Genomic DNA, 57671 nt, shown 5'->3' on the forward strand with positions numbered 1-57671 from the left:
GCGGGGCAGCTACGCGGCCCTGTTCCTGCTCTGCGTGGCGTTCGCCTCCGTCACCACCATCGCGCTCAACCTCGACACGACCGCGGTTCTCCTGACGCCGGTGATGTTGGCGCTGGCCGCCCGGGTCGGCATCGCGGCCGTGCCCTTGGCGATGACCACGGTGTGGCTGGCCAACACGGCGAGCCTGCTGCTGCCGGTGTCCAACCTGACGAACCTGCTGGCCGCGGACCGGGTCGCGCTGTCCCCGCTGGGGCTGGCCGGCCGGATGTGGGCGCCGCAGCTGGCGGCCGTCGTGGTGACCATGGCCTGCCTGTGGGCGTTCTACTGGCGGCGCGGTCGGCGCGGGGACGGTTCGTCCGGCACCGGGGAGGACCTCGGGCGAGCGGAGGCTGCCGGGGGCGTGCCGAGCCGCGTCGGCGCCCCGTCCGGCGGCCCCGGCGCGGCCCGCGCGGACGACCTGCGGGCAGGGGGCGCCGACCGCTACCTGCCGCCCGAGGTGCACCGGCCCGCGGATCCGGTGCTGTTCCGGGCGTGCGGCCTCGCCTGCGCCGGGTTCCTGCTCGCGATCCTGGTCGCCGACGTGGAGCTGTGGATCGCGTCCGCGACGGCCGCGGCCGTCGCCGTGACGGCCTTCGCCGTGCGCCGCAGGTCGGTGCTGCGGCTGTCGCTGGTGCCCTGGCGGCTGCTGGTGATGGTGCCCGGGATGTTCCTGGTCGTGGAGACGGTCAACGCCAACGGGCTGCACGACCTGCTCGCCTCCGCCGTCGGCCACGACGGCGGCCTCTGGGGCCTGTTCCGCGCGGCGGCGGTCGGCGGCGGACTGTCGAACGTCCTGAACAACCTCCCCGTCTACCTGGCCGGGGAGGCCGCCGTCCCGCTCGGCAATCACGACCAACTCCTCGCGCTCCTCATCGGCACCAACGTGGGCCCGGTGGTGACACCGTGGGCCTCCCTGGCGACGCTGCTGTGGTACGAGCGGTGCCACGCGTACGGGGTACGGGTGCCGGTGGCCCGCCTGATGGGCACGGGCGCGGTGCTGGCCGTCGCGGCGGTGACGGCGTCGGTGGCGGCGCTGGCGCTGACCGGGTAGGCGGGGTCACGGGAGCAAGCGGTACGGGGGCTGGGCGGGCCCGCCGGACGCGGCCACCCAGTCCAGGAGGTACGGCAGCATTTCCGCGCGCCCCGCCACGAACGAGCGCTCGGTGTCCGGCCCGGTGAAGCCGCCGCCGAACTCCCTGCCGTCCAGGTGCCGTACGGCCACTCCCGCCTCGCGGGCCAGCAGTGCCCCGGCCGGCAGGTCGATCGCCTCCGCGCGGTAGCCCACGAAGCCGTCGATGTCGCCGCGGGCCAGCATGGCCCAGCACAGCAGCGGCGCCCACAGCTGGAGCAGCCGCCGGGAGCGGACTTCCAGCGCGTTCCTGAGCGCACGGGCGTGGGGGTCGTCGCGGGGCACGGCGTGTCCCTGGGTCCAGGCCAGCAGCGGTCCCGCGGGCGACAGCGGGCGGGCGTCGCCGGTCGCGGTGAGTCTCCCGAGCGGCCCGTGTGCGCCGCCGTCGCGCAGCGCCGACCAGGTGCGGGCGTTCACCGGGTCGTGCACGACGCCGACGACCGGCGCCTCGTCGACGCACAGGGCAATGCCCACCACGTAGACGGGCAGCCCGATCACCACGTTGTTGCTGCCGTCGAGCGGATCCACCAGCCAGGTGCGGCCGTTGCCCTCGCCGCCCAGCTCGCCCGACTCCTCGGCGAGGATCCGGTCGTGCGGGAAGCGCTCCCGGATCCGGTGCACGACGAGGCGTTCGGCCTGCAGGTCCAGGTCGGTGACGACATCGCCGAGTTCGCCTTTGGGCCGGGCGGCGCAGCCGGCCGGGAAGCGGGACCGCAGCATTGCTCCGGCCTCCTCGGCGGCGGTCACCGCGGTACGGCACTCGGGGGTGAACTCAGGCAGGGGTTTCGGGCTCGGGTTCATGGATCCTCCTGACCGCGGCCCGGGCGATCCGGGCGGTCTGGGCCGCGTCGCACATACTGCGGACCACCCGGTGGCCCGGGGCCCGTAGCGGGCCGAGGGAAAGGTCGGCCCGGCCGGGCAGGGTCAGCCCCAGCACCAGGGTGGCGGCCGGGCGGCCGTCCGGCACCACGGTGGTGTGGAACTCGCCCGCGGCAAGGGCGTAGGTCTGGCCGCGTGAGCTCGTCTGCTCGGCGCCGGGAAGGCAGCGCACCAGGCGCTCGGTGGGCCGCAGTTCGTCCACCCCCGAGGGATCGCTGTGCACCTCGAAGACGCGGTGGGTGGGGCGCCGGGTCTCGTCGCGGATCCCCATCCGTCGGTTGCCGAGCCGTCCGTAGAGCACCGTACTTGTCAGGTCCCAGCTGTGGGAGTGGACTTGATGGCCCGTCGTTGCCGGGTCGGCGGGCCCGAAGACGTGCACGCAGACTCCTCGGGGGCCGTCGCGCAGGACGGGCAGGCAGACGAACCCCAGTGGATGGCGCACCGCGCGCAGGGCGCGGCGGCCGGAGACGACCTGCTCCAGTTCCGAGGCGGCGTGGCCCATCAGCTCGGCGGCGGCCCCTCGCCGGGCGGCCCGTTCCAGGGCCGGGTAGTCCATCGTCGTCCCCCTCACCCAACGGCGGCGCTCACCTGCGGTAGGGGTCCTCCGCGCGCAGCGCCTTGTCGATGATGTCGCCCGCATCCCGGTCGGTGAAACTGGTCGGCAGTGGCAGACCGAGCCGGTCGAAGAGGCGTCTGACCTCGTCGACGGTCGGCTCGTCGCTCAGCGGCGTAGCCTCCCGCAGGTCGAGCTTGACCGCCTGTTCGCGGCTCTGGTGCAACTCGGTGACGTAGTAGTCGTAGAGCGGGCGGCCCCGTTCCACGTACAGGCTCACGCGGCGCGGGTCGTCCTGGGTGATGATGAGGCCGGCGTCGGACAGGTCGAAGCGCAGGGTCGGGGCCACCGAGGAGAGGTGCACGTCGACCTCCAGAGTGTCCAGCCGCTGCCGGTGCCAGGCGGCGGCGAGCACGGTGGCGTACGACTCCTTGCGGGTGCGTTCGGTGGTCCACTCGCCGAGGACTGCGCCGTCGGGCTGGTGGCCGAAGGTGCGCCGGAAGCGCGCGTAGGCGGCGCACACCCGGTCGTCGGCCGGGTTCACGATGTCGATCTTCATGCTGAGGGACCGGCGCCCCCGCTGCGCCTCGATGACGCACTCGGGCAGGGTGACGGCCCTCAGATAGGTACCGGTGCCGCCCTTGTACACCCAGCGGGCGGTGTTCCGGCGGGCCTGCTCGTGCGCCAGCCCGACCTCCGCGCCGGCCAGTGTGCGCACCATGGCCAGGTCCTCGATCGCCCGGTTCGTTCCCGCGGTCGCGGTGCGGATGTCGGCCAGTCGGCGTCGGCGCTCGGTCAGCGATCCGAAGACCAGCGTGGCCAGGACCAAAAGGGTGGCGCCGGAGACGACGTTGTCGTTGAAGTTCGGGCCGAGGACCTCCAGCAGACCGATGACCAGGGCGGCGCCGATGGCGACGACGCCGTCCGCGTTCCTGACCGCCCAGGCGATCGACTCCTCCAGCCGACGCCCGGACGACTGCGGTGTGTTACGCGTCACGTCCCACCCTCCCCCGACGGCGACCTCCATGGTAGGAGGAACGGCGCCCGGCGGCCACGGTGCGTCGACCACCCTCAACTCCGGGTGCCGGGAGCCTTGTTGCAGCCGCGCGCGACCAACGACCAGGGGCCTTCGTCCACCGGCGGTGACCAGCTCACACGACACCGCTTGAATGATCGAAATCGCATGTGGTTATCATCTGAGCACCGCCTAGCTCGAAAGATAATCCTGTGACTGTCAACGAGGACTCGTTCACCAACTGGAAGACTCGCGAGGAGATCGCGGAGTCGATGATCCCGATGATCGGGAAGCTGCACCGCGAGCGGGACGTCACGGTCCTGCTGCACAGCCGCTCCCTGGTGAACAAGTCGGTGGTCAGCATCCTCAAGGCCCACCGGTTCGCCCGGCAGATCGCGGGCGAGGAACTCTCGGTCACCGAGACGCTGCCCTTCCTGCAGGCCCTCACCACCCTCGACCTGGGGCCCTCCCAGATCGATCTCGGCATGCTCGCCTCGACGTACAAGACCGACGACCGCGGTCTGTCGGTGGCGGAGTTCACCGCCGACGCCGTCGCCGGCGCCACGGGAGCCAACAAGATCGAGCGCCGCGAGGGACGCGACGTCGTCCTCTACGGCTTCGGCCGCATCGGCCGCCTCGTGGCCCGGCTGCTCATCGAGAAGGCCGGCTCCGGCAACGGGCTGCGCCTGCGCGGCATCGTCGTCCGCGGTGGCGGCGAGCAGGACATCGTCAAGCGCGCCTCGCTGTTGCGCCGCGACTCGATCCACGGCCAGTTCCAGGGCACGATCACCGTCGACGAGTCCAACAGCACGATCAACGCCAATGGCAACGAGATCAAGGTGATCTACGCTAACGACCCGTCGGAAATCGACTACACGGCGTACGGCATCAAGGACGCCATCCTCATCGACAACACGGGCAAGTGGCGTGACCGCGAGGGCCTGTCGGAGCACCTGCGTCCCGGCATCTCCAAGGTCGTCCTGACCGCGCCGGGCAAGGGCGACGTCCCGAACATCGTGCACGGCGTCAACCACGACACGATCAAGCCGGACGAGCAGATCCTGTCCTGCGCCTCCTGCACCACCAACGCGATCGTCCCGCCGCTGAAGGCCATGGCGGACGAGTACGGCGTCCTGCGCGGCCATGTGGAGACCGTCCACTCCTTCACCAACGACCAGAACCTCCTGGACAACTACCACAAGGCCGACCGCCGTGGCCGCTCCGCGCCGCTCAACATGGTGATCACCGAGACCGGTGCCGCCTCCGCCGTGGCCAAGGCGCTGCCCGACCTCAAGGCGCCGATCACCGGCAGCTCGATCCGCGTCCCGGTCCCGGACGTCTCGATAGCGATCCTCAGCCTGCGACTCGGCCGCGAGACCACCCGCGAGGACGTCCTCGACTACCTCCGGGGCGTCTCGCTGACCTCGCCGCTCAAGCGCCAGATCGACTTCACCACCGCGCCCGACGCCGTCTCCAGCGACTTCATCGGCTCCCGCCACGCCTCGATCGTCGACGCGGGCGCCACCAAGGTCGACGGCGACAACGCCATCCTCTACCTCTGGTACGACAACGAGTTCGGCTACTCCTGCCAGGTCATCCGCGTCGTCCAGCACGTCTCCGGCGTGGAGTACCCGACGTACCCGGCCCCGGCGGTCTGATCCCGACCTGTAGGATCCGCGGATCAGTGCGCAATGCAAGTATGAGATGCACAATTCCGGAACTTGGTGCGCACTGACTCCGCTCCGTAACTACCTCTTGTCGATATGAGGACGAGACGGTGCGGGAAGTTCCTTTTGACGAAGGCTCAGATTGAAGCCAACCGTGGTGACGGACGGCGGCGCCCCTTCTCCGGCGAGCGGCCGGGAGCAACGGCTCGCCCCCATCGCATCGCACCAGCTTCCTGGCCTGGCTGCTCCGTCTCCGGTACAACGCTCTCGCCCTCTCGGGAGAGCCGCCGCGCTGCGCCTGGCCGTGGGTCTACGCAGGCTGGATCGTGCCCGTCTCGAACCCGTGGGTGCCCCGCGGAATCGTCGCCCACATCCACCCTGCGAGCGCCCCGGGAGAGCGACTGCCGCCTGCCGTGAACTGGTGGTGGGGCCTGTGGCTCGCCGGGACGCTGAGCGGGGTGGGTCTGATGTACACGGGCTCCGCGGACAACGTCATCCCACGCGCCTACCAGGACGTACAACTGCTCCAGGCGCCGACGCGGCCGTCATAGGCGCAGCGTTGGCCGGCATCTTCGTCGTCCGCGCCCTCAACCGCGACACAGCAGCAACGCATCAACGACTCCCTACGGCACGACACCACCCCAATTTCCAGCCCGCCAACCCCCGGCACGGGGATGAGCTGACCCGCCACCACCCGCCACAAATCCTCACAACAACGCCGCTCACAACGCATGAGGGCCCCGCGACGCGGGCACCACCGATCACCGCAGTACCCGTCGCCCAGGCGGCCAGCGGTCCGAATGCGCACGATCCATCGACAACGGCAGTGCGCACCCCACCCGAATTCCGGCATTCCCTCAGGAAACACCGCACACGGAGCCGCGGATCTTACAGCCCTTTCTGTAGGATCCGCGACTCCGTTAGCGATGAAGACAGTTCGTCAGCAGTGAATTGGCAAATCCTCCGCTTCCTTAGCAATGACTACGAGCAGTAGCGGTCGCTTGTATGGCACTTCCGTCAGTCTGCGGGTCGCCGGTTCGACACGATGGTTCGGCGGTGGCGGCGAGCAGGGCGACGTCGTCGTCGACCCGGTCGGGGGTGTTCAGTAGTTCCAGGACCCGTTCGGTGATCTGCTGGGGGTCGGTGCGGGCGGCGGCGGGCAGCGCGCCGCAGGTCTGGCACAGAGCCGCCAGGCCGTCGTCCAGGGACAGCGCCCGGTTCTCCACCAGGCCGTCGGTGTACAGCAGCAGGCTGGTGCCGGGCGGGAACGCCACCTCGCGGTCGATTGGGGTGCTGCCCAGTCCCAGCGGCAGCGCCGGGGGCAGCTCCAGGTAGGCGGTGTCGGCGGCTACCAGCAGGGGCGGCAGGTGCCCGCTGGCGGCGTAGCGCAGGCGGTGGCGGTGGGGGTCGTAGACCGCGTAGAGGCAGGTGGCGAAGCGTTCGGTGGCGAGCGACTGCAGGTAGGCGTCCAGCCTGGTCAGCACCTGGGCCGGGCCGGCGCCCTCCAGCGCGAGGCTGTGCAGGGCGGAGCGGAGTTGGCCCATCACGGTGGCGGCTTCCACGTCGTGGCCCATGACGTCGCCGATGGCCAGTCCCACGGCGCCGTCGGGCAGGGCGAGCACGTCGTACCAGTCGCCGCCGACCTCGGCGCCGCGGTTGCTGGCCCGGTAGTGGGTGGCCAGGCGCACGCCGGGCACCTGAGGCACGCGGTGGGGCAGCAGGGCTCGCTGCAGGGTCAGGGCGAGGCGGCGCTCGTTGTGGTAGCGGGTGGCGTTGTCGTAGGCCAGGGCCAGGCGGTGGGCGAGGTTCTCCAGATACTTGTGTTCGACCGCGGAGTACCCGCCGGTGTGCCTGACCAGTACCAGGGCCCCCAGCGTCTGGTCGTGGGCGTGCAGCGGCAGGGCCAGCACGGCGGCGGGCGCCGGGTGTGAGCCGGCTGGGGCTGGGGCGGTGCCGTTGATCGCGTGGGTGGCGGCGGTGGCCAGGGCCTCGTGGGCAAGAAGGGGGGTGCCGGCGATGTATGCCGGGGGCGACTGCGCCGGGGCGGGTGCCGCAGGGGTGAGGTGGATGCTGATCTGGTCGGCGAAGTCGGGCAGCAGGATCTGGCCGGCAGTCTGCAGTATCTGGTCCGGGTCGAGGGTGGCGGACAGCCGCAGGCCCGCGTCGGCCAGGGAGGCCAGCACGGCCAGCTGGTTGCGGGTCTCGGTCAGGACCTGTTCGCGCAGCCGGGACAGTTCCAACCCGGTGCGGACGCGCGCCAGCAGCTGGCGCGCGGAGAAGGGTTTGGCCAGGTAGTCGTCGGCGCCGGCGTGCCGGCCCTGCACGGATTCCTCCTCGCCGGCGCGGGCGGTGAGCAAGACGATGGGCAGGCGGGCGGTGCGCGGGTCGGCGCGCAGCGCCCGGACCAGCTCGAAGCCGTCCATGCGGGGCATCATCACGTCGCTGAGCACCAGCTCCACCGGCTGGGCCAGGGCCGTCTCCAGGGCGGCCCGGCCGTCGGCGGCGAGCAGCACGTCGTAGTCGGGCTGCAGGAGCTGGGTGAGGTAGGCGCGCATGTCGGCGTTGTCGTCGACGACCAGCAGGCGGGCCCGGTGGGGGCGGTCGGTTTCGTGGGGGCCGGGGGCGTGGGTCGCGGGGGCGTGCGGGGTGCGTGCCGCGGAGGTGGCCGCGGCGGGGACGGGGTCGGCCGCCAGCCAGCCCAGCGCCTCGTCCACATAGGCCGCGGCGCGGCCGGGCCGGCCGTCTCCGCCTTCCCTGGGGATCTCCCCGGGGGATCCGGCGCCGGCCGCGGGCGGGGCCGGGCGGGGCCGGTGGGCGGCGGCGAAGGGGAGGTCCACGGTGATGGTGGTGCCCCGGCCGAGCCGGCTGTCCACGCCGACCGTGCCGCCGTGCGCTTCCACCAGGTCCTTCACCAGCACCAGGCCGAGGCCGCTGCCTTCGTGGGAGCGGGAGCGGGCGCCGCGGATCCGGTGGAAGCGCTCGAACAGGCGCGGCAGCTCGTCCGCGGGGATGCCGGTGCCGGTGTCGGTCACGGTCAGCCTGGCCCGGTCGCCGGCCGCGGCCACCTGCACCCGGGCGCCGCCGGTGAAGGTGAACTTCAGGGCGTTGCTGAGCAGGTTGAGGATGATCTTCTCCCACATCTCCCGGTCCAGGGACACCGGCTTGGGCAGCGGCGGGCAGTCCACCTCCAGCGTCAGCCCGGCCGCCTCGAAGGCGGATCGGAACACCCCGGCCAGCTCGGCCGTGGCACCGGCGAGGTCGAGCGGCTCGAGGGCCGGGCGCATCTGCCCGGCCTCGGCCCTGGCGACGTCCAGGAGGGTGTTGACCTGCTTCAGCAGACGCAGGGCGCCGCGCTCGGCCAGCTCCAGCTGCTCGCGCCTCTCGGGCCGGTCCTCGTCGGCCAGGGCCTGCTGGAGCGGGCCCAGGAGCAGGGTGAGCGGGGTGCGGAACTCGTGGCTGACGTTGGCGAAGAAGGTGGTCTTGGCCCGGTCCAGCTCGGCCAGCGCCTCCGCCCGCCGGCGCTGCTCTTCGTGCGCGAGCGCGGCCGACTCGTGGGCGAGTGCGGCCGACAGCGCCCCGGCCACGGCTGAGGCGAGCACCTCCAGGAAGTCGTGGTAGGCCCCGGCCGGGGGGAAGCAGGGGTTGACGCCCACCACCAGGACGCCCTCCACCTGGCCCGCGCAGTGCAGTGGCAGGGCCAGGGCCTGCTCGACCGGGAGCCGGGGGGCCGCGGCGTGCTGCCCGGCCGTGCTGCCGCCGGTGAACGCGGCGGCCGGCAGTGTGGCCGGGACACCGTCGGCGACCACCTGCGCCAGCCGGGCCGCCACCTCCGAACCGTCGGCCGCACTCAGCGAGACGGTCTCGGGCGCCGACGGGAGCCCGGCGGAGGCCGCCGACCGCTGCATCCCGGGCTCGGAGGCCAGGTACAGGCCCAGGAACGGGATCTCCTCGGGGTAGGAGCCCGCCACCTCGGCGACCACACGGGCGACCTCGCCCGGGGTGGGCAGCCCGGCGGTGCGCGCGCCGGTCTCGCTCAGCAGGCGCAGCCGGCGCTCGCCCAGTACCCGGCCGGTGGTCTCGGTGATGATCTGCAGCACGCCGCCGGCGGTGCCGTCGTCCAGCAGCACGGGCTGGAAGGCGGAGTCGAAGTAGCACTGCTCCAAAAAGCCGTGGCGCTCCATGATGAGCGGCTCATCCGGGATCAGCAGGGTCTTGCGGGTGTCGGTCACATAGTGGAAGTGGGAGCTCACGGGGTGGGCCCAGACCTCGGGGAACACTTCCTTATAGGGCCTGCCGAGCGCCCAGGGGTGTTTGGCGCCGACAATGGGTGTGGAGGCCAGGTTGTACAGCGTGGTGAATTCAGCGCCCCAGTACAGAGCCATCCCGTGCTCAGAGGTGAGCATGAGGCGCAGGGTGTCCACCAGGGGCCCCGGCCAGGAGACGGTGGGCCCGAGCGGCGTCGCAGCCCAGTCGATCCCGGCCAGAAGCTCGCCGAACGCGCCGCCCTCGGCGAACACCCGGGCCGCCGCGGTGCGCGGGTCATCGGGCCGGGTCATCGAGAAATCTTCCTCCTGGCGCCTATGTGATCCGCCCGCGCCCTCCCAAGGCTGCCGACGGCCACCTGCTGCGGACCTCCCGGGCAGACCGGACGCCGGATCCGACGGTTCCGGCTACACTTCTGCCCGAATTGTAAGATTAAGAAAAATAAGAGGCTATTTGCCCAGTAGTGTACGCCTGCAGCCGCACGCCGACGGCGGTGATCGTCGACTCGCGGTCCCTGCGGGCGGCCGACACTGTCGGCCCCGACGGACAAGGGCGGGACGTGCTGGTGGTGCTGGTCACCGCCGCGAGCACGCAGGACCGCGACGCCGGGACACCGCTGCTTACCCGGCTCCGCTCACTGCACCGCAGGATCACCCTGGTGTGGGACGACGGCGGATACGTCGGCCAGATCGTCGACTGGGCCCGCAAACGCACCGATGACGCCACGGGGCGGATCCTACAGACGGGCAGGCGGGGCGGGCTGCCCTCGCCCCGCCTGCCGACGGTCAGCCGTCCCAGCTCCAGTCCGCGACCTCGGGGAGGTCGGTGCCGTGGGCGCGGATCCAGTCGTGGTGGTGGAGTCGGGTGTCCTCCATCCGTTGGCGCAGGGCGGCGGCGCGTACGGCGAGGCCGGGGACGCGGTCGATGACGTCCATGACGAGGCGGTAGCGGTCGAGGTCGTTGACGACGACCATGTCGAACGGGGTGGTCGTGGTGCCGATCTCCTGGTAGCCGCGCACGTGCAGGTGGGCGTGCCCGGCGCGCGGGTAGGCCAGGCGGTGGATCAGCCAGGGGTAGCCGTGGTAGGCGAAGATGACCGGCTTGTCGGTGGTGAACAGGCCGTCGTACTCGAAGTCGCTCATCCCGTGCGGGTGTTCCCCGGCGGGCATCAGGCGGGCGATGTCGACGACGTTCACGACCCGCACCGCCAGTTCGGGCAGGTGGCGGCGCAGCAGCTGTGCGGCGGCCAGGACCTCCTGTGTGGGGACGTCGCCGGCGCAGGCGAGCACCACGTCGGGTTCGCGGGTGCCGTCCTCGGTGCCGGCCCAGTCCCAGACGCCGGCGCCGCGCGCGCAGTGGGCCCTGGCCTGTTCCATGGACAGCCAGTCGAAGCAGGGCTGTTTGCCGGCCACGATCACGTTGACGTAGTCGCGGCTGCGCAGCGCGTGGTCGGCCACCGACAGCAGGGTGTTGGCGTCCGGCGGCAGGTAGACCCGTACGGCCTCGGGGCTCTTGTTCAGGATGTGGTCGACGAAGCCGGGGTCCTGGTGGGAGAAGCCGTTGTGGTCCTGGCGCCAGACGTGTGAGGTCAGCAGGTAGTTGAGGGAGGCGATGGGCGCCCTCCAGGGCAACTTCCGTGTCACGCGCAGCCACTTGATGTGCTGGTTGACCATGGAGTCGACGATGTGCGCGAACGCCTCGTAGCAGGAGAACAGTCCGTGCCGGCCGGTCAGCAGGTAGCCCTCCAGCCAGCCCTGGCAGGTGTGTTCGGAGAGGATCTCCATCACGCGGCCGTGCCGGTCGAGGTCCTCGTCCACGTCGAGCGTCCCGGCCTGCCAGGCCTTGCCGCTGGCCGCGTAGACGGCCTCCAGCCGGTTGGAGGCGGTCTCGTCGGGGCCGACGAGGCGGAAGTCGCGGCGTTCGGCGGTGGCCCGCATGACGTGCTCGAGCAAGTCGCCCAGGACGCGGGTCGGTTCGTGCCGGGTGGCGCCGGGTTTGTCGACGGGGACGGCGTACCGCTCCAGGGGCGGCAGGGGCAGCTCGCGCATCAGGAGGCCGCCGTTGGCGTGCGGGGTGGCGCCGAGGCGGGCGGTGCCCTCGGGGACGCAGGCGAGCACCTGCTCCCGGGGGCGGCCGTGCGCGTCGAAGAGCTCGTCGGGCCGGTACGAGCGCAGCCACTCCTCCAGCTGCCGCAGATGCTCGGGGTTGTCGCGGACGGCGGCCAGCGGCACCTGGTGGGCCCGCCAGGTGCCCTCGACGGGCAGTCCGTCGACCTCGGCCGGTCCGGTCCAGCCCTTCGGGGTGCGCAGCACGATCACCGGCCAGCGGGGACGTTCGGTGGCACCCTCCTCGCGGGCGGCCCGCTGCAGGGCGGTGATCCGGTCCAGGGCGGTGTCGAGGGCGGCGGCCATGGCGCGGTGCACGACCGCCGGGTCGTCGCCGGTGACGTGGATCGGGTCGTGGCCGTAGCCCTTCAGCAGGGCGTCCAGCTCGGGCTCGGGGAGGCGGGCGAGGACCGTCGGGTTGGCGATCTTGTAGCCGTTGAGGTGGAGGATCGGCAGGACGGCGCCGTCGTGGACGGGGTCGAGGAGCTTGTTGGAGTGCCAGGACGCGGCCAGCGGTCCGGTCTCGGCCTCGCCGTCGCCGATCACGCAGGCGACCAGCAGGTCCGGGTTGTCGAGGGCCGCCCCGTAGGCGTGCGATAGCGCGTAGCCCAGTTCGCCGCCCTCGTGGATGGAGCCGGGCGTCTCGGGCGCCACGTGACTGGGCACGCCGCCCGGGAACGAGAACTGCTTGAAGAGGCGGGCCATGCCGTCGGCGTCGCGCGTGACGTCCGGATAGGTCTCGGTGTACGAACCCTCCAGCCAGGAGTTGGCCAGTACGGCGGGCCCGCCGTGCCCGGGGCCCCAGACGCACAGGGCGCTCGTGCCGCGGGCCTTGATGACGCGGTTGAGGTGGGTGTGGACCAGGTTCAGGCCGGGTGAGGTGCCCCAGTGGCCGAGCAGCCGTGGCTTGACGTGCTCGGGGCGCAGCGGCTCGGCGAGCAGAGGGTTGGCCATCAGGTAGATCTGGCCGACGGACAGGTAGTTCGCGGCGCGCCAATGGGCGTCCAGGGCCCGTAGCTCCCCCTCCGGGAGCCGGGTGGACGACGGCTGCTGCGTGTCGACGGACATGGAAGGTCCCTTCCGGAGCGGTGTCGGTCGGTCTCGGCGGGTGTCGGTCGGTCGGAGGTGTGGCCGGTCCGTGGTCCACCCTTCCCCCGACGGCCGGGTACCCGACAGGGCCGTCCGGGCCACATCGGCCCCCGCTCGGGCCGTTGGCCCTCGCCCGGATCGGGGCGGACGCTGGTAGTGGACGGCCCCCACCTCTGGAGACCCTCATGAACGTTTCCGCCACCCCGAGCGTGCTGCGGGCCCTGCCCGCCCTGCACCGGACCCGTCTGATGCACTTCGCCCACGAGGTCGACATCGCGCAGGGCACCCGCCTCTTCGAGGAGGGCTCGCGCGCCGACCGGTTCTGGATCCTGCGCAGCGGCACCCTCACCCTCGACATGCATGTGCCCGGACGTCGCTCGCCGGTCATCGAGACCCTCGGCCACGACGACCTCGTCGGCTGGTCGTGGCTGTTCGAGCCGCACACCTGGCATCTGGGCGCCGAGGCGGTGACACCGGTCCGCGCCCACGAGTTCGACGCCGTCGCCGTGCGGCTGGCGTGCGTGGACGACCCGGAGTTCGGCCAGGCCGTCGACCACTGGGTCGGCCGGGTCCTCGCACACCGCCTGCACGCGACCCGCGTCCGCCTGCTCGACCTGTACGCGCCTTACGGAAGCGGCGACAGGCCCTGAGCGGCAAGGGGTGTCGTTTGGATCACCCCCCTAAGTCAGACCGCCGGCTCCAGTCGGACGCAGCACCGGCCCGGACTCGGCGCCAGGCGTGCCTCCAGTCCCGTCTCGTGCAGTCCGCGCAGGACGCCGTGCAGCAGGCGGAGGTTCATGCCGCACACGGTCTCGGTGTGCTCGCGGGCGAGCGCGTGGAAGGGACAGTTGGCCAGCACGACGGCGTCGCCCTCGCGCCGCGGCTCGAAACCGTGGCGTTCCAACAGGTCGAACACGCCCGCGTCGTCCTGCCCGCCGAGTCGCGTGCCGAGTTCCTCGGCCCGGCGGTGCAGCACGTCACGCACCGGCTCGCCGGTCGCCGCGGACTCCTCCACGGCCTGGGCGAGGAGGCGCCCGGCCAGTTCGTAGCGCCGGTCGGGGAGGCTGACGGCGACCTGGCGGAGGGAGCGCCGGTAGAGCTTGGCGGGCCGGCCCGCGCCGGGGCCCGAGCGTCCGCTGCGTCGCTCGTAGACCACGTCTAGCAGGGACTCGTCGGCCAGCCGGTCCAGGTGGAACGCCGCGGTCTGCCGTGCGAGGCCCAGGGCCGCGGCCGCCTCGTCGCGGCTGACCGGGTTCGGCTGGCGCACCACGTGGTCGTACAGCTTCCTGCGGGTCGGCTCGTCGAGCGCGGCGACGGCCGAGATGTCGGTGCCGTGTACTTCCTTCGGGTCGTCCACGCCCACCAGTGTAAAACCCATAGCCATTGACTAAAGAAGCGGACCGAGGTTCTATTGCCAATGAAAGTTGTCGATAGAAGTCGCCCGGTCGACAGTTATCGGCAGTTATCGGCAGTAAGGAGAGAGATCATGTTCTCCGCCCTCGTACACCCCGCCTCCGCCCCGCCGCGGCGGGCGGCGCTCACCGATCCCGGCTATCAGGCGTACCTGATCCTGCGCACCGGGTTCACCGTGGCTCCGATCCTGTTCGGGCTCGACAAGTTCGCCAACCTGCTCGTGGACTGGCCCACCTACCTGGCGCCGTGGATCGACGACCTGGTTCCGGGCAGCGCCCAGGCGGCCATGTACGCCGTCGGAGTGATCGAGGTCCTCGCAGGCGTCGTCGTGGGCCTGGCCCCGCGCTTCGGCGGCTGGCTGGTGGCCGCCTGGCTGGCCGGCATCATCGTCAACCTGCTGACCATCCCCGGCCACTACGACGTCGCGCTGCGTGACTTCGGACTGCTCCTCGGCGCGGTCGCGCTCGCGCGGCTGGCCGAGCGCTACCGCCCTGGAGCGGGAGCGGCCGCGCCGGACGACTCCGCAGCGTGAGAGATCTCCCCACCGGCGCCAGCACGACATGAGGACATCACCGCGCCGGGGCGCCTTCGCCGCACATCGGACATAGTGTCGCCGTATGGGTGACGCAGAGCCGCTCGACGATCCCTTCGGTCGCCTCGTGCAGGAGGTCGGAGCCTCGGTGGGCCTGCTGTACCTGCTGCCGCCCGAGGAGAGCGCGCTGCGGCTGACGGTGGTCTCCGGGGTACCCGCGCGGCTCGCCGCCCCCTGGGCGCGGGTCGCGCTGGACGCCCCGGTCCCGGTGGCGGACGCCGTGCGGGAACGGCGCCTGGTGTGGCTGGGCAGCCGGGAGGAGATGGCGCGCCGCTACCCCACCCTTCAGCTGGTGCTGCCGTACGACTTCATGATGGCCACGGTTGCGATCACCGAGGGTGTCGCCGTGTGGGGCGGGATCGTGCTGCTGTGGCCCCTCTGGCATCCGCCACAGCTGAGCGCGGACGAGCGCGCCATGATCGATTCCTGCTGCCGCCGCATGGGCCGGCTGCTGCGGAAGGCCGAGGACAGCGGTCGCCCGGTGGTGCCGGAGGCCGAGCCACGGGTGCTGTCCCCGCCCCGCCGCCGCGCCACCGAACGGATCGACGCGGCGGCCGCGGTGGAGTTCGCGGAGCGCCTTCCGGTGGGCTGCTGCGGGCTCGACCTGGACGGCCGGATCACCTTCGCCAACACCGCGGCGGCCGACCTGCTCGGCACGGGTGCCACCACCCTGCTGGGGGCCCGGCCGTGGGAGGTGCTGCTGTGGCTGCGCGATCCCGCCTTCGAGGACCACTACCGCGCGACGGTGATCGGCCGCAGGCCCACCTCCTTCACCGCCCTGCGCCCACCGGACACGCCGCTGACCTTCCAGCTCTACCCCGACGCCTCCGGGATCAGCGTCCACATCACCCCCGCCCCGGCCGAGCAGCCCCTGACAGCCGCGCCGGAGCAGCCAACGACTCCCGCCGATCCGCCGGTCGGGGCCACCGCGCACTACCACCTGATGCACCTGGCCGCCGCCCTCACCGAGGCCGTCGGCGCCAAGGACGTGGTCGAGCTGGTCGCCGACCAGATCGTGCCCGCGTTCGGCGCCCAGGCCCTCGCCCTGATGACCGCGGAGGAGGGCCGACTCCACATCGTCGGCCACCGCGGCTACCCGGCCGAGCTCATGGACCGCTTCGACGCCGAGCCCCTGACCTCCGACGCCCCGGCCGTACGCGTCCTGACCACCGGCCACCCCAGCTTCTTCGGCACCTTCGCGGACCTCAAGCGTGCCCACCCGCCGGCCGTCCACCAGGACGACATGGGCGCCTGGGCCTTCCTGCCGCTGATCGCCTCCGGCGGCATCGTCGGCTCGCTCGTCCTCGCATACGACCGGCCCCGCCCGTTCCCCCCGGCCGAGCGTGCCGTCCTGACCTCGCTGGCCGGGCTGATCGCGCAGGCACTGGACCGCGCCCGCCTCTACGACGCCAAGGACGAGCTGGCCCGTACTCTCCAGGCCGGTCTGCTGCCGCACGCCCTGCCCCGCATCCCCGGCCTGGACGTCGCCGCCCGCTATCTCCCGGCGGGCCGCGGCATGGGCATCGGCGGCGACTTCTACGACCTCTTCGGCGGCCCCGCGACCACGGCCGTCGCGGCGATCGGTGACGTCCAGGGCCACAACGTCACCGCGGCGGCCCTCATGGGACAGGTCCGCACGGCCGTCCACGCCCACGCCACCGCCGGCGCCTCCCCCGGCAACGTGCTCGCCCGCACCAACCGGCTGCTGACCGACCTCGAGACCGGCCTGTTCACGAGCTGCCTCTGCGTCCACCTCGACCTCGCCCGCCACCGCGCGTCCCTGGCCACCGCCGGCCACCCGCCGCCCCTGCTGCGCCACCCCGACGGGCGCACGGAAATCCTGGACCTCTCACCCGGCCTGCTGCTGGGCATCGACGCCGACGCCGACTACACCACCACCGGGATCGAACTGCCTCCGGGCTGTGTGCTCGCCCTCTACACCGACGGGCTCGTGGAGGTCCCGGGCGTCGACATCGACGACACCACCGCGGAACTGGCCGCCCGTCTCGCCGGTGCCCCGGACGGGACGGGGGACGGCGCCGCGCAATGCACCATGGAGAGCCTCGCCGACACCCTGGTCCAGCCCGCCGGACACAGCGCGTCCCGCCTCGACGACATCGCGCTTCTCCTCCTCAACCCCCTGACCTGAGTGCCAGTTGTCCCAGCCAGGCACCGTGGTGGAAGATCTTCGCCGGACGGGGTGGGCCGGGGCTCCCCGCGGGTGTCGAGTGCGAGGGGGCTGCCATCCTTTCGGTAGTGGTCAACGTGCTGGTCGGTCTTGCGACCAGTTTCATCGGTGGTGCGTGCGTGTGGCTCTGGGAGCGCGGCAAGCGTTCCCGACTGGTGCGCCGCAAGGCGGACTTCTTCGGCGTCGTACCGGGCGAGACCTGCCTCGTCGTCATCGGCAGCAAGCACAACGCGCGGGGCGTCGCCCCGCACAAGGACATCCGCGCCATCATCGAGGTGGCGACCCTGGCCAGCCAGCTCGGCAGCGACGTCCTCACGGAGTCCGGCAACGACTTCCGCGGCAGCAACGACGCCCGGACCGAGTTCTGCATCGGCGGACCGCTCGGCGACGCCAACATCCGCACGGGCGGCCACCTTGCCGCCCATCTGCCCGGCGTCACGATCCTCCCGTACGGCCCGGGCCCCGACTCCGTGGCGTACGTCGTCGGCGGTGACCGGTACCTGTGGGACAAGGGCAACGTGGAACACGCCCTCGTCGCCAAGTTCACACCCCCGGAAGCCAGCCGCCCCGTCTTCCTGATCTGCGGCCAGAGCTCCCTGGCGAACCAGGCCGCGATCCACTACCTCAAGCGCAACCACCGCGAAGTGGCCGCCTCCCTGGAGTCCACCGACCGCTTCTGCATCCTCATCAAGCTCGACCGCATCGGCACGTACGGCTTCCAGGGCGCCGCCTTCGAACGCGACGTCACCAGCGAGGCGTTCACCGGGCCCTGATGTTCATGAGCGGGGCCGGTCGCGCGGCGCGCCGGGGCGGGGAGCGGCCTCCCCCAGCACGGACGCGGCCGCCGAGGCCCAGGTGAAGTGGGCGGCGAGGCGGCTTCGCACGTCCGCCATCCTGGCGAAGGCATCATCGCGGTCGACGAGGCACTTCTCGATCCGTGCCGCCCATTTCTCCGCGTCGACCTCGAAGTCCCTGGTGACCGGGACGATCAGCGGGTCGGCGTCGCCCTTGAGGTGGTCACGGAGCAGCGTCGCCAGACCGCTCTCCTCACTCAGCAGGAGCGGGACACCACGGATGATGGCCTCGACTCCCACGAGTCCGAACCCCTCCGCGCGTGAGGGCATGATGACCAGACTCGCCCGCGCCATGTCCGAGTCCAGGCGACTGAGTTCCCTCGAGTAGGGGCGCATGACCACGTCCAGTCCAGGGGCTCCCGACCAGTCGCGGACGAGTTCCCGTTGGACGTCCGCCATGCCCTGGGGTGCGCCACGCACCACGAGTTCGATGGGCTCGGTCGAAGCCTTCGTGCGCAGTTCGTGCACGAGACCGCAGGCGCGGGCTCCCAGATCGACACCCTTCAAGGCGGCGTCTTCAGTACGGCCGATCATCAGGACTCTCAGCAGTCCCGGCGGCGGGGTGCGCTTGGCGGAGCGTCCCGGCGTCGGCAGGTCGAAGCCCGGGGCGACCTGCAGCGGTTCGGGCGCGTCCTCATCCCAGAGTTCGTTGCGGAAACGCTTGTACAGACGCGGTCCGACAGCGAACAGGCGGTGGGCCGAAGCGCCCAACTTCCGTTCGATGTCCGTACGTTCCTCGGCCAGTTGCGACCGGTCGGTACTGTCGTCGAGTTTGTGCCATTCGATCTCGTCCGGCGCCATGTGGACGAAGTGCAGCCGTCTGGCCTGCGGGTAGAGCTCTTCGTGCAGGTGAGCCGCCGCCGGACCGGTGATCCGGGCGTGGCCGATGACAAGATCGGGCTCCACGCCCGGCGGGAGGGCGGGGCGCCGGGTGAGTTTGCCGTAGTCGGGCGCGCCGGGGGCGCCCCGGTGGCACAGGAGCGTGACACCCTTAGCCGCGGCGTTGGCGATGTCGGAGTCGTCCGCCGAGACCACGGTACAGAAGACCAGTGCGCCCGCGGCGGCGAGCGCCACGCAGAGGTGACGGTTGAACGTACTCAGGCCACCGTGGGCCGACGACCACTCGGTGGCCACGACCAGAACGGTGACGCGGTCGGAAAGGACGCGTGCGACCTCCTCGAGGGAGTCCGCGGGAGGAGGAGTGGGAGCGGAGGGCGAGGATGCGCCAGGGGTGCGGGCGGCCCCGATGGCGCCGCTCTCGACGAGCGCGCGCAGCAACGGCCCGGACTGCGCCGCATGGACGTACGCATCGTCGCGCAACAGCTCGTCGAGAACGCCCCCTGCCGCGGCGTGTGTGGCGAGGTGCTCGCGGATGTAGGGATGTGCGGCGCTCCAGTCGCGCTCCCCCGTCGCCGCGACCGGCACTTGTCGCACCAGGGCCTCCGCCACCAGCCGATGCCTGGTCCCATCCTCCTCAGGTGTCCGCAGGCGCTCCGCGATGCTGTCGTGGAGGAACCGGTACACCGTCCCGTCGGGCGTTTCGTTCCGGGTGAGGAAGGCGCCGGCGCCTTCCTGCGCGAGGAACCAGAGCACATGGTCTTCCTCGCACGGTACGTGTGCGAGCGCTTCAGCCAGCGGGGACCACAACTCCTCCGGAAGGCCGGCCCCCTGGGCGTAGGCGAGCGGGAGAAAAAGGCGGAGGGCCAACTCCTTGTGCGGGCCGAAGCGTTCGAGGTATCGCTCGAAGAAGGCGTCGACTCCCCCGAGCAGGAGGGACATATCACCGTCGAGCGCAGGGTCGTGCAGCACGGCGTGGGCCAGGCTCTGGGCCTCGACGAAGGAGCCGTGGGCTTGCCGGGCGATGGTCTCTGCGGCCGCCTCCGCCCGAGCCGGGTGGGCCTGGTAGTAGCCCGAACGCCCGTCGTCCGAGGGGTTTCCCTGGCCGACCAGAAGCCCGAAGACGTATTTGCGCAGGTCGTCGGCGTCGCTGAACTCCGCTGTGTCCAGGTCGATGACGCGGGTGGCTAGGAGTGATCGGAGTGAGGGGAGCAGGGAACGGCGCGTGCCGACGATCAGGCGGATCGCGGACATCATGCTGAGCGGCCCGACGACATCGCTGATGACGCGGTCGCTGTCGATCGCCTCGTCGAGTCCGTCGAGAAGGATCACGACCGGGTCGGTGCGTGCACCGAGCGCGTCGACCATGCCGCGGTCCTCGGAGATCCGCAGGTCCAGTGCCGCCGAGAGGTGCGCGACGACGTCCGCGGCGGTCTTGTGGCGGCAGTTCATCGCGATGACCGCCGGCCCTGTGGGCGGGAGCAGTTCGGGGGGCACGCTCAACCGGGCCGTACTGTCGGGGTCCATGAGCGCCAGGACCCGTCCCAGCAACGCCGATTTGCCGGACCCTGCGCGACCTGTGACGACGAACAGTCGGTCGGCACTCCGTGGTTCGCCAAGCCAGTCCGCGGCAGCGGCCAGTGCCCGCGTGCGTCCGACGAAGAAGTCTCCCGGCTCCGAGGGGTGCGTGACGCCTCGACTGCGGGGCATGAAGTGGTCGTCCTGTTCTCGGCGGAGCCGGACGACGCTGGGAATATCGAGCGAGTCGCGCGGGAGGCCGGAAACGTAGGAGGGGTTGGGAAAGAACGGGTCCGGTCCCACCGTTCCGAATCCTGAGGCACTGGCGGTCTGGTAAATGCCCTGGGTGTCGAAGTACTCGTTGACCGCCTCCGCCACCTGCCCCACGCTCAGGTAGGGCTGCCGTGCTCCGGCCAACGGCCTGACGAGCACGTGCTCCAAAGCCCTTACCAGGGCTCCGAGGTAGGCATTCTCCCTGCTCTGCGCCGCGGAGAGCACCCAGGTCTCGCCGATGAGCGGTTGCGTTGCCCCCAGTTCCAGGACGGACCGTGCCGCGTCCCGTGCGGTGGCGGCCGCGAAAGACGTGTCGATGATGACGAGCGAGTGCCCGGCCAGACTGTTCGTCACCATGCCGACGAAGTCCGCCCCGGGGAGGGCCATGAAGGGGAAGTCGTCGCCGTCGCCCGAGCCGAGAAGGTAGTGCCGGCCGCCGTGCACCGCGCCGTGACCGGCGAAATAGGCGACCACCACGTCGTCCGGCCCCAGGCGGGCCGTCCTGCTCCACGCGCTCAGTTCCTGCCGCAACTGGGCCGACGTGGGGTTGGCCGAGATGTCCGTCAGGACCTGCTCGTATCCCATCGTGGCCAGCAGGTCCGCAATACGCCGCGCCCCCTCCACGCACCCGGGGAGGTCATGGAACGGCTCCGCGTAGTCCGAGACGCCCACCACGATCGAGTATCGGCGCCCCGAAGCGCCGTCCGACGCCTGCGGCACGGAACTGCCCACGGCTGCCCCCTCTTCCCACCGTGACCACTGTGCCGCCGACATTAGACCAACGGCGGCCCGAGTTGTGGGGAGGACGCAGTCGACCGTGCCCGTGGCCGGGCCCAGGTGGTGCCGGTGACCTGCCCCGTGAGATCTTGTCGGGCGTCCCTCGGCGCGTACGGCGTGCAGGGTGAGGGACGGCGTTCGGCGTCGGCTCTCACACGCGGAAGAGGCTCATGGAAGCGGCATCGAATGAGCGACTGCACCATCGACAGGCGTGGGCGGCCAGGGCCGCGCTCGCCGCGACGGCAGCGGCGGCGCTGCTGCCCGTGCTCGTCGGCGGGGTGCAGGGGGTGGTGCTCCTGGCGGTCGGCGTCACGGGGCTCGCCGTCACGGCCGCCGCCCTGTGGTGGGCGCTGTCCCGTCGCGGTACGGCCCGGATGGGCGCGGCGCTGCTGGCAGTCGCCATGCCCGTCGCCGTTGTCGCGCTGTTCGCCGCGGTGAACCTGCTGTGGGTGGTCGTGCTGTCCGCGCTGTTGTGGTGCTGCGCCGTGTGGGCCGGCCGGTACGCCCTGCGCAGCACGGGTCTGCGCCCGGTCCGCATGAAGGAGTACCGGACGCCTCCGCCACAGCGCCCGTTCCTGATCCTCAACCCGCGTTCCGGCGGCGGAAAGGTCGAGAAGTTCTCCCTCCGCGAGAAGGCCGAGAGCCTGGGCGCGCAGGTGGTGCTGCTCGACCCGGAGCAGCAGCAGGACGTCACGGAGCTGGCGAAGTCCGCCGTGGCCCAGGGAGCGGACCTCCTGGGCGTGGCGGGCGGCGACGGTACGCAGGCCCTGGTCGCCGCCGTCGCCGCGGAGCACGACCTGCCGTTCCTCGTCATCTCGGCCGGTACCCGCAACCACTTCGCCATGGATCTCGGGCTCGACCGCGACGACCCGTCGACCTGCCTGGACGCGCTGAGCGACGGGGTGGAACTCCGCGTCGACCTCGGCTTCGCCGACGGACGCCCCTTCGTCAACAACGCCTCCTTCGGGGTCTACGGGGCGGTCGTGCAGAGCCCCGGCTACCGCGACGACAAGGTGGGCACCGCGCTGGAGCTGCTGCCGGACCTGCTCTCCCGGCAGCGCGGCCCGCGGCTGACCGTACGTGCCGACGACACCGCGCTCACCGACCCGCAGGCCGTGCTGGTCAGCAACAACCCGTACCGCACCGGCGATCCCTTCGGGTTCGGCCGGCGTGAGCGGCTCAACTCCGGACGGCTCGGGGTCCTGGCCGTGCGCGTGGACAGTGCCGTCGAGGCGGCCGAACTGCTGCTGGACCCGAACCCGGCAGGTCTCGCGGTGCTGGCCGCCCACGAGGTGGTCGTCGAAGCGGACGAACCGCACCTGGAGGTGGGGCTCGACGGCGAGGCGCTGCAGCTGCCGACCCCCGTCCGCTGCAGTGTGGCACGCCGTGCGCTGCGCGTCCGGGTCCCCCGCGTCCGCCCCGGTGTTCCGGAGGCACCGCCCCGCCTCGACTGGCGCCGCCTGCGCAAACTCGCGGCCGCCGTGGGACGTACGGCGGTCCCCGGCCGGACGACGGCCCTCACGCCACCGCCGCCGCGGCAGGAGAGCGGGTCGCAGCAGTGACGCGGTCCTGCCACGGTCAGGCCGCGAAGCCTCCCTCAGCCAGGCGGCCGGCCTCGCCCCGACCTCACTGAACCCGGTCCGAAGTGTTCCGTCGCCGCCCGAGCAGCAGCCCTCCCGCCACGACGGCCGAGACCAGGCCCAGGAGGCCGACGGCGGCGGCCAGGCTGCCGACGGCGGACTCGGTGGCGATCAGTACGAGGGGGCAGAGGAACTCGCCCGCGAAGAAAGCCGCCGTCCACAGACCGGTCCCGCGGCCTCGGTCGGCGTACTCCAGTCCGGACATGGCCACGGTGAGGAGGGACGGCAACAGCACGCCCGTACCGAGGCAGTTGAGCACCGCACCGACGATCACGAGTGCGGGGTGGGCCGCCAGGCCGATCACCACGAAGCCGAGCCCGCACACGGCGAACACCGCGGGCAGCCGGTGCTCGGGTCTGCCGGGCAGCCTGGTGAAGGCGATCGAGCCGGCCACGGTCGCCGCGCTGGCGAGGGCCGTGGCCAGGCCGATGACTCCGCTGAACTCGGTCACCCGCGCCGCGATCGGCATCACCGAGAAACCCGAACCCACCAGCATGGCGATCTGGCGCACCCCCGCGCCCCGCCCCGCGGGCGTCACCCGCACGGACCTGGCGTACGGCGGCCCCGCCTACATCGTGGGAGACTGCCCGACCAGCGAGGACACCGTCTACGCCTACCTGGTCGAGCCCTGCCGCGACCGCGCCTCGATCCCGGAAGGCCGTCGGGTCAGCCCGCCGTCGTCCCTGCGGTGTGCCACGGCACGAAGGCGTTCGTCAGACCGGCGAGTGCCGTGCGCAGCTCCGGGTGGTGGCGCAGCAGCACGGTGATCATGCTGTTGTCGTCGATCCAGGCCATGCCGGCCTTGGAGTACACCTCGGGGGTGTAGTACTCGGTGAAGAAGCGGTCGCTGTTCAGCCGGCGTGAGGCCATCAGGATGAAGATGCGGAACGCCGTGTCGCTGAAGGCGAATCCGGCGGGCAGCTTCTCCGCGTACAGGCCGACCATGAGGTCGACCTTCTCGATGTCGCCCTCGTAGAGCTGCTCGATCTGCTCGGCCCACGCCCGGTTGTCCGTCAGCTCCATGAAGTTCGCGGCCGGCTTGAGCCGCAGCAGTCGCCGGAACTCGTTGTAGCGCGGGACGCCCAGTTCCCGGGTGCGCAGGATGTCGGTGGCGGCGAGGTCCTGGAGGTGTCCGTCGGGACGCTCGAACTCCTGGAGGAACTTGGGGAAGTTGTGCAGGGTGACCAGTCCGGGGTGGAGCGTGCCGAAGCTGTAGAGCAGGTCGGCCATCTCCGTGGTCTCCAGGAACTTCAGCGCTCCCGGGCCGGAGATGTCGCGGAGGGTGCAGTGGCGCAGCGACGCGTCGTCGGCGGCGGAGCGCAGATGCCACTCGTCGCGGATGAGCGGGTGCATGCGGTAGACGGCCACGAACTCCTCGGTGAGGGCGTACGGGACGCCGTAGTGGTCCGTTTCCGCGCCGGGAATGCCGCTGATGACCTCACTGCCGCTGATCCGGCCGAAGAGCTTGTGGACGCGCTCACCGGCGACACCCCACCAGTTGGCGCGCAGCGCCGTGACGGTGGTGGGGTGGCTGATCACGGCCGGGGTCCACTCCACGGTGTGGATCTTGGCGAGGAGTGCGGCGTTGACCAGCCGGGCGCGCTGGAACAGCTCCTCGTCGCCCCAGGACGGGTACGCGGCGTGCAGGTGGTCGCAGATCGCGTTGTGCTCCCGCGCGAACAGGTCGTGCATCATGGCGAGGCCGAGCCAGAAGCCGGGGACACGCGAGGGGTCGCGGGACGGGTCCGAGGGAACAGGGGACTGCTCGCCGTCCCACAGGCGCAGCTTGCCCAGCTGGCCGGTGCGCATCTGGCGCTGCTCGGTCTCGTTCGTCCCGTAGATCTGCGAGGCGTCCCACCAGTGGGAGGACGTGTTGACGCGGGTGTCGGGCGTGCCGGCGGGCGCCTGCGGGTCGCGGGTGGGGTCGTCCTGGGTGCGCATGATCCGCATGGGCTGTTCCGGCCACTGGTCGTCGTCCATGAGCGGTACTTCCCAGGGCCGGTCCGTGGGGCTCGTGCCGTGACTGAACCAGTCGCGGACCATGAACTGGAGCCAGGCGGCGACCAGGGAGTTGACCGATTCGGCCGGGGTCAGCTCCTCGCGGGTGAGCAGGGCGCGGCTGACGTCGCGCGGGTTCGGCCGGGACAGTACGTCCTCGGGTGTCGCCGGAGCGATCCGGTCCAGCGGGACGTTCCGGCCGAAGCGGGTGCCCGCCATACCCATCCGCGGGTCACCGAGGTCGTTGTGGCTGCCGTCGGCCGTCCGGTTGACCTTGTGACTCTCGGAGGGGGGCGCGGGATCGGGCAGGTTGACCGAGGGCAGGTGGCCGGTGTCGTGGAGGTTCTTCTGACGAAGTGTGACGCGCAGTCCGAGGAGCGTCAGCAGGCCCGGGATCACCGGCAGCTTGTCCCAGCCGATGCGCCGGTCGACGTACTGGGCGGCGCTGGTGACGATCCGCCAGGGAAGGGACGTGCGGTATCCGGCCGAGGAACGTCGGGCAGGGCGTCGTTGCTTGCTCATCGCGTACTCCAAGGGGGAAGGACACCGTGAATTCCCCCTGATCAACACATTATGGGAGGGGCTCCTCCCCCGCACCTCCAGTCGGCTGTCGGCTGTGACCAGATCCGTCGGTCGGCCGTGACCAGCAGGTGCCGACGGCGCATCCGGTCAAAGATGGCCGAGCCGGGCGATGAGGGGGACGGACGCCAGGACGGCGGCGCGACGCCAGCGACAGCCGCGGCGCCGGCGACGACGGATATTTGGCGCAGCGACGGATACTCGGCCACTCGGCGCGCGAGGGACCACGCGGGCGCTCCGCTGACGGAAGGCCGCGGCGTATGCACGAACCTGGCTTCCACCTGCTCGGGAGGCTCACGGCGTGGCTGCGGGCGCACGACCCGGAACTGGCCGCGACCCGCAGGGCGACGCGTGCCGCCCTGGTGATGCCCGGGCTGCTCGCGCTGTGCGGTGAGGTGTTCCGTTCACCGGCGATGGCGACCTACGCGGCGTTCGGTTCGCTCTCGATGCTGCTGTTCGTCGACTTCACCGGCCCGATGGTGCAGCGGGTGCGGGCCCACGTGGGCCTCGGGGTGACCTGGCTGGTGTTCATCTGTCTCGGCACCCTCGCGGCCCATGAGATCCGGGTCGCGGTGACCGCCACCATGGTGATCGGGTTCGTGGTGCTCTTCTCGGGTGTGGTCAGCTCCGTGCTCGCCGGGGCGTCGACCGCGCTGCTGCTGGCCTTCGTGCTTCCCGTGAGCACACCCGCGCAGCTGTCGGAGCTGCCCGAGCGGCTCGCCGGCGCCGGACTCGCCGCGGCCGCCTCCCTGCTCGCGATCTCTCTGCTGTGGCCACGCCCCGCCGCCGACCCCCTCAGCGCACCCGCCGCCCGCGCCTGCCGCGCGGCCGCGGCACAGCTGCGCAGCGACGCGTCCCGCCTGGCACACGAGGCCGAGGCCGCGAGCGTGCGCGTATGCAGGCAAACCGCCGACCAGGCCGCCGTCGCGGCGGCCGACCTGCGCAGCGCCTTCGCTGCCACTCCCTACCGGCCCACGGGGCTGTCCACCAGCTCGCGTGCCCTGGTACGGCTGGTCGACGAGCTGACATGGCTCAGCACGATCGTGGCCGACAGCGCGCCCCCGCCCGTCGAGCACCCGCTGTGCGATCCCGAGGCCCACGTCGTGCGGCGGGCGTCCGCCGTGGTCTTGGAGCGGACCGCCGACCTGCTGGACGCACCGCAAGGGTCGCCCGAGGCACTGCGGACGGCCATGACGGGGTTGCGCACGGCCATAGTCGGCATGGAACGGAGCGCCACCGCCCTGCTGCCGGTGCACCTGCCCCGGCCCGTCACGGAACCGGAGGTCAGCGCATTCATCGGCATTCTGGACCTGTCGTTCCGCGCCCAGGAACTGGGCTTCGCGACGCTCCAGATCGCGGGCAACGTGGACCTGGCGGCAGCGGCGGAACGGCGCAGCTGGCCGGAGCGGCTGCTCGGCCTCGAACCCGGTGGGCCCGCCCGGCCGCTGGCCTCCGCGCGGGAGCGTGCCGTCGCCCATCTGCGACCCGGTTCGGTGTGGTTGCACAACAGCCTGCGGGGGGCGGTGGGCCTCGGCATCGCGGTCGCCCTGGTGAAAGTGACAGACGTTCAGCACTCGTTCTGGGTGCTCCTCGGCACCCTGTCGGTGCTGCGTTCGAACGCCCTCAACACCGGGCAGAACGCGATCCGTGCGCTCGCCGGAACGATCGCGGGATCCGTCATCGGCGCCGTGCTTCTGCAGGTCATCGGCCAGCACGGCACCGCGCTGTGGTTCCTGCTGCCCCTCGCCGTGCTGATCGCCGGCATCGCACCGGCTGCCGTGTCGTTCGCCGCGGGGCAGGCGGCCTTCACCGTCACGCTGGCCATCCTGTTCAACATCGGCCGGCACCCCGACTGGCACATCGTGCTGCTGCGGATCCAGGACATCGGGCTCGGCTGTGCCGTGAGTGTGCTCGTGGGCCTGTTCCTCTGGCCGCGCGGTGCCGCGGCCGTCGTCCACCGGGCCCTCGCCGAGGCGTACACCGACAGCGCCCGCTATCTCGCCGGGGCCGTCGAGTACGCCATGGGCCGCTGTGGCGTCCGTCCCTCCGCGGCCGACGCTCCGCTGGCGGAGGGCCGGGAGGCGGCGGCCGCCGCGCGCAGGCTCGACGACGCCTTCCGCGGCTTCCTCGCCGAACGGGGCGCGAAGCCCATGTCGCTGTCGGCCATGACCACCCTGGTCACCGGCATCGTCGGCCTGCGGCTCGTCGCGGATGCGGTGCTGGGCCTGTGGCAGCGCTCCGGCGAACGTCACGAGGGTACGGACCGCGCCGAGGCGGGCCTGGTGCTGGTGAACTCGGTGGGCCGGGTGACCGGCTGGTACGAGGACCTGGCCGTGAGTCTTGCCGAGCACTCCTCCGTCCGGGATCCGGTGCCCCGCAACCCCACGGCCGAGGCGAGCCTGGTCGCCTCCCTCCACCGCGACCTGCGCGACGACGACGGGAGGGCCTCCGACACGGCGGTGCGCATCATCTGGACCGCCGATCACCTCAAGGCGGCAAGGCGCCTCCAACCAAGCCTGGCAGCCGCGGCCCGCCCCATCGGATCTCCCGTCGGATCTCCCCGACCCCGGTGAGCGCCCTTCGCGGACGGTCCTCGACGCGAACAGATCCGTTGTCGGATTCTGACCATCGCCGGTCGCGATTCGGTCCCGTCCCGCGCGCGGCTCCCTCGTACGTTGGGGGAAGTGCAGACGTGAGCCGAAGGGAACTCGACAGATGACCGCCGAGACGGTGCGTACCTGGCTGGACGAGGCCGACCGGGTCCTGGTCGCCGCCGGTGCGGGGCTGAGCACGGCCGCCGGGTACGACTACGGTGACGTCGAGCGGTTCAGGGAGCTGCTTCCGGCGCTGTACCGGCTCGGGCTGCGCTCCCGCTACCTGCTGGGCGTGCCACTGCCGGCCGACATGATGTGGGGCTACTGGGCCGTCCACATCGACGACATCCGTTTCGGGTCCGGGCCCAACTCCCTCTACCGGCGTCTGCGCGCACTCGTCGGGGAGCGCGACCACTGGGTGATGACGTCGAACGTGGACGCGCTGTTCGCCCGCAACGGCTTCGAGGCGGACCGCGTCTTCACCCCGCAGGGCGACTACGGACGGCTTCAGTGCACCGTGCCGTGCACGCAGGAGACGTGGGCCGCCAAGCCGTTCTTCGACCGGATCCTCGCCGCGTACGACCGGGACACGGGCCGGGTGACCGACCAGGCCGCGCTGCCCGTCTGCCCGCACTGCGGAGCGGACGTCTTCCCCAACGTGCGCGTGGGGCCCGAGTTCGTCGACGGCGCCTATCTGCCCGCCGGGGACAGGCTGGCGCGGTGGCTCGGCGACGCGCCCGAGGGTGCCCGCCTGCTCGTGCTGGAGATCGGCGCCGGTTTCAATACCCCGGGCGTGATCCGTCGGCCCATGGAGAACGTCGTACGCCACACCCCCGGGGCACGTCTCGTGCGGGTCAATCCGGACCACCCGGACGTCCCCGCCGACCTGGCGGACCGTGCGCTGTCCGTGCCGTTCGGGGCGGACGTGCTCCTCGACGCGCTCACCGCTCGACCCCTCCAACAGGACAGGAAGTGATGTCAGTGATGGCCGAATCGCCCGCGCCGAAGGTGACGGTCACCGGAGCCACCGGACGGCTCGGCGGCCGCGTCGCCCGCCGCCTGGCCGAGCGCGGTGTGGCACAGAGGCTGCTGGTGCGCAGCCCCGAACGGGCGCCCCGACTGCCCGGCGCCACACCGGTCCGCGGCGGCTACAGCGACCGTGACGCGGTCCTGCGCGGCCTGAGCGGTACGGAGACCGTGTTCATGGTGTCCGCCTCGGAGAGCGCCGACCGGCTCGCCGAACACAAGACGTTCGTGGACGCCGCCGCAGAGGCCGGCGTACGGCATCTCGTGTACGTGTCCTTCTTCGGCGCCGCGCCCGACGCCGCGTTCACGCTGGCCCGCGACCACTTCCACACCGAGGAGCACATCCGCGCGAGCGGCCTGGCGTACACCTTTCTGCGCGACAACGTCTACGCGGAGTTCGTCCCCGACCTGGCCGGTGAGGACGGCGTCATCCGCGGTCCGGCCGGGCAGGGGCGTGCCGCGTTCGTCTCCCAGGACGACATCGCCGACGCGGCCGTCGCGATCCTGGCCCGACCGGCCGACCACGCCGGCGCCACCTACGACCTGACCGGCCCCGAGTCCCTGACGCTGGACGAGGCGGCGGCGGTCCTCTCCGAGGTGCTCGGCCGCACGGTCACCTACGCGCCGGAGTCGATCGAGGAGGCGTACGCCTCCCGCGCCTCCTACGGCGCCCCGCAGTGGCAGCTCGACGCCTGGGTGTCCACGTACACGGCCATCGCGGCCGGCCAGCTCGACGGCGTGAGCGACGCGGTGCCGCACCTCACCGGCCATCCGGCCACTTCCCTCACGGACGTCGTCCGCGCCACCCGGGGCTGACCACGCACCACCCCGGCTCGCCCAGCGGCGAGCAGTCGACAAGGAGAACCAGCCCCCGGTGTTCCCACTCGCCGCCTACCGCACCGCGATCGCTTTGGACGAACCCTTCCAGTCGTCGGCGGTGCCCGCCCCGGCCGATCGGCTGGACGAGCACGTGCGCTCGGCGTTGAAGCTGCTCTGCCGTGACCCGGCCGTGCCGCGGCTCGGGCTGCGGGCCGACTCCCTGCCAGATCTCGCCGGCGCCGACGCGACGACGGCCCGCCGGGTGCTGCGTGCCCTGCTGACCGTCCGCGCCCCGGGACCCCTGCCCGACGGCGCCTCCGAGGCGCTGGACGCCGTCCTCGGCGCAGAACGCCGCCTGCGTCCAACGGTCTCGGCAGGTCGCCTGCCCACGATCGCGGAGGAGTTCCCCAACACCTCCTTTCCAGCGGCGCGTCGCACGGCACTGTGGCGGGGAGACATCACCACGCTCGCGGCGGACGCCGTCGTCAACGCCGCCAACAGCGCCCTGCTCGGCTGCTTCCGCCCTCTGCACCCCTGCATCGACAACGCCCTCCACAGCGCCGCCGGGCCCCGGCTGCGGGACGACTGCCAGACCGTCATCGCGCTCCAGGGGGACTCCGAGCCGACCGGCGCCGCCAAGATCACGCGGGGCTACCATCTGCCGGCCCGTTACGTCCTGCACACCGTCGGCCCGGTCATCGACGGCCGGCCCGGCGCGGGTGACGCGCAGGCCCTGGCCTCCTCCTACCGGGCCTGCCTGGACCTCGCCGCCGAAGTGGAGGTGATCCGTACCGTCGCCTTCTGTGCCGTGAGCACCGGCGTCTTCGGCTACCCCAAGGACGAGGCCGCCCCCGTCGCGCTGCGCACCGTCGCCGACTGGCTCGACGCGCACCCCGACCGGTTCGACCGGGTCGTCTTCACGGTGTTCGGTGCGGACGACGAGAGCGCCTACCGGCGTGCGCTGGGCAAGCGGTAGCGGCAAGCAGGAGAAGGGGATCAGTCCTCTGCCCGGCCGCGCACGGCGTCGCGGAAGTCGATCGGGGACCGGCCGGTCCGGTGCGTGAAGTACTTGCTGAACTGCGAGGGGTTGACGAAGCCGAGCTGCCGTGAGATCTCGGCCGCGGCCCGGTCGCTGTGCGCCAGCAGCCGTTTGGCCTCCAGGACGACCCGGCGGTCGACGAACTCCTTGGCGCTGACGCCGGTGGTGGTCAGCGTGGCCCGGGAGAGCGTACGAGCGGAGTAGCCGAGCAGGTGGGCGTAGTCCTCCACGCGCCGGGTGCGGGTGAAGTGCCGTTCGACCGCGTCACGGAACCGTACGTACGCCTCGTCCGGGTCCGGCGCGGGGCTGCCGGCCGGGACCGTGAGGTGGGCCAGCCGCAGCACGAGGACCGCCAGGAGGTGGCGCAGGGCCGCCGTGTGCACCTGAAGGGGCAGCCGGCCGAGCGCGTGGAACTCGCGGCTCAGGTGCTCCGCGGCGAGGTTCAGCGCCTCGTCGTCGTCGGCGGCGGGCGTGCTGACGACCGGGGCGTGCGGGTCGTCGACGCGGGCGGCCGTCGCGGTGGCCGGGTCGAGAGCGTCCTGCTGGAAGAGGATCACCGTGCCCTCGGCCCTCGTGAGGTCGCCCCACTGCTGCACCTGCCCGGGCCGGACCCACAGCCAGGAGCCCGGCCGGAGGGCGTGGCCGGTGAAGTCCACGGTGTGCATGACTTCGCCTGCCGTGAGGGTGAGCAGGTGATGGAAGTCGGGGCGCTGCGGACGGGCGAAGCTGTGCTCCGTTGCGCGCCTTCGCAGATCGACCAGCGACATGACCTCGATCCCGGCGGGCGTGCCCGCGGGTGCGGCGAACGGGATCTTGGGGATCTCCAGTGCGAAGCCGTGTCGGTTTTTGGCCATTCGCCAGTGTATCGGGCACGGGGGCAGGTCCGGGCCGACCGGACGTCCCAGGAGCCGGGCAGCAGCGAGGCCGGCCCTCAGCCCCTACTTCCCCAGCAACGCGGGGTCGGCCGTCTACGCCCTGCACCAGTCCTCGGAGGCGCTCTCACCAGGATCGGGGCTCGCGGTCTTCGCCGGCTGGGTCGCGCCGGCCCTCGCCGGGGCGGCGTACCGGCTCGTGAAGTCCGACGCCTGACCAGGGCACGAGACAATGGTGTCCATGAGTGAGGAACGCGCGGCAGCCGCCGCGGGCACCCCCCGGGCGACGGCGCCGTCGTCGTCCCCCGGGCTCGACGCCGCCTGGGCGCACCCGCTCCTGGGCCGTCTGCTGCGCGGGCAGAACCGCCACCAGCTCATGGACCGACGGTATCCGTGGCTGCTCGACACCGCCGTGGTGCTGGTCGTCGCCCTCCTCAGCCTGCCCGACCTGCTCTCCGACAGCAGTAACGGTCCCTTCGGTGAGACGGGCAACCGCGATCAGCTGCCGTACGGCGTCCTGGTCGTCTTCGCCGTCGCGCAGATCGTGCCGTTGTGGTGGCGCCGCAGGGCCCCGGAGGTCACGTTCTTCGTGATCCTGCTGGTGTCCGTCGTCCAGTGGTCGCTGGGCGTCTGGCAGCAGGCCGGCGTCAGCGCGCTCGTCGCCCTGTACGCCCTGGCCCTGTACGGTTCCTTGCGGGCGCTGGGCTGGGCCGCCGCCCTGACTCTGGCCGGGCTGACGCTGGCGGTCACCGTCCTGGTACATGTCGAACATCCGCTGCTCGGCCTCTTCTTCCTGCTGGGGACGGCGACGGCGGCCATCACCATCGGTCTGACGCTCCGTATCCGCGGGATGTACCTGGCGGCGCTGGAGGACCGTGCCAGACGCCTGGAGATCGAGCGCGACCAACGCGCCCAACTCACCGCGGCCGCCGAGCGGTCCCGGGTCGCCCGCGAGATGCACGACATCGTCGGCCACAACCTCTCCGTCATGGTCGGTGTCGCCGACGGCGCCGCGACCCTCGCCGCCAACCGGAACGAACAGTCCGCCGAGGCCCTGCGCATCCTCGGCGACACCGGCCGCCAGGCCATGGGCGAACTGCGTCGCGTGCTGGGCGTCCTGCGGGGCGGGCAGGAGGACGTGCGGCTGCTCAGCCCGCAGCCGGGAATCCCCGACCTCGACCCCCTGGTGGCGCGGGTCCGCGCGGCGGGGCTGACGGTGACGTACCGGACGGTGGGCGATCTCGACGCGCTGGGCGGCGGCGTCCAGCTCACCGTGTACCGCATCGTCCAGGAATCACTCACCAACACCCTCAAGCACGCGGGTACAGGCTCCACCGCCGAGGTGTCCGTGACCGCCGACGCCGGCACCGTGCGGATCCGGGTGACCGACACCGGCGTACCGCCGGGGGCGCCCGCGCCCACGCCTGCGGAATCAGGGCAACGGACCGACGACCCCGGGAACGGCCTGGTCGGCATCCGTCAGCGGGCCGCCATGTACGGCGGTGCCGTCACCGTCGGCCCTCGCGACACCGGGCACGGCTGGATGGTGGACGTCACGCTCGACGTGCCGTCCACACCCCACCCTTCGGCTACGGAAGAACCGTCGGCTTCAGGAGACCATCTGTCATGACGACCGTGCTGATCGCCGACGACCAGCCCCTTCAGCGCATGGGCTTCCGGATGCTCCTGGAGGGCACCCCCGGCCTGACTCCGGTGGGCGAGGCCGAGCACGGGGCCGCGGCCGTCCGTCTGGCCGCGGAGCTGCGCCCCGACGTCGTCCTCATGGACATCCGTATGCCCGGTATGGACGGCCTGGAGGCGACGCGCCGGATCGTGGCCACCGGCGGCCGGACCCGCGTTCTCATCGTCACCACCTTCGACCTCGACGAGTACGCATACGACGGACTTCGGGCCGGTGCCAGTGGCTTCCTGCTCAAGGACGCCCGCCCCGAGGAACTCGTCGCGGGCATCCACGCGGTCGCGACCGGTGACGCCGTCGTGGCTCCCAGCCTGACCCGGCGTCTGCTGGACGCCTTCGCCCACCAGGTGCTGGCCCCGTCCGGCGCCCCCGCACCGGAGGACCCCCGGCTCCAGACGCTCAGCGAACGTGAACGCGAGGTGCTGGTCGCCATCGGCCACGGCTGGACGAACACGGAGATCGCCGAACGGCTCGTCCTCACCGAGTCCACGGTGAAGAAGCACGTCGGCAGGGTCCTCGCCAAGATCGGTGCCCGGGACCGCATCCAGGCCGTGATCCTGGCGTACGACGCCGGCCTGGTCAGAGCGAAGCCGTAACCGTCCGGCTCGACACCCGCCCCCCGGTCGCGGTTGAGACCCGCGAAGTCGGCGTTCGACTTCGGGTGGGGCTCGAGGCCGGTGGCTTACTGATAGAACGCCGCCAAAGCCAGCAGATCAGGGCAGTCGAGTGTTGTCGCCCCCTCCCAGTTCATCGGCAGGGGCATGACATCTCCAGGTCGATCCGTGGATTCTCGCTGCGCGCCGTGGCGGGGCTCTACTGGCTGTTCGCCAGCCAAAGGCCGGACGGCACCGGCTTCGGGTACCCGGACGAGGCCGCCGACCCGGCCCCTGCCGCCTTGATGGTGGCACCGAGTCAACAGGTTGTGGCCCCGACCTCCCGCGCAGCGGCAAGGTAGGCGAGAACGAGTGGCCGTTCGTCGTCCTGGCAGGCGGCCACCGCCAGTTGGGACGGGGAAACGCCCCGGACCGGCACGGCGATCACCTCGTCCCGGACGACCAGCGGGGCGTTACCGGTGGCCAGCAGCGCCACCCCCTGGCCGCTGGCGACCGCCTCGTAGGTCTCCTCGGCGCTGGCCACCACCCCGCCGATCCGCGGCTGGCGACCGTCGCGGGCGTCCAGGGCGAGCCAGTAGTCACGCAGCGGGCCGGCCTCCGGAGGGAGGGCGAGGAAGGGCTCGTCCAGCAGGTCGGTGAAGTCCACCTTTCCCTCGGGGTCGGACGCGGCCCGCGCCGCCAAGGGGTGCCCGTCCGGCAGCGCGACCAGCCGAGGCTCACGGGCCACCACCGCATACTGGTAACGGTCGTCGTCCGGCAGTGGCAGCCAAACGAAGGCGACGTCGCTGGATCCATCCGCCAATCCGGCACTGGGATCCGCCCAGTTGACCTGGCGCAGGACGGGCCGCGCGTCCGGATGCCGGGAAACAAGGCGAGTGCGCAGGGCGGGCAGCAGCCCGCGGCCCGGGCTGGTGGACATGCCGATCACGAGAGTGCACCGCTCGGCGGTCTTCGCCTCCTCCAGCGCCGCCTCCGCGGTCTGCCAGGCGGCCAGCACCTCGTGGGCGTGCGGTAACAGGGCCTCCCCCACCGAGGTCAACCGCACTGTCCGCCGGTCCCGTTCGAACAGGACCACGCCGAGTTGCTTTTCCAGCATCCGTATCTGCTTGCTCAGCGCGGGTTGGGAGACGAACAGCCGCTCGGCGGCGCGGGTGAAGCTCAACTCCTCGGCGACCGAGATGAAGTAGCGCAGATCGCGCCCATGGACATTCATAACTCATGGCTATCACAACGGGACTTGGACGCTGCTCTGGCTCCTGACGAAGGATGGGACCTGTCGACGGGGAGCCCCGGACGGCAGTTGACGAGGGAGATGAAGATGAGCGAGAACGCCAAGGTCTGGCTGGTCACCGGCGCGAGCAGCGGTTTCGGGCGGGCCATCGCGGAGGCCGCGGTCGCCGCAGGTGACACGGTGATCGGCACGGCTCGACGGACCGAGGCGCTGGACGACCTGGTCGCCGCGTACCCGGACCGTGCGGAGGCGATCAGCCTGGACGTCACCGACGGCGAGCAGATCGATGCGGTGGCCGCCGACGTCCTGGCCCGTTACGGCAGAGTGGACGTGCTGGTGAACAACGCCGGCCGCACCCAGGTGGGGGCGTTCGAGGAGACCACCGACCGGGAGCTGCGCGACCTGTTCGAGCTGCACGTGTTCGGCCCGGCGCGGCTGACCCGGGCGCTGCTGCCGCAGATGAGGGAGCGGGGCAGTGGATCGGTCGTGAACATCAGCAGCTTCGGCGGGCAGCTGTCCTTCGCCGGGTTCTCCGCGTACAGCGCGACCAAGGCGGCGCTGGAGCAGCTGTCGGAGGGCTTGGCCGACGAGGTGGCGCCGTTCGGCATCAAGGTGCTGATCGTGGAGCCCGGCGCGTTCCGTACCAACCTGTTCGGCAAGGGTGCGGCGTACTTCTCCGAGGAGAACCCGGCGTACGCGGAGAAGGTCGGCGCGACCCGGCAGCTGGTGCAGGGCGGCGACGGCAGCCAGCCCGGCGACCCGGCGAAGGCCGCGGCGGCGATCCGGCTGGCTCTGGACGCCGAGAAGACCCCGCTCCGTCTTGCCCTCGGCAGCGACGCGGTCGACTCCCTGACCGGACACCTGGACTCCGTACGGGCCGAGCTCACCGAGTGGGAGAAGGTCTCCCGGGGGACGGACTTCGACACGGAGTGACAGCCGGACAGGGGGAGGATCCGGCCGGCGCGGGCCTGGCCCCAGCCCCAGCCCCAGCCCCAGCCCCAAGATCCGCCTCACGCCCCCGAAGTGAGACGCACCAGCACGGCCGCCGGTGTCGATCCCGGCGACACCCGCAGGGCGTCTCCGTCCCAGACCGCCGAGCCGGTGGTCGCGGTCGACGGGTGCAGGATCTCCGTGTGGACCTCGCGGCCCGCCAAGTCCGCGACGGGCACACGGAGTTCGGGGGTCGCCGACCCGCCCCGGCGCCAGACCGTCACGTACGACGGGCCATCGGGCACCCGCATCCCCAGGGCCAGCCACTCGTCCGTCCACCCCGGCAGGCCGAGCGGCCAGAACGGTACGGCCTTCGCGAGATCGCCGCGGATGGTCTTGTAGACGGCCACCGCGTCCCGTACGAGGGCCAGTTGCTGCTCGGACATCCGGTTCAGGTAGCCGGAGAGGTGGATCCGGCCGAGCAGCGCCCCGCCGAGGGTGAAGGTGATCAGGTCGTCGTCGAAGTCGGGCTGCGGGTAGGCCCAGACGGCGCCCTGCTCGGGCGGCACCGCCGTCGGCGCGGCGGCGGCGATGGGCGGAAGGCACAGCGGATCCTGCTGGTCGCTGGTGGACTGGAGCTGGGTGACGGCCAGCGTGGCACCGTCCATCCGCATCCCGCCCGAGGCACAGTTCTCGACGACGAGCCCGGGGTGGCGGTCCTGGAGCTCGGACAGCCAGTCCAGGTAGGCGCGGGTGTGGCCCAGCAGTCCTGCCCCGGGTGAGATGTCGTCGGGGGCGCAGGTGCCCGGGTCGACCGCGATGTTGTAGTCGAGCTTGAGGTAGCCCACGCCCCAGTCGCCGACGATCCGGTCCACCGTCTTGTCGAGGTGGGCGCGGGCGGCCGGGTGCCGGAGGTCGAGCTGGTGTCGGCCCTGCTCGCTGAGCCGCACGCCGTCGCGTTGGAAGAAGGCGTCCGGCGGGAGCGTGGCCGCGACGGGGCTGCGGACGCCGACGACCTCCGGCTCCAGCCACAGCCCGGGCACCATGCCGCGCTCGCGAATCCGGTCGAGGACCGCCTGGATGCCGCCGTCGGGGAAGCGGCGCGGCGACGGCAGCCACTCGCCGACGCTGTCCCACCAGCCCTCGGTGTCGTCGTCGTACCAGCCGGAGTCGATGCAGAAGTACTCGGCGCCGGCCTCGGCGGCCGCGTCGATCAGGGGCAGCAGCTTCTCGGTCGTGGGGTCGCCCATCAGGGTGTTCATGTAGTCGTTGAAGACGACGGGGAGGGTGGTGTGGTCCGGGTGGGGGCGGCGTACGGCACGCCGGTACGAGGTCAGCGCGCCCATCGCCTCGTCGAACCCGGCGCCCAGGGCCAGCGTGGCCGGCACGGTGGTGAACTCCGCGCCGGGCGCGAGACGGGTCCGCCACTGGTGTTCCGCGTCCGTGGGGCCGTTCAGCGCCAGATACGTGCCGTGTGCGCGTTCGCCCAGGTCCCAGCGCCAGCCGGCCGGGGACTCGATCTGCCACAGCCAGGTCCGGCCGCCGGCCCGTTCCGTCAGTGCGCCCATGGCGAGGTGGCCGTCGGTGGGCCAGCTGCCGCGTCCGGTGAGGACGAGGGCGGCCCGGCTGTCGTGCTGGTGGGCGTCGACGTTGATGTCGGCGACGGTGCTGCGCAGGGGCTCGGCGTACCAACGGCACTCGGCGAGCCAGTCGTTGCGGGCCCGGTGCACGTCGAGGGCATGCGGGGCCGGCAGGCCGCCGAGCAGGAGGCTGCTGACGGACTGGACGGTCAGGGGCCGCGTGCCGTCGTTGCGCAGCCGGACCTGAGAGCGGAGCACGGGCAGTCCGACGGGGGACGTCAGCTCGACGAACGCCGTCAGCCCGGTCGCCTCGTCGTGGAGTTCGACGGTCAGCCACTCCCAGCCGGGGCGGCTGCCGCTGCGGTGGGCCCGGTGGGTCAGCCGCGTACCGAGGGCGGTGCCGGTGAAGCGCGGGCCGGACCAGCCGCTGCCATGGCCGAGGGCGGTCAGCTCGACGAGGGGCAGCGCGGATTCAGGGTGGGCGGGCCCGGCCTCGCCGGGAGGGGCCAACCGGACCAGCCGCAGGGTGCCGTCGGGGGCGGTGGCGAACTCGGCCGTGAGGGCCGAGTGCCCCCAACTCAGTTTGTTCTCGGGTTGGTTGGTGGCGTTCCTCATCGCGTCCGCCGTACCGGCCAAGGCGTCTCCCCTCCCGACCCCCGCCCGGCCCGTGCGCCGGCGGCGGTCCGCGTCAGTCGCGTGAATCCATCGTTACGGTCTCTTGACGACCCCATTGTGACCGGTCACAATCCTGGCATGAATGTGACCGGTCACACAAGGCGCCCGGCGAGCATCAGGGACGTCGCGACGGCCGCCGGGGTCTCGTACCAGACCGTCTCGCGGGTGATCAACGGGCATCCCAGCGTCAAGCCGTCCACCCGGGAACGGGTGCTCGCCGCCATCGAAGAGCTGGGCTTCCGGCGCAACGCCACCGCCCTCGCACTGGCCAGCGGCCGCACCAGGACCGTGACCGTGCTCACCGCCAACACCACCCACTACGGCTACGCCTCCATCCTCCAGGGCATCGAGGAGGCCGCCCGCGCCGCGTCCTACGCGGTCGGGATCGGCGTCCTCGAATCGGCGGAGGACGCAGCCGTCGCCGCCGAGGTGCAGCGCGCGGCGGACGCCGGCGGCGGGCTGATCGTGATCGCCTACGATCCGGCCGGTGTACGGGCGTTGGGAGCCGTCCCCGCCGAACTCCCGGTCGTCGGCGTGGTCGAGACTCCCGCGGCCCCGCCCGGCGGCGACCGCCCCTGGGTGTGGACCGACGACCGCGAGGCCGCCTACCAGGCGACCCGGCATCTGCTCTCCCTCGGCCACGAGAGCGTGCACTACGTCGCCATCCCGTCCAGCACCCGGCGCACCAGCGCCCGCACCAGCGGCTGGCGCCAGGCGCTCAAGGAGGCCGGGGCGCCCGAGCCCCGTCCGGTGCAGGGGAGCTGGGGTCCGGCGGGCGGTCACGCGGCGGGCCACAGGCTCGCGAAGGACCCGGCGGTCACCGCGATCCTGTGCGGCAACGACGACCTCGCGCTCGGCGTGCTGCGCGCCCTGCACGAGGCCGGCCGGTCCGTCCCCGGTGAGGTCAGCGTGGCCGGGTTCGACGACGCCCCGCACGCCGCCTATCTGACCCCGTCCCTGACGACCGTACGCCTGGACTTCACCGGTCTGGGCCGGGCCGCTTTCGCCCTGCTGCACGGGGTTCTGGAGGAGTCCGCGCAGATCGCCCCGCATCCCGTGTCCGTACCGGAGCTGGTGGTGCGGGAGAGCTCGGGGTCGCCGTCCCTCGATCGCTGACGTCCCCCTACAGGCACCGCTGTTCTGAATCCTGCCCTGCCCTGCCCTGAACCACCTGGTCTCGAAAGGCACGCGATGAAGACAAGAGTTCTCCCCACCCTGGCCCTCATATCCGCCCTCGGCCTGGCCGCCACCGCGTGCAGTGATCCCACGGCCGGCGACTCCGGCGACTCCGGCACGGACGGGAAGCAGACGGCCGTGAACCCGACGGCCCGGCTGGACGGCGTGAAGCTGACCATGTGGACCGCGCAGAACACGGTCAACGCGCCCAAGCAGGTCGTCGAGGCCTTCGAGAAGGCCACCGGCGCGAAGGTGGAGACGCAGGCGATCCCGGACCTGTACGAGCAGAACGTGCCGACGAAGCTCGCCTCCGGCGACCGCCCGGACCTGATGTTCTGGCAGCCGTCGATCTCCACGCTGCCGTTCATCCAGCCCAAGCAGAACCTCCTCACCCTCGACGGGGAGCCCTGGGTGTCCAAGCTCGGCGACACCGAGAGGTCGCTCGGCGTCATCGACGGCAAGCGGTACGCGGCGATCGTCACCAGCCCCGCCATGCTCGGCGTCTACTACAACAAGGACGTCTTCAAGAAGGCCGGACTCACCGAGAAAAACTTCCCGAAGTCGTACGACGAGCTGCTGGCCCTCGGCCGCACCGTCAAGGACAAGACCGACGCGGCCGCCTTCTACGAGGCCGGCGGCGACAAGTGGCCCCTCCAGTGGCAGATGCAGGTCCAGCTCACCGACCTCGACAAGCAGTGGTGGGCCGGTCTGAACCAGAACAAGGAGAAGTGGACCGACCCGGTCGTCGTCGCCGCGATCAAGAAGTACAAGGAGAAGCTGCTCGACGCCGGACTCGCCCAGAAGAACTACCGGACGGGCACCTTCACCGGTCAGGCCGACGCCCTGTGGAACGGTGAGGTCGGCATGGCCCTCAACGTCACCTCCTTCCAGAGCCAGTTGCAGGCCAAGCACTCCACCGCCGACCTCGACCAGAAGATCGGCTGGTTCCCGATCGCCAACTCCTCGGCGACCGGCCTGTACTCCCCAGACCAGACCAACGGTGTGGTCGCGTTCAAGACCGGCGACGAGAAGCGGCAGAACGCCGCCCGGCAGTTCCTCGCCTTCTGGCTCGGCCCCGACTACGCCGACTACATCAAGGCGATGAAGATCCCGTCCGTCCAGCCGTCCGTGCCGACGCCCGAAGGGCTCCCGCAGACGTCCAAGGACCAGGTCGCCGCCCTGCCCAAGGCGATCGGGGTCTTCCAGGCCAAGGCCATCGTCGCCCCGGACACGCACCTCTACCTGGCCGACATGCTCTACGGAAAGAAGAGCCCCCAGCAGGTCGCCCAGGCCATCCAGGACCAGTTCGCGCAGGTGGCCAAGGCCCAGGCCGCGCCCGGCTTCTAGACGACACGGGACTCTCCGATGGCGGACACAGCCATACGTACGCGGAAACGGGCAGGCACCAGCAGTGGGCCCAAGCAGGTGGGGCGGCTGCCGCGCGCCGCCGTGCACCACCCCTGGTGGTTCGCGCTCCCCGCGATCGCCGTCTTCGCGGGCTTCTTCCTGGTGCCGAACCTGCTCAACTTCTACTACCCGTTCACCAACTGGTCCTCGTACCACGCGGACATCGCCTTCACCGGCCTCGACAACTTCAGGACCATCGCCGACGACGGCTCCCTGCTGCGCGCGATCCGCACGACGCTGCTCTACGCCTTCCTGGCCGCGCTGTTCCAGAACGGCTTCGGGCTGGTGCTCGCGCTGCTGCTGGAGGCGGACACACGTTTCAACCGGTTCTTCCGCGCGGTCTTCTTCCTCCCGGTGCTCATCTCGGCGCTGGCGACCGGATATGTCTTCCAGGCCCTGCTGGACCAGGACGGCGCCGTGAACTCCGTGCTGGGCACGGACGTTCCGTGGCTGGGCTCGACGACCTGGACGCTGGTCCTGGTCACCCTCATCCACGGCTGGAAGTGGATGGGCCTGTCCATGCTGATCTATCTCGCCGGGCTGAAGGGCATCCCCGGCGACATGCTCGAAGCGGCTCGGATGGACGGTGCCGGGCCCTGGCGGACCTTCTGGTCGGTGCGCTGGCCGATGCTCGCACCGGCCGTCACCTTCAACGTCACCACGGCGCTGATCGGTTCGATGAACACCTTCGACATCGTGCAGGCCACGACGGGCGGCGGACCCGCGGCCTCCACTGAGGTCTTCAACATCTACATGTTCCGCATCTTCGGACAGGGCCTGTACTCCCAGGCCTCCGCGATGAGCCTCGTCCTCTTCCTGGTGGTGGTCGCCGTCGCGATCCCGCTGGTGGTCGGCCTGCGGCGAAGGGAGCAGCTGCTGTGACCGCGGTGATGTGGCGCTACGGCCGCCCTGCCCTCGTCCTCCTTCTCGCCTCCCTCGCCGTCGGCGTACCCCTGTGGCTGGTCGTCGTCACGTCGGCGAAGCCGCAGGCGGAGGCCATCAAGCCGAACCTGGACCTGCCGGTGCACTGGCAGCCCGCCAGCAACTACCAGGACGCCGTCAGCCAGGGCGAGATGCTGCGCGGTTTCGTCAACTCCCTGCTCGTCGTGGTGCCTTCGGTCGTCCTGGTGCTGCTCCTCGGTGCCGGTGCCGCCTGGGTCTTCGCCCGCCGCAAGTCGAGGCTGGTCTCGGCGGCGTACGCGCTGTGCATCAGCGGGCTGCTGCTGCCGCCCGCCGTCATCACCATCGTGATGGAGCTGCGGCAGCTCGGGCTCGCGAACACCCGGCCCGGGATGATCGCCGTCTACACCGGGATGTACCTGTCCACGTCGATCTTCTTCATGACGGGCTTCATCCGCGCGATCCCCATGGAATTGGAGGAGGCGGCCCGGATGGACGGGGCAGGGCCGGCGCGGATCTTCGCGCGGATCATCCTGCCGTTGCTCAGGCCGGTGATCGCCACCGCGACGATCATGGTGATGCTCTACGCCTGGAGCGACGTCTTCTACGCCTTCTTCGTCCTCGGCGGCGGCGAACGGGCCACCCTCCCGCTCAACCTCTACAAGGTGGCCAGCGCCCAGCTCTACCTCAACAACTGGCATCTCGTCTTCGCGTACGTCGTGGTGATGAGCCTGCCGATGGTCGCCGTGTTCCTCGTCGGCCAGCGAAAGATCGTGTCCGGAATCACCAGTGGAGCCGTCAAGTGACTGGAGGTCCAGCAGCGTGATCACCCCCACCCGCACGAGAACCCGTACCAGAACCGCCTTGATGACAGCAGTACTTGGAGTAGCCGCCATGGCAGGCAGTCTTCCCGCCGCAAGCCCGGCCGCAGCCGCCGACCCGCAGCGCCTCACCGTCGATCTCGCCTCCTCCGAGGGCCCGGTGATGCTCGGCGCCAACGGCGCGCTGTACGGGCTCAGCGACGACGGGGTGCCCAGCGACGCCGCGCTGGAACCTCTGAAGATCACCAGCATCTCGCAGAAGCCGGAGGGCGGCGTCCAGCACCCCAACGGCGACGCGCTCACCGTCTCCAAGTCGTTCTTCCGCAACGGCGGCGGCGAGATCAACGTGATGATGCAGGACATCTACGCCAAGTGGCCGTACGAGAACCTGGGCATCGACGACTACCTGCCCAAGGTCGACAAGATCACCAAGGAGATCGCGGGCGACCCGAACAGCGAACGGTTCGTCTACATCCCGTTCAACGAGCCGGACTTCATCTGGTACAACCTCAAACCCGAAGGGCCCCAGTACGAGGCGGAGCGCGACCGGTTCTTCGAGCACTGGAAGACGGTGTACCACCGGATCCGCGCCATCGACCCGGACGCGACGATCGCCGGCCCCAACGAAACCGGCTACTACCCCGTCTTCCTGAGGGACTTCCTCACCTTCGCCAAGCGCGAGAACGTCCTGCCCCAGGTGATGACCTGGCACGAGTTGAGCTCCAGCTCGCTGCGCGACTTCCAGGGACACCACGACAACTACCGTGCCCTCGAACGGGAACTGGGCATCGGCCCACTGAAGATCAACATCGATGAGTACGCCAACCGCCGCGACCTTTCCGTACCGGGTCAACTCGTGCAGTGGGTCTCGATGTTCGAGCGCAACAAGGTGTACGCGAACCAGGCCTACTGGGACGCCGCCGGCAACATGGACGGCAACGTCGTCCGGTCCAACATCCCCAACGGCGGCTGGTGGTTCTTCCGTTGGTACGCGGGCCTGACCGGCGACACCGTCAGGGTGACCCCGCCGCAGGCCAACACCATCGACACCCTCCAGGGCCTCGCCTCCCTCGACCCCTCGCGCCGCCAGGCGCAGGTCCTGCTCGGCGGCTCGGCCGGTGACGCGGACGTCGTGGTGAAGAACGTCTCCCGCTCAGTCTTCGGCCGCACGGTCACCGCGACCATCGCCGAGGCCGCCTGGTCCGGCTACGAGGGGCAGCACGCGACGCCCCGCGTCCTCGCCCGTACGAAGGTGAAGGTCGCGGACGACGGCACGGTGACCGTCCCGCTGCGCGGCCTGCACAAGATGTCCGCGTACCGCATCGTCCTCACCCCCGGCGGCTCCGGCACGCCGACTGCCGCGTCCGTCCCCTGGTCGGCGTCGTACGAGGCCGAGGACGCGGCCATCACCGACGGCAAGGTCTACACCCAGGGCACGGTGAGCAACGCCAACGGCTACGCGGCCTCCGGGACGAAGGACGTCGGCTCGCTCAACACCGCCACCAGCAAGGTCGACTACACGGTGTCGGTCCCTCAGGACGGCACGTACGACCTGGCGATCCTGTACGGCAACCAGTCCGGAGCACCGGCCACGCAGAAGCTGTCGGTCGACGGCCGGGACCCGGTCACGGTCACGTACCCCTCCACCGAGAACTGGACCTACCGCGCCAAGAAGGACGTCACGCTGCGGCTCCCGGCAGGCACCCACGTGCTGTCACTCGCCAAGGGCGACGCCGAGGTCACCCTCGACCGCATCGACCTGACGGCTCACAAGGGGGCGCCGTCCGCGTCGTACGAGGCCACGCTCGCGGACATCAGCGGGAAGCCCTCGTACGACTACTCCTCGTCGGCCGGGGTGGGCACGGGCGCCCTCGTCCTGCGCTCCGGCGACAAGGCGGTCTTCGACGTCTACGCCCCGCGCGACGGCTACTACACGGTGGTGCCGCGGGCTTCGGCGCCGGTGCGGCTCGCCCTGCACGGGGAGAGCGTGGCGCCAGTGCCGGGCCGGCCGCTGCGGCTCTACCTGGTGGCGGGCAACAACCGCGTCGCGGTGACGGCCAAGCACGCGGCCGTGCGCTCCCTCGACGTCCGGGGCGACGGCTCCACCTCCGGCACGCTCTCCTACGAGGGTGCCTCCGCCACCCTCCAGGGCGGCGCCAAGCTCGTCGACTCCGCCCACGCCTCCGCCGGCTCGTACGTCGGGTGGCTCGGCAACAGTGCCGACAGCACCGCCGAGTTCGCGGTGGACGCGCCCAGGTCCGGCCGCTATCTCCTGGTCGTCCACTACGCGCACAACGACCGCCGCGACAACGGGCACGCCTACAACACCGACATCATGTCCCGTACGGCGGACATCACGGTCGGGACCGGCGACCCGCGGAAGGTCACCTTCAAGAACACCTGGAGCTGGGACGACTACTGGACGGTGGGTGTCCCGGTCGACCTGAAGAAGGGCTCCAACAAGGTGACGTTCGGCAACGCGAGCGCCTGGGCGCCGAACATCGACCGGATCGAGCTGGGCCGCGTCATCGGCTGACCGGACCGGACACGCTGAGGCCTCGGTCCGATGGGGACCGAGGCCTCAGCGGCGCCCTGAGAGTCACTCGTCGTTCACCCAGCGCATGAGCCGTTGCAGGGGGTAGAAGCCGTCGTGGGAGAGGCCCGGTGGCATGCCGCCCGCCCGGCCGAGGGACACCACGCGCTGGACTCCGGCGCAGGCGAGGGCGTCGCGCAGTTCCGCCTTGCGGGCGTCCGGGTACACGCCGACCGTCTGGGTGGCGACCCCGGCGTGTGCAATGGCTTCGGACAGCGCGGCGACCGGAACCACGTTGACGATCTTTCCGTCGGGGTGGAAGTCGACCGGTTCGGGTGAGCGGATGACCAGGCCCCGGCCGTCATAGCCGCCCCACACCCGGTACTCGGGCGCCAGGGAACGCAGTACGTCGATCTCCTCGCGGAGTTCGGCGGCGACCCGCGGTCCGTCGGCGGAGCTGAACTCCCGTGCCACACCCAGGCGTTCGCACAGCAGGGCGGCGTAGCGGTCGGCGTCGTCCCACGAGCCCTCGACGAACTGGAAGCGGCTGGCCACGCACGCCTGCTGGTTGAAGAACGTGGCGTCGGCGGCGCCCGCGTCGGCGACCCGGGCCAGGTTCTCCGGGGATGTGAAGGCCTCTCTTCCGATGAGGGAGATGGAGGTCTTGGGGTCGAAGGAGACGAGTTCGAATCCCGGACCGACGTACCTCAGCGCCCCGCGGATCGTGGCCTCGCCGCCCCAGGCGACCAGCTTGTCGAAGAACTGCGGGCGGAAGAGGACGCTCTCCACCGTCTCGTCGCCGCCGCGCCAGTACACCGCGGAGAAGGAGCGCACCACGGGGTGGCCGGGGGCCACCGCGGCCATCGTGCGCAGGATCGCCGTCGCGGTGAACAGGTCGTTCGAGGGCAGCTTCAGCAGGTTGACGCCCTTGGTGAGGGCGCCGCGCACGACCGACATCGCGGCGACGCCGGGTGCGTTGCCGGCAATGATGTGCACCAGGCGCGGCGGGAACGCGCGGATTGCGGCCGTCCGGTCGTCGGGCAGCCGTACCTCGCGCCAGCCGTCGAGGACGTCCGCTCCGCCGAGTTCGTGGTCGATCTGGGCGTGCAGGCCGGTGCGCTGGAAGCTGCGCCACAGCACGGCATAGGCGCGTTCGAGCACTTCGGCGGGGAGCGGGCTGACCCGGACCATGCGGTCCAGGGCCTCGGCGAGCAGGCCGTCGCGGTCCGCCCTGAGGGCCTCGCCGGTCTCGACGAGCAGGTCGACGATCTCCGCGACGGGCACGTGGAAGGCGGGGCCGGGTTCGGTGCGGGGCCAGACGAGGCGGTCCAGGTCGAGGGCCGGTGCGGTGAAGGCGGCGCCCGGGCGGCCGTGCGCGGTGGGCGAGCCGTGGTCGACCTCGCCGCGGACCACGTGGACCACGGCCACCGGGTCTGCCGCGGTGCCGTCGAGTGTCGTGGGGCTCATCCGTGGATCATCCCTCGCACATAGGAGTCGAGTGTGGCGGCGCAGGTGATCTTGTCGTCGCCACCGAGGTCGCCGTAGCGCTGGATGTCCGGCAGGACGGCCGGCCCCGATCTGCCGCAGTCGCACCGCGAGAAGTCCACGAGGACCCGGTCGCCGCTGATCAGCCCGCCCCAGCGGCCTTCCAGGGAGACGTCCAGGAAGGCGAACCGCCCTTCCACGACGCCGTGTTCCGCGTTCAGCAGCGTCTCGCCCGCCTGGTCCAGCACCAGAGGGATCACCCATGGCGGCACGTGGTAGTTGCCCTTCTCGCAGGCCAGGCAGGAGCCCTGGAGCTCGGTCATGCCGTAGCTGCGTACGCGCCGTACCCCTTCGTAGAAGGCGGCGAACTGCGCCTGGTAGTCGTCGGGCAGGGCGCGGCCCTTGTTGCCGCCGCCGCTGAGCACCAGTGTGTCGGGGTGGAGACTTCCGTCCGGGACGCCCCGGGCGCGCAGGGCCTGGATCAGGGCGAACTGCTGGTTGTTCATCCCGGCGATCAGCAGTGGTTCGTCGCGGTGCGCGGCGATGTCGTCGACGATCCGCGTCACCGCCGCGTCGAGCTCCGCCTCGCGGCTCTCGGACGCCGTTTCGAAGGAGCTGATCTCCTGTGGCGTCGCGGTGCCCTCCGCCATCCTGCGGCGCAGCAGCGCGCTGCTCATCAGCTCGGACACCTTCAGCGGGTCGTCGGTGAGCAGTCGGGTCTCTCCGGGCAACGCGAAGACCTCGGCGTGCCACCGGAAGCCGTCGATGGAGCGCATCGGGCCGCTCGCCGGAGCCAGCAGGTAGCCGCGGCGGGTGGGCTTCGGCGGGAGCGGGTCGGGCCAGCAGGTGAGGTTCTCCAGGATGTCGTGCAGGAATCCCAGGTCGCTCGCGTCGCAGTTGAGGAAGGAGACCTTCCCCGACGTGCCGCTGGTGATGTACGGGCGGTGGCCGGCTGCCGTGATGCGTTCGGTCCACTCGTCGATGTCGCGTACGCCGTCGACGTCGACGGCGTCGGGTTCCACCGCCGAGACGGTCGTGTACCAGCGCAGGAGCCGGTCCCAGCGGCCGGCGGTGATGAGGGAGACGGGGTACGACTTGTAGCTGGTGTGCGAGAAGAGGAGAGGGACGAGGTCCTCGAAGGCGGTGACCTCGCGTACGCCGGTCTCCTCCGCGCGGGTGCGCAGCAGCGGGATGCGTTCGCGGTGGGCGGCGAAGGCCTCACGCGCGGCTTCGAGCTGCAACTCCCTTGTCTCTTGGCCGGGTTGTTCGAAGGTGTCGCCGGACAGAACCAGGGATCGGATCTGTTCGCGTGCGCTTGTCACAGCTCCCACCTCAATCAGTCGCATAGGTTGTCTTTTCGGCGAGGTAGGACGACTCGATCGCGTCCAGGCTCCCGCGCAGTTCCTTGGGGGTGCCGGTCATGGTGATGCGGCCGCGGTGCAGGACGTACACACGGTCCGCGATGTCGAGCACCTTGCGGACGTGCTGTTCGACCAGCAGGGCGCCGAGGCCCTGGTCGGCCGCCTCCCGCACCGCGCGCAGGAGACGGTCGACCACCAACGGGGCGAGGCCGAGGGACAGTTCGTCCGCGAGGAGCAGCCGGGGAGCGCGGCACAGGGCGCGGGCCAGCGACAGCATCTGCTGTTCGCCGCCCGACAGCATGCCCGCACTGGTCCTGAGCCGTTTCTCCAGTTCGGGGAAGAGGGCGAGGGCCTGCTTCGCGGTCACCCTGCCCACGCGGAGGTTGTCGGCGGTGTCGAGGCGGCTGAAGACGGCCCGCTCGCCGACGTAGGCGAGTCCGGCGCGGGCGCGGCGGTGCAGCGGCGACCGGTCGGCCGCGCCCAGCCATCGCACCTCCCCGCTCATCGGCGCCAGGTCGCCGGCCAGCGCCCGGAGGGTCGTGCTCTTGCCGGCGCCGTTGGGTCCGAGCAGGGCGACGACCTCACCGGGGCGGACCTGGAGGTCGAGGTCGCGGACGACGGGTCGGGCGCCGTATCCGGCGGACAGGGCGCTGGCTTCGATCAGGGGCGCGGTGTCGTGCACGGACGTTCTCCTTCGGTCAGCCGGCCGGCTTCGCCGTCAGCACCTTCCGGACGTCGACGAAGGTCGACCCCGCCTTCGCCCACTCGATCTTTCCGTCGCGGATGGTCAGTTCGGTGGCGGTGGTGTTGTGAATGCGGTCGAGGCCCTTGATGGGCAGGGCCGTCGACGCCTTCCAGCTCAGGGGCGGGGTCAGGCCGCCGGTGTCGATGCCCGTCGTGGTGTTCAGCTCCTGCACCAGGGCCTTCGCCGAGATCGTGGGCAGTTGCCTGACGGCCTCGGTGAAGACCTTGAAGGCCACCCAGGTCGTCCCGTTGGCGCCGTTGGTCGTGTCGATGTCCTTGCCCTGGGCCGCCGCGACGAAGTCCTTCCAGGCGGGGTCGGAGATCGGCGGGTAGTAGCCGGTGATCGCGGAGCCCTCCAGCGGACTGCCGCTCCCGCCGGTGCTCTCGGCGAGCTGCGGGGTGAGGTTGCCGACGACGCTGCCGAGCTTCGTCTTGGCGCCGGACTGCACATACGACTTCACGAACAGGTCCGAGTGCGTGCCGAGGATGACGCTCACGCAGTCACTGCCCTTGGTCGCGGCGGCGACCTGCGGGGCGAGGTCGGTCGCGGTGACCGGCACCTTGAGGTCCTTGGGCGCCGCCCCTCCGGCGGAGACCGCGCCGAGGGTGAGGAACTGCGAGACGATCGCGGCGGCGGCCACGTCGTACCGTACGCCGGAGATCTTCTTGCAGCCCTCCTCGACCAGTTGCCGTCCGTGGGCCGCGAACACCACGGGGGTGCCGCCGTTGACCGGGAACGACAGCGGGTTGGAGAACTCCGCCGCCGAGACGCCGGTCCCTCCGATGTAGGGGATGCCGGCCTTCTGCAGGATGGGCATGTAGCGGTCGCCCGCGAGGCTGTAGGAGCCCACCACGGCGACCACCTTCTCGGCAACGGCCTGCTGGGCGCACTTCTCGGCCTCGTCGGGGTCACCCTTCTCGTTGCAGGTGAGTACCTTCAGCGGGCCGCCCTTGATGCCGCCGTTGGCGTTGATCCACTTCTCGTAGGCCTGGGCGGTGAGCCGGATCCCGGGCTGGGCGCTGCCCTGGGTGTCCTCCGGCGCCCAGACCATCACCTTGACCGGCGAGCCCTTCAGTGACGAGGTCTCGGTCGAGCTGCCGGAGGCCTCTCCCCCGCAACCGGCGGCGAGGAGGGCTCCGGTCACCGCGAGACAGCTCGCTGCGGCGGTTCTGCGTCGGCGTGAGTCGTTGTTCATGGTCCCTCCGCGGGGCACGGCCCGGATGGGCGAGGACGAGATGCCGAACAGAATGCGGTGTGCGGTTTCGTTAGTGAAGTACTCTGGACACAATTATTTAAATAAATATGCTGTCTCTCACGCTAGGGATAGGAGGTTCCGGTGGATGACATCCTGCGCTTCGCACTGCTCGGCCTGGGACTCGGTGCGCTGTACGCGCTCACCGCGCACGGCATCGTGCTGGTCTACCGGGGCTCCGGTGTCCTCAACCTCGCGCACGGCGCGATCGGGATGGCCGGCGCCTATGTGCAGTGGGAGCTCGCAAGCCGGCACGGGGTGGGGTACTGGCCCGCCACCGCTTGCGGGGTGCTCGCCTCCGCGGTGCTGGGCGTGCTCACCCATCTGCTGGTGCTCCGCCCGTTGCGCGGGGCGTCCACCCTGGCCCGGCTGGTCGGCACGCTGGCGGTGTTCATCGTGCTCACCGCCGTCGCCGTCAAACGCTACGGAGACAGCCTGCAGTTGGTGCCGGGCAAGCTGCCCACCCGGCTGCTGACGATCGCAGGGGCGACGGTCTCCGAGGACCGTGTCTGGCTGCTCGGCATCGCGGTCGCCGTGACCGTCGTCCTGCACCTCCTCTACAAGCGCACCCTGTTCGGTCTGGGCACCACCGCCGTCGCGGAGAACGAGAACACCGCCGCCGCGCTCGGCTGGTCCCCGGACCTGATCGCCACCGCCAACTGGGCACTGGGCTCGGCGCTCGCCGGACTCACGGGCATCCTGATCGTGCCGGTCATCGGTCTGTCGGTGACCGGGCTGACCACACTGCTGCTGAGCGCGCTGGCCGCCGCCCTGGTCGGCAGGTTCTCGTCGTTCCCGGTCACGCTGGCGGGTGGTCTGGTCATCGGCCTCGTGCAGTCCGAGCTGACCCGCTTCGGCTCCGACGTCACCGGGCTCGCCGCGTCGGTGCCCTTCCTCTTCATCGCGCTCGTCCTGGTCGCGCGCGGTCGAGCGCTCCCCTTGCGTGGCACGTTCCTGGACCGGCTGCCCGCCCTCGGCACCGGACGGGTGCGGCCCGTGCCGCTGGCTGTCGCCGTCGCGGTCGGGTTGTGCCTGGTGGCGCTGTCGACGCCGCTGTGGGCCGACGCGATCACCAACACGCTGGTGCTGTCGCTGATCATCCTGTCGATCGTCGTGGTCACCGGTTACGCGGGGCAGGTCTCCCTCGCGGCCTACGCCCTGGCCGGGACCGGTGCCTTCATCGCGGGACACACCGCGGCCGACTGGGGATGGCCCTTCGAACTCGCTCTGCTGGCAGGTGTGTTGGGTACGGTGCCGATCGGCCTGCTCTTCGCGCTCCCCGCGGTCCGCACGCGCGGGGTCAATCTCGCGATCATCACGCTCGGCCTCGGCACCACGCTGGAGGCGATGGTCTTCCAGAACACCGATCTGTCGACGACCCCCGGCAGCGACGGCATCGCGGTGGGCAAACAGACGCTCTTCGGCATCAGCATCTCCGGAGTCGACCATCCGCAGCGGTACGCCGCCGTGGTGCTGGTGATGTTCGTCGCCGCCACGCTCGTGGTCGCCAACGTCCGGCGCAGCCGGACCGGCCGCCGGCTCATCGCCGTACGGGCGAACGAGCGGGCCGCCGCCGCCCTCGGCATCGACGTCCGCGCGGCCAAGCTCTACGCCTTCGGCCTGTCCGCGGCCATCGCCGCGCTCGCCGGAGTCCTCACCGGCTTCCGCTCGACCTCGGTGGTCTTCTCCGACTTCGCGAGCTTCGACTCCATCACCGCGCTGGGGCTCGCCGTCATCGGCGGTGTCGGCTTCCTCGTCGGCCCGCTGTTCGGCGCCACCTTCGCCGCCGGCACGGTCGGCGCCCGCTTCGGAGACCTGGTGCTGCCCGGGCTGAGCGAGTGGATGCCGTTGATCGGCGGGGTGATCCTGGTGCTGACGCTGGTGGGCAACCAGGACGGCATCGGCAAGGAGCTCGGCAGGCAGGCCAAGGGCGTCCGGCGCAAGCTCTCCCCGAAGCGGGGTCCGGCCGTACGCAAGGACGAGTCGGCGGCCGTACTGCAGGGCGGGCCGGCCGCCCCGAACGTGCCCCGCGCCGCACCGCTCCCCCTCCACGTGCGGGACCTCACGGTCCGCTACGGCGGAGTCGTCGCCGTCGACGGGCTCTCGCTGGACGTCGAACCGGGCCAGGTCGTGGGTCTCATCGGACCCAATGGGGCCGGCAAGACCTCCGCCATCGACGCCGTCACCGGCTTCACCCGGGCCGCGTCCGGCAGTGTGCGGCTCGGCGACCGGGACGTGACCCGTCGGCCGGTGCACCGCCGGGCGGCGGCCGGGCTGAGCCGGTCCTTCCAGTCGCTGGAGCTGTTCGAGGACATGACCGTCCTGGACAACCTGTACGCGGCCTGCGACCGGCCCGGCCGGTGGGCGTACCTCACGGACCTGGTCCGCCCGGGGAGTCGCCCGCTGCCCGCTCATGTGCTCGTCGCCGTGAGGGAGTTCGGGCTCCAGGACAGGCTGGACCGGCCGGTGGGCGACCTGTCGTACGGTGAGCGGCGGCTGCTGGCCATCGCCCGCGCGGTGGCGGCCTCCCCGTCCGTGCTGCTCCTGGACGAACCGGCCGCGGGGCTGTCGGACGACGAAACGCGGGAGTTGGCCCACCTGGTGCGGCGGCTCGCCGAGGACTGGGGCATGGGGGTACTGCTCGTCGAGCACGACGTCGACATGGTCATGAGCGTCTGCGACCGGGTCGTCGTCCTGGACTTCGGACACCGGATCTGCTCCGGTACGCCGGAGGAGGTGCGCCGCGATCCGGCGGTCCGGGCGGCCTATCTGGGCGACCTGGAGCCGGAGACGCTGTCCTGACGGGCCGCCCCGCCCATCCGAGCAGCCAGAAACCGGAGGCGCTGTCCTGAAGCGCCTCCGGCGACTGCGGAGGGAGCCGTGTCACGCGTCCCGCAGGTCCGCGACATACGGCTGGTGGGACAGCAGCCCCCCGTCCACGCGCAGAGTGTGCCCGGTGATGAAGGCCGACTCGTCGGAGGCGAGGAAGACGACCGCCGACGCGACGTCCTCCGGCCGCCCCAGGCGTGGTGTGAGGTGATGGCGCAGCATCGCCTCCCGGATCGCCCCGTGCGCCGAGCCGGAACTCGCGGGCGTGACGATGAACCCCGGGGCGATGGCGTTGCAGCGCACGCCCTGCTTGCCGTACTGGGTGGCGACGTACTGCGTGAGGTTGATGAGGGCGGCCTTGGATGCGCCGTACGCCGGGTTGCGCAGGTCGCCCGCGAGGCCGGCTCCGGACGAGGTGTTGATGACGGAGCCGCCGCCGCGGGCGATCATGTGCGGGACGGCGGCCTGGATGGCGACCATGGGCCCGCGGAGGTTGATCCGCATCGTGTCGTCCCAGACCGCCGGGTCGGCCTCCACGACGGCGAGGTCCTGGCGGGCTGCCAGATGGGTGGCCGCCGCGTTGTTGTGCAGGACGTCGAGCCCGCCGTACGTCTCGACCGCCGCGGCCACCATGGCCCGTACGGAGTCGACGTCGCCCAGGTCGACACCGACCGCCGTCGCGGAGCCTCCGGTGGCGCGGATCTCCTCCGTCACCGCCTTGGCTCCGTCGACGTTCAGGTCGGCAACGACCGTGTGCGCGCCCTCGGCCGCCAGGCGGCGGGCGGTGGCGGCGCCGATGCCCGACGCCGCGCCGGTCACGATCGCGATCTTGTCATCGAGTCGTCCCATGGCCTGACTCCCCTTCCCGGTCGGTGAGTTCGCTGCCGACGATGGACACGAACGAGACGCATTCGCCGGGCCCGCCGCCGAGGTTGTGCGTCAGGGCGAGCGAGCGGCCCTCGGCCACGGACCTCACCGTCCGCTCCGGCGGTGCCTCGCCCCGCAGTTGGAGCCAGGCCTCGAACATCATGCGCAGGCCGGAGGCTCCGATGGGGTGGCCGAAGGCCTTGAGGCCGCCGTCGGGGTTGACCGGCAGTGAGCCGTCCAGATCGAAGGCGCCGCTGGTCACGTCCTTCCAGGCCTGTCCGCGTTCGGCGAAGCCGAGGTCCTCCATCAGCACCAGCTCCGTGGGCGTGAAGCAGTCGTGGACCTCGGCGAGCGCGAGTTCGGCGCGCGGGTCGGTGACGCCCGCCTGCCGGTAGGCCTCCTGGGCGGAGGCGACGACCTCGGGGAAGGTGGTGAAGTCGTACTCCGGGTCGAGGAGCCCGTCCGCCGGGCCGGCGACGAAGGACAGCGCCTTCACGAAGATCGGCCGGTCGGTGTACCTGTAGGCGTCCTCGGCCCGGACGACGATCGCGGCGGCCGAACCGTCCGAGACGCCCGAGCAGTCGAACACGCCGAGCATGCCCGCTACGGTCGGCGCCGAGCGGATGCGTTCCAGCGGAACCTCCTTGCGGAACTGGGCGCGGGGGTTGCGGGCTCCGTTGACGTGGTTCTTCCAGGCGATGCGGGTGATGACGTCCTTCATCTCCTCATCGGCGAGGCCGTACTTGGCGGCGTACGCCGGGGCGAGGAGGGAGAAGTTCGCCGGAGCGGTGATTTCGCCGCGACTGTCGTCGCCGGCGCCCGGGATGGCGGTGCCGGACAGCCCGGACATGCCGGAGTCCTTGAGCTTCTCGACGCCGACGGCCATCGCCACGTCGTACGCGCCCGACGCCACCGCGTAACAGGCGTTGCGGAGCGCCTCGGAGCCGGTCGCGCACATGTTCTCGACGCGGGTGACCGGCTTGTGGGGCAGGCGCAGCGCCCGGCTCAGGGTCAGCCCGGACACGCCGGACGCCTGGGTGCCGAACCAGAACGCGTCGATGTCGTCGAGCGTGACGCCGGCCGAGGCCACCGCCTCACCGACGGCGTCGACGAGCAGGTCGTCCGCCGAGCGGGTCCAGTGTTCGCCGAAGGGCGTGCAGCCCATGCCGACGATGGCGACCCGGTCCCGGATTCCGTGCGAGCTCATCCGCGTGTCTCCTCGGTCTCGCCCGCGCGCACCGGCCGGGCCTTCCAGAAGTAGTTGTGGACGCCGGCGGCGGTGACGGTTCGCCGGAACGTCATCTCCACCCGGGCGCCGATGACGGCGTCGGCCTCGGTCGCGTCGGTCAGCTGGCAGCGGAACCGGCCGCCGCCGTCGTAGTCGACGACCACGACGAGCATCGGCGGACTGGGGGTGTGGGCCAGCCGGTCGACGGTGAACGTGGCGACCGTGCCGCGCACGTGCTCCATCGGCTCGTCGGTCATGGTGTCCACGCTCCGGCAGGACACGCACACCCGGTCGGGCGGCAGATGCCGGGTGCCGCACTTCTCGCAGCGGGAGGCGACGAAGCCGTACTTCCAGCCCGCGCGGCGGTGTGCGGGCGGGGCGTAGGGCGGCTCGGGGTCCGGGCGGCGGGGTGGTTCGCGGTCGAGGAGGCCGCGCCAGGAGAGGTAGGTGGCGTACGGCATCGGCGCACTGCCCGCGGCGATCTGCGCGGCGACCGGGCGGGCGCTGCGGTGTGCGGGGAGCGCGTCGGCGGTGCGCAGCAGGAGGACTCCGGCGCCGTCGCCGAGTACGACGAGCGCGACGGTCTCGCCCGGCCCGGCGCGATCGAGGACGTCGGCGAGGAGGAGACCGGGCTGGGCGGTGCCGGCGTTGCCGATCGCCGCGGTGAGGTCCGGGGTCACCGCCTCGGGACGTACACCCGCCGTACGCCGGACCGACGCGCACGCGCGCGCGTGCAGGCCGGAGACGACGAGGTGGTCGATCGCCTCGCGGCCAAGGCCCGCCTGGGTGAGGGCACCGCTCAGCGCCTTGTCGGCGAGGGACACGTAGATCTCCTCGGCGAAGCGCTCCTCCCAGACGCGGGAAGCGGGCGCGCCCGGCAGCCGCCAGCGGTCGAGGATCTCGTCGCTCACGGTGTCGTGGGCGAGCAGCTCCGCGAGGACGGGGGCTCCGTTGCGGTGGCCGCCGAAGACGAACGCCGCCGCGCCGTCGCCGCCCGCGACCTCGTCGGCGCCGCCGGGCAGGCCGGTGCGCAGGTCGGAGAGGACCGTCAGGGTGGGCACGGGCGAGCGGGCGGCGGTGACCAGCGCGCCGAGGCCGGAGCGGACGGAGCCGGCCATGTCGACGGCGAGCACGTGCTCGTCCAGGCCGAGCGCGGCGTGGACGGCGGTCGCGTTCGTCTTGTCGAGGTAGGCGGGCGCGGCGGTGGCGAGGAAGAGCTGGCCGATGCGGGGGCGCAGGCCGTCGCGGGCCAGGGCGCCACGGGCCGCCTCGACGGCCATGGACGTGGTGTCCTCGTCGTAGCCCGCCACCGCGCGGGTGCCGCGTCCCGCCGGCGTCCCGAGCGTGGCGGCGACATCGGCACGGGCGAGGCGGTGGTACGGCACGTAGGCGCCGTACGCGATCAGTCCGGCCATCAGCGTCCTCCCTTGGCGTTGGTTGTGTCCTTCGGCCGTTCGAAGACCGCGGCAAGGCCCTGGCCGCCGCCGAGGCACATGGTCTCCAGGCCGTAGCGGGCCCGGCGGCGGTCGAGTTCGCGCAGCAGGGTGGCGAGGATGCGGCCACCGGTGGCACCGACCGGGTGGCCCAGCGAGATACCGGAGCCGTTGACGTTGAACCGCTCGAAGTCGGTTTCGGTCAGGCCCCATTCGCGGGTGCAGGCCAGAACCTGGGCGGCGAAGGCCTCGTTGAGTTCGATCAGGTCGATGTCGGCGAGCTTCAGCCCGGCCCGCTCCAGGGCCCTGGCCGTGGCGGGAACGGGGCCGATGCCCATCGTCTTCGGCGGGACGCCCACGACGGCCCACGAGACCAGGCGGCCCAGCGGGCGCAGGCCCAGTTCGGCGGCGCGCTCGGGGTGGGTCACGACGCAGAGCGCGGCGCCGTCGTTCTGACCGCTGGCGTTGCCCGCCGTGACGGTCGCCTCCGGGTCCTGGCGCCCGAGCACGGGCCGCAGCTTCGCGAGCTTTTCCAACGTCGAGTCGGGGCGCGGATGTTCGTCGGAGTCGACGACGGTCTCACCCTTGCGGGTTCGCACCGTCACGGGCACGATCTCGTCGGCGAACCGGCCCTCCCGCTGGGCCGCGACCGCCTTCTCGTGCGAGCGCAGGGCGAGCCGGTCCTGTTCCTCGCGGGGGATGGCGTACTCGCGGCGCAGGTTCTCGGCGGTCTCCAGCATGCCGCCGGGGACGGGGTGGTTCACGCCCCCGGAGGTGATCCGGCCGCGGGCCAGCCGGTCGTGCAGGGTGGTGCCCGCGCCACGTACGCCCCAGCGGACGTCGGTGGTGTAGAACTCGGCCTGGCTCATGGACTCGACGCCGCCGGCCAGCACGAGGTCGCTCGCGCCGGTCTGCACCTGCATCGCCGCGGTGATGATCGCCTGGAGTCCGGAGCCGCAGCGGCGGTCGATCTGCAGTCCCGGCACCTCCACCGGCAGACCGGCGTCCAGAGCGGCCACACGGCCGATGGCGGGGGCCTCGCCGTTGGGGTAGCACTGGCCGAGCAGGACGTCGTCCACGGCGGCGGGCGGTATGCCGGTGCGTTCCAGCACGGCGCGTACCACCGTGGCGGCGAGCTCGGCCGCCG

The 57671-nt window shown here is 71.5% G+C and carries 41 protein-coding genes and 2 pseudogenes (2 of these 43 only partly in view); 23 read left to right on the forward strand and 20 right to left on the reverse strand.

What is annotated here, in order from left to right; genetic code table 11:
• Positions 1-1090: the 3' portion of an SLC13 family permease gene (locus tag ACFYWX_RS37695; protein WP_389429404.1), read on the forward strand. The gene continues 227 nt to the left of window position 1, outside the view; the window shows 1090 of its 1317 coding nt (coding positions 228-1317); its start codon lies beyond the left edge, outside the window; its stop codon occupies positions 1088-1090.
• Positions 1091-1096: 6 nt separating this feature from the next.
• On the opposite strand, the gene ACFYWX_RS37700 is transcribed toward ACFYWX_RS37695, so the two are convergent.
• The 3 genes from ACFYWX_RS37700 to ACFYWX_RS37710 are packed head-to-tail and all read right to left on the reverse strand — an operon-like array spanning position 1097 to position 3597.
• Positions 1097-1969, reverse strand: a complete 873-nt coding sequence (locus ACFYWX_RS37700) for an inositol monophosphatase family protein (protein ID WP_389429405.1) — start codon at positions 1967-1969, stop codon at positions 1097-1099.
• Positions 1941-2603 (reverse strand): hypothetical protein, encoded by a 663-nt coding sequence (locus ACFYWX_RS37705; protein WP_389429406.1) that lies wholly within the window; start codon positions 2601-2603, stop codon positions 1941-1943. The genes ACFYWX_RS37700 and ACFYWX_RS37705 overlap by 29 nt, the downstream gene beginning before the upstream one ends.
• Positions 2604-2631: 28 nt before the next feature.
• On the reverse strand, positions 2632-3597 hold the full coding sequence (locus tag ACFYWX_RS37710) for a hypothetical protein (protein WP_389429407.1): 966 nt from the start codon (positions 3595-3597) through the stop codon (positions 2632-2634).
• Between the two features lie 230 nt (positions 3598-3827).
• Between ACFYWX_RS37710 and ACFYWX_RS37715 the strand changes: the two genes are divergently transcribed.
• Positions 3828-5273 (forward strand): glyceraldehyde-3-phosphate dehydrogenase, encoded by a 1446-nt coding sequence (locus tag ACFYWX_RS37715; protein WP_389429408.1) that lies wholly within the window; start codon positions 3828-3830, stop codon positions 5271-5273.
• A 251-nt stretch (positions 5274-5524) separates the two neighbouring features.
• Entirely contained in the window at positions 5525-5833 is a 309-nt protein-coding gene (locus ACFYWX_RS37720) for a DUF4328 domain-containing protein (protein ID WP_389429515.1), read from the forward strand.
• Between the two features lie 420 nt (positions 5834-6253).
• On the opposite strand, the gene ACFYWX_RS37725 is transcribed toward ACFYWX_RS37720, so the two are convergent.
• Together ACFYWX_RS37725 and ACFYWX_RS37730 are read right to left on the reverse strand one after the other, a co-directional pair.
• Positions 6254-9838, reverse strand: a complete 3585-nt coding sequence (locus ACFYWX_RS37725) for a SpoIIE family protein phosphatase (RefSeq protein WP_389429409.1) — start codon at positions 9836-9838, stop codon at positions 6254-6256.
• A 492-nt stretch (positions 9839-10330) separates the two neighbouring features.
• Positions 10331-12718: a phosphoketolase gene (locus tag ACFYWX_RS37730; protein ID WP_389429410.1), complete on the reverse strand. Its 2388-nt coding sequence runs from the start codon at positions 12716-12718 to the stop codon at positions 10331-10333.
• 206 nt (positions 12719-12924) lie between these two features.
• Here ACFYWX_RS37730 and ACFYWX_RS37735 point away from each other — a divergent pair, with 206 nt between their 5' ends.
• Positions 12925-13389, forward strand: a complete 465-nt coding sequence (locus ACFYWX_RS37735) for a Crp/Fnr family transcriptional regulator (protein WP_389429411.1) — start codon at positions 12925-12927, stop codon at positions 13387-13389.
• A 35-nt stretch (positions 13390-13424) separates the two neighbouring features.
• Here the strand turns inward: ACFYWX_RS37735 and ACFYWX_RS37740 are convergent, their stop codons facing one another.
• Complete coding sequence (locus ACFYWX_RS37740) at positions 13425-14102, reverse strand: helix-turn-helix transcriptional regulator (RefSeq protein ID WP_389429516.1); 678 nt, start codon at positions 14100-14102, stop codon at positions 13425-13427.
• A gap of 123 nt (positions 14103-14225) precedes the next feature.
• Here ACFYWX_RS37740 and ACFYWX_RS37745 point away from each other — a divergent pair, with 123 nt between their 5' ends.
• The 3 genes from ACFYWX_RS37745 (at position 14226) to ACFYWX_RS37755 (ending at position 17705) form a co-directional block, all read left to right on the forward strand.
• Positions 14226-14684, forward strand: coding sequence for a hypothetical protein (locus tag ACFYWX_RS37745; RefSeq protein WP_389429413.1), 459 nt, complete (start codon positions 14226-14228; stop codon positions 14682-14684).
• A gap of 85 nt (positions 14685-14769) precedes the next feature.
• Positions 14770-16893: a SpoIIE family protein phosphatase gene (locus ACFYWX_RS37750; RefSeq protein ID WP_389429415.1), complete on the forward strand. Its 2124-nt coding sequence runs from the start codon at positions 14770-14772 to the stop codon at positions 16891-16893.
• Between the two features lie 107 nt (positions 16894-17000).
• Positions 17001-17705, forward strand: a complete 705-nt coding sequence (locus ACFYWX_RS37755; protein ID WP_389429417.1) for a hypothetical protein — start codon at positions 17001-17003, stop codon at positions 17703-17705.
• Between the two features lie 3 nt (positions 17706-17708).
• On the opposite strand, the gene ACFYWX_RS37760 is transcribed toward ACFYWX_RS37755, so the two are convergent.
• The gene (locus tag ACFYWX_RS37760; protein WP_389429419.1) at positions 17709-21146 is read right to left on the reverse strand and encodes a glycosyltransferase; all 3438 of its coding nucleotides are present in this window, start codon (positions 21144-21146) and stop codon (positions 17709-17711) included.
• 215 nt (positions 21147-21361) lie between these two features.
• Here ACFYWX_RS37760 and ACFYWX_RS37765 point away from each other — a divergent pair, with 215 nt between their 5' ends.
• Positions 21362-22753: a diacylglycerol/lipid kinase family protein gene (locus tag ACFYWX_RS37765; RefSeq protein WP_389429421.1), complete on the forward strand. Its 1392-nt coding sequence runs from the start codon at positions 21362-21364 to the stop codon at positions 22751-22753.
• Between the two features lie 64 nt (positions 22754-22817).
• On the opposite strand, the gene ACFYWX_RS37770 is transcribed toward ACFYWX_RS37765, so the two are convergent.
• A complete protein-coding gene (locus tag ACFYWX_RS37770; protein ID WP_389429518.1) occupies positions 22818-23375 on the reverse strand; it encodes a hypothetical protein in 558 nt (185 codons plus the stop codon).
• On the opposite strand from ACFYWX_RS37770, the pseudogene ACFYWX_RS37775 reads away from it, so the two are divergent.
• Positions 23269-23484, forward strand: a pseudogene (locus tag ACFYWX_RS37775) (2-polyprenyl-6-methoxyphenol hydroxylase); the annotation flags it as partial. The gene ACFYWX_RS37770 and the pseudogene ACFYWX_RS37775 overlap by 107 nt on opposite strands.
• 13 nt (positions 23485-23497) lie before the next feature.
• Here the strand turns inward: ACFYWX_RS37775 and ACFYWX_RS37780 are convergent.
• Positions 23498-25351 (reverse strand): peroxidase family protein, encoded by a 1854-nt coding sequence (locus ACFYWX_RS37780; RefSeq protein ID WP_389429422.1) that lies wholly within the window; start codon positions 25349-25351, stop codon positions 23498-23500.
• A gap of 317 nt (positions 25352-25668) precedes the next feature.
• Here ACFYWX_RS37780 and ACFYWX_RS37785 point away from each other — a divergent pair, with 317 nt between their 5' ends.
• From ACFYWX_RS37785 to ACFYWX_RS37800, 4 genes are all read left to right on the forward strand, one after another.
• The gene (locus ACFYWX_RS37785) at positions 25669-27981 is read left to right on the forward strand and encodes an FUSC family protein (RefSeq protein WP_389429423.1); all 2313 of its coding nucleotides are present in this window, start codon (positions 25669-25671) and stop codon (positions 27979-27981) included.
• A gap of 142 nt (positions 27982-28123) precedes the next feature.
• A complete protein-coding gene (locus tag ACFYWX_RS37790) occupies positions 28124-28978 on the forward strand; it encodes an NAD-dependent protein deacetylase of SIR2 family (protein WP_389429424.1) in 855 nt (284 codons plus the stop codon).
• Positions 28978-29844 (forward strand): SDR family oxidoreductase, encoded by an 867-nt coding sequence (locus ACFYWX_RS37795; protein ID WP_389429426.1) that lies wholly within the window; start codon positions 28978-28980, stop codon positions 29842-29844. The genes ACFYWX_RS37790 and ACFYWX_RS37795 overlap by 1 nt, the downstream gene beginning before the upstream one ends.
• Before the next feature lie 58 nt (positions 29845-29902).
• The gene (locus ACFYWX_RS37800; RefSeq protein WP_389429427.1) at positions 29903-30823 is read left to right on the forward strand and encodes a macro domain-containing protein; all 921 of its coding nucleotides are present in this window, start codon (positions 29903-29905) and stop codon (positions 30821-30823) included.
• A 20-nt stretch (positions 30824-30843) separates the two neighbouring features.
• Here ACFYWX_RS37800 and ACFYWX_RS37805 read toward each other — a convergent pair whose 3' ends face one another.
• On the reverse strand, positions 30844-31740 hold the full coding sequence (locus ACFYWX_RS37805) for a helix-turn-helix domain-containing protein (RefSeq protein WP_389429429.1): 897 nt from the start codon (positions 31738-31740) through the stop codon (positions 30844-30846).
• 76 nt (positions 31741-31816) lie between these two features.
• Here ACFYWX_RS37805 and ACFYWX_RS37810 point away from each other — a divergent pair.
• The 3 genes and pseudogenes from ACFYWX_RS37810 to ACFYWX_RS37820 form a co-directional block, all read left to right on the forward strand.
• Positions 31817-31975, forward strand: a pseudogene (locus tag ACFYWX_RS37810) (ABC transporter permease); the annotation flags it as partial.
• Between the two features lie 24 nt (positions 31976-31999).
• Complete coding sequence (locus tag ACFYWX_RS37815) at positions 32000-33388, forward strand: sensor histidine kinase (RefSeq protein WP_389429431.1); 1389 nt, start codon at positions 32000-32002, stop codon at positions 33386-33388.
• Entirely contained in the window at positions 33385-34053 is a 669-nt protein-coding gene (locus ACFYWX_RS37820; protein WP_389429433.1) for a response regulator, read from the forward strand. The genes ACFYWX_RS37815 and ACFYWX_RS37820 overlap by 4 nt, the downstream gene beginning before the upstream one ends.
• Positions 34054-34369: 316 nt before the next feature.
• Here the strand turns inward: ACFYWX_RS37820 and ACFYWX_RS37825 are convergent, their stop codons facing one another.
• Positions 34370-35284 (reverse strand): LysR substrate-binding domain-containing protein, encoded by a 915-nt coding sequence (locus ACFYWX_RS37825; RefSeq protein WP_389429435.1) that lies wholly within the window; start codon positions 35282-35284, stop codon positions 34370-34372.
• A gap of 105 nt (positions 35285-35389) precedes the next feature.
• Between ACFYWX_RS37825 and ACFYWX_RS37830 the strand changes: the two genes are divergently transcribed.
• Positions 35390-36235 (forward strand): oxidoreductase, encoded by an 846-nt coding sequence (locus ACFYWX_RS37830; protein WP_389429436.1) that lies wholly within the window; start codon positions 35390-35392, stop codon positions 36233-36235.
• A 77-nt stretch (positions 36236-36312) separates the two neighbouring features.
• On the opposite strand, the gene ACFYWX_RS37835 is transcribed toward ACFYWX_RS37830, so the two are convergent.
• Positions 36313-38427, reverse strand: a complete 2115-nt coding sequence (locus ACFYWX_RS37835) for an alpha-galactosidase (RefSeq protein ID WP_389429517.1) — start codon at positions 38425-38427, stop codon at positions 36313-36315.
• Positions 38428-38565: 138 nt separating this feature from the next.
• Between ACFYWX_RS37835 and ACFYWX_RS37840 the strand changes: the two genes are divergently transcribed.
• From ACFYWX_RS37840 to ACFYWX_RS37860, 5 genes are all read left to right on the forward strand, one after another.
• Positions 38566-39603 (forward strand): LacI family DNA-binding transcriptional regulator, encoded by a 1038-nt coding sequence (locus ACFYWX_RS37840; protein ID WP_389429437.1) that lies wholly within the window; start codon positions 38566-38568, stop codon positions 39601-39603.
• A gap of 75 nt (positions 39604-39678) precedes the next feature.
• Positions 39679-41010 carry an ABC transporter substrate-binding protein gene (locus ACFYWX_RS37845; RefSeq protein ID WP_389429438.1) on the forward strand — a complete coding sequence of 444 codons (1332 nt, stop codon included), beginning with the start codon at positions 39679-39681 and terminating at the stop codon, positions 41008-41010.
• Between the two features lie 18 nt (positions 41011-41028).
• Positions 41029-41952 carry a carbohydrate ABC transporter permease gene (locus tag ACFYWX_RS37850; RefSeq protein ID WP_389429439.1) on the forward strand — a complete coding sequence of 308 codons (924 nt, stop codon included), beginning with the start codon at positions 41029-41031 and terminating at the stop codon, positions 41950-41952.
• A complete protein-coding gene (locus tag ACFYWX_RS37855; protein ID WP_389429441.1) occupies positions 41949-42776 on the forward strand; it encodes a carbohydrate ABC transporter permease in 828 nt (275 codons plus the stop codon). The genes ACFYWX_RS37850 and ACFYWX_RS37855 overlap by 4 nt, the downstream gene beginning before the upstream one ends.
• An 88-nt stretch (positions 42777-42864) precedes the next feature.
• A complete protein-coding gene (locus tag ACFYWX_RS37860; protein WP_389429442.1) occupies positions 42865-45327 on the forward strand; it encodes a cellulosome protein in 2463 nt (820 codons plus the stop codon).
• A 63-nt stretch (positions 45328-45390) separates the two neighbouring features.
• Here the strand turns inward: ACFYWX_RS37860 and ACFYWX_RS37865 are convergent, their stop codons facing one another.
• The 4 genes from ACFYWX_RS37865 to ACFYWX_RS37880 are packed head-to-tail and all read right to left on the reverse strand — an operon-like array spanning position 45391 to position 50110.
• On the reverse strand, positions 45391-46791 hold the full coding sequence (locus ACFYWX_RS37865; RefSeq protein WP_389429444.1) for an acyl-CoA reductase: 1401 nt from the start codon (positions 46789-46791) through the stop codon (positions 45391-45393).
• Positions 46788-48131, reverse strand: a complete 1344-nt coding sequence (locus ACFYWX_RS37870; protein ID WP_389429445.1) for a hypothetical protein — start codon at positions 48129-48131, stop codon at positions 46788-46790. Before ACFYWX_RS37870 ends, ACFYWX_RS37865 begins: the two co-directional genes overlap by 4 nt.
• A gap of 10 nt (positions 48132-48141) precedes the next feature.
• Entirely contained in the window at positions 48142-48852 is a 711-nt protein-coding gene (locus ACFYWX_RS37875) for an ABC transporter ATP-binding protein (protein WP_389429446.1), read from the reverse strand.
• Positions 48853-48868: 16 nt separating this feature from the next.
• The gene (locus ACFYWX_RS37880; protein ID WP_389429448.1) at positions 48869-50110 is read right to left on the reverse strand and encodes an ABC transporter substrate-binding protein; all 1242 of its coding nucleotides are present in this window, start codon (positions 50108-50110) and stop codon (positions 48869-48871) included.
• A gap of 141 nt (positions 50111-50251) precedes the next feature.
• Here ACFYWX_RS37880 and ACFYWX_RS37885 point away from each other — a divergent pair, with 141 nt between their 5' ends.
• Positions 50252-52969, forward strand: a complete 2718-nt coding sequence (locus ACFYWX_RS37885) for an ATP-binding cassette domain-containing protein (RefSeq protein ID WP_389429449.1) — start codon at positions 50252-50254, stop codon at positions 52967-52969.
• Positions 52970-53050: 81 nt separating this feature from the next.
• On the opposite strand, the gene ACFYWX_RS37890 is transcribed toward ACFYWX_RS37885, so the two are convergent.
• The 4 genes in view from ACFYWX_RS37890 to ACFYWX_RS37905 are tightly spaced (each overlapping or abutting the next) and all read right to left on the reverse strand, a layout consistent with a single transcriptional unit that may run on beyond the window.
• On the reverse strand, positions 53051-53845 hold the full coding sequence (locus ACFYWX_RS37890) for an SDR family NAD(P)-dependent oxidoreductase (RefSeq protein WP_389429451.1): 795 nt from the start codon (positions 53843-53845) through the stop codon (positions 53051-53053).
• Positions 53829-55070, reverse strand: a complete 1242-nt coding sequence (locus tag ACFYWX_RS37895) for an acetyl-CoA acetyltransferase (RefSeq protein ID WP_389429453.1) — start codon at positions 55068-55070, stop codon at positions 53829-53831. Before ACFYWX_RS37895 ends, ACFYWX_RS37890 begins: the two co-directional genes overlap by 17 nt.
• Complete coding sequence (locus ACFYWX_RS37900; RefSeq protein WP_389429455.1) at positions 55067-56506, reverse strand: OB-fold domain-containing protein; 1440 nt, start codon at positions 56504-56506, stop codon at positions 55067-55069. The genes ACFYWX_RS37895 and ACFYWX_RS37900 overlap by 4 nt, the downstream gene beginning before the upstream one ends.
• A protein-coding gene (locus tag ACFYWX_RS37905) for an acetyl-CoA C-acetyltransferase (protein WP_389429456.1) crosses the window boundary here: on the reverse strand, positions 56506-57671 show its 3' portion. The gene runs 85 nt beyond the window's last position; only the last 1166 of its 1251 coding nucleotides appear in the window; its start codon lies off the right edge, out of view; the stop codon is at positions 56506-56508. The genes ACFYWX_RS37900 and ACFYWX_RS37905 overlap by 1 nt, the downstream gene beginning before the upstream one ends.

The organism is Streptomyces sp. NPDC002888, assembly GCF_042888465.1.
Taxonomy (GTDB): Bacteria; Actinomycetota; Actinomycetes; order Streptomycetales; family Streptomycetaceae; genus Streptomyces.

What these genes read in the sequence shown, in the direction of transcription:
- ACFYWX_RS37790 (WP_389429424.1), top strand. Translation starts at nt 28,124, where the DNA reads ATGACCGCCGAGACGGTGCGTACCTGGCTGGACGAGGCCGACCGGGTC.
- ACFYWX_RS37840 (WP_389429437.1), top strand. Translation starts at nt 38,566, where the DNA reads ATGAATGTGACCGGTCACACAAGGCGCCCGGCGAGCATCAGGGACGTC.
- ACFYWX_RS37780 (WP_389429422.1), bottom strand. Translation starts at nt 25,351, where the DNA reads ATGAGCAAGCAACGACGCCCTGCCCGACGTTCCTCGGCCGGATACCGC.
- ACFYWX_RS37850 (WP_389429439.1), top strand. Translation starts at nt 41,029, where the DNA reads ATGGCGGACACAGCCATACGTACGCGGAAACGGGCAGGCACCAGCAGT.
- ACFYWX_RS37820 (WP_389429433.1), top strand. Translation starts at nt 33,385, where the DNA reads ATGACGACCGTGCTGATCGCCGACGACCAGCCCCTTCAGCGCATGGGC.
- ACFYWX_RS37745 (WP_389429413.1), top strand. Translation starts at nt 14,226, where the DNA reads ATGTTCTCCGCCCTCGTACACCCCGCCTCCGCCCCGCCGCGGCGGGCG.
- ACFYWX_RS37765 (WP_389429421.1), top strand. Translation starts at nt 21,362, where the DNA reads ATGGAAGCGGCATCGAATGAGCGACTGCACCATCGACAGGCGTGGGCG.
- ACFYWX_RS37860 (WP_389429442.1), top strand. Translation starts at nt 42,865, where the DNA reads ATGGCAGGCAGTCTTCCCGCCGCAAGCCCGGCCGCAGCCGCCGACCCG.
- ACFYWX_RS37785 (WP_389429423.1), top strand. Translation starts at nt 25,669, where the DNA reads ATGCACGAACCTGGCTTCCACCTGCTCGGGAGGCTCACGGCGTGGCTG.
- ACFYWX_RS37865 (WP_389429444.1), bottom strand. Translation starts at nt 46,791, where the DNA reads ATGAGCCCCACGACACTCGACGGCACCGCGGCAGACCCGGTGGCCGTG.
- ACFYWX_RS37795 (WP_389429426.1), top strand. Translation starts at nt 28,978, where the DNA reads ATGTCAGTGATGGCCGAATCGCCCGCGCCGAAGGTGACGGTCACCGGA.
- ACFYWX_RS37705 (WP_389429406.1), bottom strand. Translation starts at nt 2,603, where the DNA reads ATGGACTACCCGGCCCTGGAACGGGCCGCCCGGCGAGGGGCCGCCGCC.
- ACFYWX_RS37880 (WP_389429448.1), bottom strand. Translation starts at nt 50,110, where the DNA reads ATGAACAACGACTCACGCCGACGCAGAACCGCCGCAGCGAGCTGTCTC.
- ACFYWX_RS37725 (WP_389429409.1), bottom strand. Translation starts at nt 9,838, where the DNA reads ATGACCCGGCCCGATGACCCGCGCACCGCGGCGGCCCGGGTGTTCGCC.
- ACFYWX_RS37830 (WP_389429436.1), top strand. Translation starts at nt 35,390, where the DNA reads ATGAGCGAGAACGCCAAGGTCTGGCTGGTCACCGGCGCGAGCAGCGGT.
- ACFYWX_RS37835 (WP_389429517.1), bottom strand. Translation starts at nt 38,427, where the DNA reads ATGAGGAACGCCACCAACCAACCCGAGAACAAACTGAGTTGGGGGCAC.
- ACFYWX_RS37895 (WP_389429453.1), bottom strand. Translation starts at nt 55,070, where the DNA reads ATGAGCTCGCACGGAATCCGGGACCGGGTCGCCATCGTCGGCATGGGC.
- ACFYWX_RS37730 (WP_389429410.1), bottom strand. Translation starts at nt 12,718, where the DNA reads ATGTCCGTCGACACGCAGCAGCCGTCGTCCACCCGGCTCCCGGAGGGG.
- ACFYWX_RS37845 (WP_389429438.1), top strand. Translation starts at nt 39,679, where the DNA reads ATGAAGACAAGAGTTCTCCCCACCCTGGCCCTCATATCCGCCCTCGGC.
- ACFYWX_RS37750 (WP_389429415.1), top strand. Translation starts at nt 14,770, where the DNA reads ATGGGTGACGCAGAGCCGCTCGACGATCCCTTCGGTCGCCTCGTGCAG.
- ACFYWX_RS37735 (WP_389429411.1), top strand. Translation starts at nt 12,925, where the DNA reads ATGAACGTTTCCGCCACCCCGAGCGTGCTGCGGGCCCTGCCCGCCCTG.
- ACFYWX_RS37700 (WP_389429405.1), bottom strand. Translation starts at nt 1,969, where the DNA reads ATGAACCCGAGCCCGAAACCCCTGCCTGAGTTCACCCCCGAGTGCCGT.
- ACFYWX_RS37900 (WP_389429455.1), bottom strand. Translation starts at nt 56,506, where the DNA reads ATGGCCGGACTGATCGCGTACGGCGCCTACGTGCCGTACCACCGCCTC.
- ACFYWX_RS37825 (WP_389429435.1), bottom strand. Translation starts at nt 35,284, where the DNA reads ATGAATGTCCATGGGCGCGATCTGCGCTACTTCATCTCGGTCGCCGAG.
- ACFYWX_RS37815 (WP_389429431.1), top strand. Translation starts at nt 32,000, where the DNA reads ATGAGTGAGGAACGCGCGGCAGCCGCCGCGGGCACCCCCCGGGCGACG.
- ACFYWX_RS37805 (WP_389429429.1), bottom strand. Translation starts at nt 31,740, where the DNA reads ATGGCCAAAAACCGACACGGCTTCGCACTGGAGATCCCCAAGATCCCG.
- ACFYWX_RS37890 (WP_389429451.1), bottom strand. Translation starts at nt 53,845, where the DNA reads ATGGGACGACTCGATGACAAGATCGCGATCGTGACCGGCGCGGCGTCG.